Origin of the sequence: Pantoea sp. B_9 (assembly GCF_008632015.1) — a bacterium.
In the GTDB taxonomy this organism is placed as follows: Bacteria; Pseudomonadota; Gammaproteobacteria; order Enterobacterales; family Enterobacteriaceae; genus Pantoea; species Pantoea dispersa.
In genome coordinates, this window is sequence record NZ_VWVL01000003.1 from 167,525 (window position 1) to 222,406 (window position 54,882).

At 59.6% G+C, this 54,882-nt stretch carries 58 protein-coding genes and 1 riboswitch (2 of these 59 only partly in view); of the genes, 38 read left to right on the forward strand and 20 right to left on the reverse strand.

Translation table 11 applies throughout. The features are described from left to right. On the forward strand, positions 1-120 hold the 3' portion of the coding sequence (locus F3I21_RS10995) for a glycine zipper 2TM domain-containing protein (RefSeq protein WP_031279978.1). 90 nt of this gene lie to the left of the window's left edge; 120 of the gene's 210 nt are visible here — the last part of the coding sequence; its start codon lies beyond the left edge, outside the window; its stop codon occupies positions 118-120. Positions 121-275: 155 nt separating this feature from the next. On the opposite strand, the gene F3I21_RS11000 is transcribed toward F3I21_RS10995, so the two are convergent. Next, complete coding sequence (locus F3I21_RS11000) at positions 276-713, reverse strand: 6,7-dimethyl-8-ribityllumazine synthase (protein ID WP_088517394.1); 438 nt, start codon at positions 711-713, stop codon at positions 276-278. Positions 714-878: 165 nt separating this feature from the next. Beyond that, a riboswitch (TPP riboswitch) is annotated at positions 879-998 on the forward strand. A 126-nt stretch (positions 999-1,124) separates the two neighbouring features. On the opposite strand from F3I21_RS11000, the gene F3I21_RS11005 reads away from it, so the two are divergent. The 8 genes from F3I21_RS11005 to F3I21_RS11040 all read left to right on the forward strand — a co-directional run bounded on the left by F3I21_RS11005 (position 1,125) and on the right by F3I21_RS11040 (position 7,014). Next, a complete protein-coding gene (locus F3I21_RS11005; protein WP_150058895.1) occupies positions 1,125-2,069 on the forward strand; it encodes an FAD-dependent oxidoreductase in 945 nt (314 codons plus the stop codon). Continuing rightward, on the forward strand, positions 2,053-2,250 hold the full coding sequence (gene thiS, locus F3I21_RS11010) for a sulfur carrier protein ThiS (RefSeq protein WP_058759017.1): 198 nt from the start codon (positions 2,053-2,055) through the stop codon (positions 2,248-2,250). The genes F3I21_RS11005 and thiS overlap by 17 nt, the downstream gene beginning before the upstream one ends. A gap of 3 nt (positions 2,251-2,253) precedes the next feature. Next, complete coding sequence (locus tag F3I21_RS11015) at positions 2,254-3,012, forward strand: thiazole synthase (protein ID WP_132463263.1); 759 nt, start codon at positions 2,254-2,256, stop codon at positions 3,010-3,012. 10 nt (positions 3,013-3,022) lie between these two features. Beyond that, on the forward strand, positions 3,023-3,991 hold the full coding sequence (locus tag F3I21_RS11020) for a HesA/MoeB/ThiF family protein (protein WP_150058896.1): 969 nt from the start codon (positions 3,023-3,025) through the stop codon (positions 3,989-3,991). Next, positions 3,988-4,704 (forward strand): ABC transporter ATP-binding protein, encoded by a 717-nt coding sequence (locus F3I21_RS11025; protein WP_150058897.1) that lies wholly within the window; start codon positions 3,988-3,990, stop codon positions 4,702-4,704. The genes F3I21_RS11020 and F3I21_RS11025 overlap by 4 nt, the downstream gene beginning before the upstream one ends. Then, a complete protein-coding gene (locus F3I21_RS11030) occupies positions 4,688-5,422 on the forward strand; it encodes an ABC transporter permease (RefSeq protein WP_150058898.1) in 735 nt (244 codons plus the stop codon). Before F3I21_RS11025 ends, F3I21_RS11030 begins: the two co-directional genes overlap by 17 nt. A gap of 9 nt (positions 5,423-5,431) precedes the next feature. Then, positions 5,432-6,361 (forward strand): ABC transporter substrate-binding protein, encoded by a 930-nt coding sequence (locus F3I21_RS11035; RefSeq protein WP_150058899.1) that lies wholly within the window; start codon positions 5,432-5,434, stop codon positions 6,359-6,361. Positions 6,362-6,546: 185 nt separating this feature from the next. After that, entirely contained in the window at positions 6,547-7,014 is a 468-nt protein-coding gene (locus tag F3I21_RS11040; protein ID WP_058759022.1) for a hypothetical protein, read from the forward strand. Positions 7,015-7,658: 644 nt separating this feature from the next. On the opposite strand, the gene F3I21_RS11045 is transcribed toward F3I21_RS11040, so the two are convergent. Further along, on the reverse strand, positions 7,659-8,576 hold the full coding sequence (locus F3I21_RS11045) for a LysR family transcriptional regulator (RefSeq protein WP_150058900.1): 918 nt from the start codon (positions 8,574-8,576) through the stop codon (positions 7,659-7,661). A gap of 136 nt (positions 8,577-8,712) precedes the next feature. Between F3I21_RS11045 and F3I21_RS11050 the strand changes: the two genes are divergently transcribed. Beyond that, positions 8,713-9,714 carry a zinc-binding alcohol dehydrogenase family protein gene (locus F3I21_RS11050; protein WP_058759024.1) on the forward strand — a complete coding sequence of 334 codons (1,002 nt, stop codon included), beginning with the start codon at positions 8,713-8,715 and terminating at the stop codon, positions 9,712-9,714. Between the two features lie 104 nt (positions 9,715-9,818). Beyond that, entirely contained in the window at positions 9,819-10,472 is a 654-nt protein-coding gene (gene nfsB, locus F3I21_RS11055; RefSeq protein WP_058770319.1) for an oxygen-insensitive NAD(P)H nitroreductase, read from the forward strand. Between the two features lie 29 nt (positions 10,473-10,501). Here the strand turns inward: nfsB and F3I21_RS11060 are convergent, their stop codons facing one another. Both F3I21_RS11060 and F3I21_RS11065 read right to left on the reverse strand, forming a co-directional pair. Continuing rightward, positions 10,502-11,881, reverse strand: a complete 1,380-nt coding sequence (locus F3I21_RS11060; RefSeq protein ID WP_150058901.1) for a heavy metal sensor histidine kinase — start codon at positions 11,879-11,881, stop codon at positions 10,502-10,504. Further along, positions 11,878-12,552, reverse strand: a complete 675-nt coding sequence (locus F3I21_RS11065) for a heavy metal response regulator transcription factor (protein ID WP_021508934.1) — start codon at positions 12,550-12,552, stop codon at positions 11,878-11,880. The genes F3I21_RS11060 and F3I21_RS11065 overlap by 4 nt, the downstream gene beginning before the upstream one ends. A 266-nt stretch (positions 12,553-12,818) precedes the next feature. Here F3I21_RS11065 and F3I21_RS11070 point away from each other — a divergent pair, with 266 nt between their 5' ends. Both F3I21_RS11070 and F3I21_RS11075 read left to right on the forward strand, forming a co-directional pair. Beyond that, the gene (locus tag F3I21_RS11070) at positions 12,819-13,589 is read left to right on the forward strand and encodes a transporter substrate-binding domain-containing protein (RefSeq protein WP_150058902.1); all 771 of its coding nucleotides are present in this window, start codon (positions 12,819-12,821) and stop codon (positions 13,587-13,589) included. Between the two features lie 38 nt (positions 13,590-13,627). Beyond that, entirely contained in the window at positions 13,628-14,710 is a 1,083-nt protein-coding gene (locus tag F3I21_RS11075; RefSeq protein ID WP_150058903.1) for a DUF2817 domain-containing protein, read from the forward strand. Here the strand turns inward: F3I21_RS11075 and F3I21_RS11080 are convergent. Further along, entirely contained in the window at positions 14,695-15,465 is a 771-nt protein-coding gene (locus F3I21_RS11080; RefSeq protein WP_088517383.1) for a 2OG-Fe(II) oxygenase, read from the reverse strand. The two genes, F3I21_RS11075 and F3I21_RS11080, sit on opposite strands and share 16 nt — an antisense overlap. Positions 15,466-15,562: 97 nt before the next feature. On the opposite strand from F3I21_RS11080, the gene F3I21_RS11085 reads away from it, so the two are divergent. From F3I21_RS11085 to F3I21_RS11100, 4 genes are all read left to right on the forward strand, one after another. Then, a complete protein-coding gene (locus tag F3I21_RS11085; protein WP_150058904.1) occupies positions 15,563-16,462 on the forward strand; it encodes a LysR substrate-binding domain-containing protein in 900 nt (299 codons plus the stop codon). Positions 16,463-16,554: 92 nt separating this feature from the next. Then, on the forward strand, positions 16,555-17,850 hold the full coding sequence (locus F3I21_RS11090; protein WP_150058905.1) for an SLC13 family permease: 1,296 nt from the start codon (positions 16,555-16,557) through the stop codon (positions 17,848-17,850). A 27-nt stretch (positions 17,851-17,877) separates the two neighbouring features. Continuing rightward, positions 17,878-18,735, forward strand: coding sequence for an AraC family transcriptional regulator (locus F3I21_RS11095; protein ID WP_059009250.1), 858 nt, complete (start codon positions 17,878-17,880; stop codon positions 18,733-18,735). Positions 18,736-18,770: 35 nt separating this feature from the next. Next, entirely contained in the window at positions 18,771-19,178 is a 408-nt protein-coding gene (locus tag F3I21_RS11100; RefSeq protein ID WP_150058906.1) for a DUF2000 family protein, read from the forward strand. Here the strand turns inward: F3I21_RS11100 and F3I21_RS11105 are convergent. Together F3I21_RS11105 and F3I21_RS11110 are read right to left on the reverse strand one after the other, a co-directional pair. Further along, a complete protein-coding gene (locus tag F3I21_RS11105) occupies positions 19,153-20,514 on the reverse strand; it encodes an amidase (RefSeq protein ID WP_150058907.1) in 1,362 nt (453 codons plus the stop codon). The genes F3I21_RS11100 and F3I21_RS11105 overlap by 26 nt on opposite strands. Positions 20,515-20,517: 3 nt before the next feature. Then, a complete protein-coding gene (locus tag F3I21_RS11110) occupies positions 20,518-21,339 on the reverse strand; it encodes an MBL fold metallo-hydrolase (RefSeq protein ID WP_021508943.1) in 822 nt (273 codons plus the stop codon). 79 nt (positions 21,340-21,418) lie between these two features. On the opposite strand from F3I21_RS11110, the gene F3I21_RS11115 reads away from it, so the two are divergent. Further along, the gene (locus tag F3I21_RS11115) at positions 21,419-22,348 is read left to right on the forward strand and encodes a LysR family transcriptional regulator (protein WP_150058908.1); all 930 of its coding nucleotides are present in this window, start codon (positions 21,419-21,421) and stop codon (positions 22,346-22,348) included. 5 nt (positions 22,349-22,353) lie between these two features. Here the strand turns inward: F3I21_RS11115 and F3I21_RS11120 are convergent, their stop codons facing one another. Continuing rightward, the gene (locus F3I21_RS11120) at positions 22,354-23,046 is read right to left on the reverse strand and encodes an SDR family NAD(P)-dependent oxidoreductase (protein ID WP_150058909.1); all 693 of its coding nucleotides are present in this window, start codon (positions 23,044-23,046) and stop codon (positions 22,354-22,356) included. 131 nt (positions 23,047-23,177) lie between these two features. Here F3I21_RS11120 and F3I21_RS11125 point away from each other — a divergent pair, with 131 nt between their 5' ends. Beyond that, a complete protein-coding gene (locus tag F3I21_RS11125) occupies positions 23,178-24,080 on the forward strand; it encodes a LysR family transcriptional regulator (protein WP_150058910.1) in 903 nt (300 codons plus the stop codon). A gap of 1 nt (position 24,081) precedes the next feature. On the opposite strand, the gene F3I21_RS11130 is transcribed toward F3I21_RS11125, so the two are convergent. Next, entirely contained in the window at positions 24,082-25,116 is a 1,035-nt protein-coding gene (locus tag F3I21_RS11130; RefSeq protein WP_150058911.1) for a LacI family DNA-binding transcriptional regulator, read from the reverse strand. Between the two features lie 217 nt (positions 25,117-25,333). On the opposite strand from F3I21_RS11130, the gene F3I21_RS11135 reads away from it, so the two are divergent. The 4 genes from F3I21_RS11135 to F3I21_RS11150 all read left to right on the forward strand — a co-directional run bounded on the left by F3I21_RS11135 (position 25,334) and on the right by F3I21_RS11150 (position 30,547). Beyond that, the gene (locus F3I21_RS11135; RefSeq protein ID WP_150058912.1) at positions 25,334-26,362 is read left to right on the forward strand and encodes an ABC transporter substrate-binding protein; all 1,029 of its coding nucleotides are present in this window, start codon (positions 25,334-25,336) and stop codon (positions 26,360-26,362) included. Between the two features lie 89 nt (positions 26,363-26,451). Further along, positions 26,452-28,674 (forward strand): iron ABC transporter permease, encoded by a 2,223-nt coding sequence (locus F3I21_RS11140; protein ID WP_150058913.1) that lies wholly within the window; start codon positions 26,452-26,454, stop codon positions 28,672-28,674. Further along, positions 28,671-29,732 (forward strand): ABC transporter ATP-binding protein, encoded by a 1,062-nt coding sequence (locus tag F3I21_RS11145; protein WP_021508950.1) that lies wholly within the window; start codon positions 28,671-28,673, stop codon positions 29,730-29,732. The genes F3I21_RS11140 and F3I21_RS11145 overlap by 4 nt, the downstream gene beginning before the upstream one ends. A 14-nt stretch (positions 29,733-29,746) precedes the next feature. Continuing rightward, positions 29,747-30,547 (forward strand): inositol monophosphatase, encoded by an 801-nt coding sequence (locus F3I21_RS11150; RefSeq protein ID WP_150058914.1) that lies wholly within the window; start codon positions 29,747-29,749, stop codon positions 30,545-30,547. 115 nt (positions 30,548-30,662) lie between these two features. Here the strand turns inward: F3I21_RS11150 and F3I21_RS11155 are convergent, their stop codons facing one another. Further along, positions 30,663-31,301 (reverse strand): LysE family translocator, encoded by a 639-nt coding sequence (locus tag F3I21_RS11155; RefSeq protein ID WP_150058915.1) that lies wholly within the window; start codon positions 31,299-31,301, stop codon positions 30,663-30,665. A gap of 372 nt (positions 31,302-31,673) precedes the next feature. On the opposite strand from F3I21_RS11155, the gene F3I21_RS11160 reads away from it, so the two are divergent. Then, complete coding sequence (locus F3I21_RS11160; protein ID WP_150058916.1) at positions 31,674-32,783, forward strand: lactonase family protein; 1,110 nt, start codon at positions 31,674-31,676, stop codon at positions 32,781-32,783. 8 nt (positions 32,784-32,791) lie between these two features. Here the strand turns inward: F3I21_RS11160 and F3I21_RS11165 are convergent, their stop codons facing one another. Next, complete coding sequence (locus tag F3I21_RS11165) at positions 32,792-33,679, reverse strand: alpha/beta hydrolase (RefSeq protein WP_190286087.1); 888 nt, start codon at positions 33,677-33,679, stop codon at positions 32,792-32,794. Between the two features lie 184 nt (positions 33,680-33,863). Here F3I21_RS11165 and F3I21_RS11170 point away from each other — a divergent pair, with 184 nt between their 5' ends. The 7 genes from F3I21_RS11170 to F3I21_RS11200 all read left to right on the forward strand — a co-directional run bounded on the left by F3I21_RS11170 (position 33,864) and on the right by F3I21_RS11200 (position 41,959). Then, positions 33,864-35,288 (forward strand): hypothetical protein, encoded by a 1,425-nt coding sequence (locus F3I21_RS11170; protein WP_150058917.1) that lies wholly within the window; start codon positions 33,864-33,866, stop codon positions 35,286-35,288. 340 nt (positions 35,289-35,628) lie between these two features. Then, positions 35,629-36,834: an SfnB family sulfur acquisition oxidoreductase gene (locus tag F3I21_RS11175; RefSeq protein ID WP_150058918.1), complete on the forward strand. Its 1,206-nt coding sequence runs from the start codon at positions 35,629-35,631 to the stop codon at positions 36,832-36,834. Between the two features lie 9 nt (positions 36,835-36,843). Next, complete coding sequence (locus F3I21_RS11180) at positions 36,844-38,046, forward strand: SfnB family sulfur acquisition oxidoreductase (protein ID WP_150059105.1); 1,203 nt, start codon at positions 36,844-36,846, stop codon at positions 38,044-38,046. Beyond that, positions 38,043-39,404, forward strand: coding sequence for an LLM class flavin-dependent oxidoreductase (locus F3I21_RS11185; protein ID WP_150058919.1), 1,362 nt, complete (start codon positions 38,043-38,045; stop codon positions 39,402-39,404). Before F3I21_RS11180 ends, F3I21_RS11185 begins: the two co-directional genes overlap by 4 nt. A gap of 20 nt (positions 39,405-39,424) precedes the next feature. Then, positions 39,425-40,225: a MetQ/NlpA family ABC transporter substrate-binding protein gene (locus F3I21_RS11190; protein WP_021508960.1), complete on the forward strand. Its 801-nt coding sequence runs from the start codon at positions 39,425-39,427 to the stop codon at positions 40,223-40,225. A 2-nt stretch (positions 40,226-40,227) separates the two neighbouring features. Further along, positions 40,228-41,325, forward strand: coding sequence for a methionine ABC transporter ATP-binding protein (locus F3I21_RS11195; protein ID WP_150058920.1), 1,098 nt, complete (start codon positions 40,228-40,230; stop codon positions 41,323-41,325). Then, positions 41,309-41,959 (forward strand): methionine ABC transporter permease, encoded by a 651-nt coding sequence (locus F3I21_RS11200; protein WP_021508962.1) that lies wholly within the window; start codon positions 41,309-41,311, stop codon positions 41,957-41,959. Before F3I21_RS11195 ends, F3I21_RS11200 begins: the two co-directional genes overlap by 17 nt. A 7-nt stretch (positions 41,960-41,966) precedes the next feature. On the opposite strand, the gene F3I21_RS11205 is transcribed toward F3I21_RS11200, so the two are convergent. Next, a complete protein-coding gene (locus tag F3I21_RS11205) occupies positions 41,967-42,869 on the reverse strand; it encodes a LysR family transcriptional regulator (protein ID WP_021508963.1) in 903 nt (300 codons plus the stop codon). Positions 42,870-42,969: 100 nt separating this feature from the next. Between F3I21_RS11205 and F3I21_RS11210 the strand changes: the two genes are divergently transcribed. Continuing rightward, the gene (locus tag F3I21_RS11210; protein WP_150058921.1) at positions 42,970-44,034 is read left to right on the forward strand and encodes an SDR family oxidoreductase; all 1,065 of its coding nucleotides are present in this window, start codon (positions 42,970-42,972) and stop codon (positions 44,032-44,034) included. 21 nt (positions 44,035-44,055) lie between these two features. Here the strand turns inward: F3I21_RS11210 and F3I21_RS11215 are convergent, their stop codons facing one another. The 4 genes from F3I21_RS11215 to F3I21_RS11230 are packed head-to-tail and all read right to left on the reverse strand — an operon-like array spanning position 44,056 to position 47,057. Continuing rightward, on the reverse strand, positions 44,056-44,685 hold the full coding sequence (locus F3I21_RS11215) for an NrsF family protein (protein ID WP_150058922.1): 630 nt from the start codon (positions 44,683-44,685) through the stop codon (positions 44,056-44,058). Beyond that, positions 44,678-45,229, reverse strand: coding sequence for a sigma-70 family RNA polymerase sigma factor (locus tag F3I21_RS11220; protein ID WP_088517367.1), 552 nt, complete (start codon positions 45,227-45,229; stop codon positions 44,678-44,680). The genes F3I21_RS11215 and F3I21_RS11220 overlap by 8 nt, the downstream gene beginning before the upstream one ends. A gap of 17 nt (positions 45,230-45,246) precedes the next feature. Continuing rightward, positions 45,247-46,476, reverse strand: a complete 1,230-nt coding sequence (locus F3I21_RS11225; protein ID WP_150058923.1) for a protein-disulfide reductase DsbD — start codon at positions 46,474-46,476, stop codon at positions 45,247-45,249. A 14-nt stretch (positions 46,477-46,490) separates the two neighbouring features. Further along, complete coding sequence (locus tag F3I21_RS11230) at positions 46,491-47,057, reverse strand: peroxiredoxin (protein ID WP_125310836.1); 567 nt, start codon at positions 47,055-47,057, stop codon at positions 46,491-46,493. Between the two features lie 183 nt (positions 47,058-47,240). On the opposite strand from F3I21_RS11230, the gene F3I21_RS23220 reads away from it, so the two are divergent. After that, the gene (locus tag F3I21_RS23220) at positions 47,241-47,396 is read left to right on the forward strand and encodes a hypothetical protein (RefSeq protein ID WP_190286088.1); all 156 of its coding nucleotides are present in this window, start codon (positions 47,241-47,243) and stop codon (positions 47,394-47,396) included. A gap of 1 nt (position 47,397) precedes the next feature. Here the strand turns inward: F3I21_RS23220 and F3I21_RS11235 are convergent, their stop codons facing one another. Continuing rightward, positions 47,398-48,060, reverse strand: coding sequence for a TetR/AcrR family transcriptional regulator (locus F3I21_RS11235; protein ID WP_150058924.1), 663 nt, complete (start codon positions 48,058-48,060; stop codon positions 47,398-47,400). A 78-nt stretch (positions 48,061-48,138) separates the two neighbouring features. Between F3I21_RS11235 and F3I21_RS11240 the strand changes: the two genes are divergently transcribed. The 5 genes from F3I21_RS11240 to F3I21_RS11255 all read left to right on the forward strand — a co-directional run bounded on the left by F3I21_RS11240 (position 48,139) and on the right by F3I21_RS11255 (position 51,633). After that, on the forward strand, positions 48,139-49,656 hold the full coding sequence (locus tag F3I21_RS11240; RefSeq protein WP_104093380.1) for an MDR family MFS transporter: 1,518 nt from the start codon (positions 48,139-48,141) through the stop codon (positions 49,654-49,656). 259 nt (positions 49,657-49,915) lie between these two features. Continuing rightward, entirely contained in the window at positions 49,916-50,467 is a 552-nt protein-coding gene (locus tag F3I21_RS11245; protein ID WP_021508972.1) for a C40 family peptidase, read from the forward strand. Positions 50,468-50,787: 320 nt separating this feature from the next. Then, positions 50,788-51,003 (forward strand): YdgH/BhsA/McbA-like domain containing protein, encoded by a 216-nt coding sequence (locus tag F3I21_RS11250; protein ID WP_150058925.1) that lies wholly within the window; start codon positions 50,788-50,790, stop codon positions 51,001-51,003. A 141-nt stretch (positions 51,004-51,144) separates the two neighbouring features. Continuing rightward, the gene (locus tag F3I21_RS23225; RefSeq protein ID WP_164861079.1) at positions 51,145-51,303 is read left to right on the forward strand and encodes a hypothetical protein; all 159 of its coding nucleotides are present in this window, start codon (positions 51,145-51,147) and stop codon (positions 51,301-51,303) included. Between the two features lie 114 nt (positions 51,304-51,417). Next, positions 51,418-51,633 carry a YdgH/BhsA/McbA-like domain containing protein gene (locus tag F3I21_RS11255; protein WP_058770290.1) on the forward strand — a complete coding sequence of 72 codons (216 nt, stop codon included), beginning with the start codon at positions 51,418-51,420 and terminating at the stop codon, positions 51,631-51,633. 351 nt (positions 51,634-51,984) lie between these two features. Here the strand turns inward: F3I21_RS11255 and F3I21_RS11260 are convergent, their stop codons facing one another. The 3 genes from F3I21_RS11260 to F3I21_RS11270 all read right to left on the reverse strand — a co-directional run. Continuing rightward, positions 51,985-52,263: a hypothetical protein gene (locus F3I21_RS11260; protein ID WP_058770289.1), complete on the reverse strand. Its 279-nt coding sequence runs from the start codon at positions 52,261-52,263 to the stop codon at positions 51,985-51,987. Positions 52,264-52,438: 175 nt separating this feature from the next. Then, complete coding sequence (locus F3I21_RS11265) at positions 52,439-54,376, reverse strand: MacB family efflux pump subunit (protein ID WP_150058926.1); 1,938 nt, start codon at positions 54,374-54,376, stop codon at positions 52,439-52,441. Then, a protein-coding gene (locus tag F3I21_RS11270) for an efflux RND transporter periplasmic adaptor subunit (RefSeq protein ID WP_058776044.1) crosses the window boundary here: on the reverse strand, positions 54,373-54,882 show its 3' portion. 666 nt of this gene lie beyond the right edge of the window; only the last 510 of its 1,176 coding nucleotides appear in the window; its start codon lies beyond the right edge, outside the window — the gene reads right to left on this strand; it ends in the stop codon at positions 54,373-54,375. The genes F3I21_RS11265 and F3I21_RS11270 overlap by 4 nt, the downstream gene beginning before the upstream one ends.

Consider the following 54,882-nt stretch of genomic DNA (forward strand, 5'->3'; position numbering starts at 1 on the left):
ACCGCCATTGGCGCTGGTGTAGGTGCGGTAGGCGGCGCCGTTCTGACCGGCGGCAGCACTTTCGGTACCCTCGGCGGCGCGGCTATCGGCGGCCTGATTGGTCACGAAGTCAGCCGTTAATTTCACCGTTACTCAGGATTTCGCCAGCGGGAATGCTGGCGAAATCATTTCACTTCATAACCCGCCGTCAATAGCCCCGCGTTGAAATATTCATCGGCCAGAAATTTCTTTATTTAATCCGGCCATCAATTATTACCGCTACCGCTTAAAAAATATTAATCGATCTGTAGCTGATGAATCATCAGAGCGGCGCGGGCGGCTTCTTTGCCTTTTTTAATAAAATGTTCGGTATAAAACGCTTCAATCGCGTCGACCGGCTGAAAATTGTGCGGAGTGAGTGATACCGAAAACACCGGAACATTGGTGGCGAGCTGCACATTCATCAGGCCATCGACGACGGCCTGAGCGACAAAGTCATGGCGATAGATGCCACCGTCGACCACCAGCGCGGCGCAGACAATCGCATCAAATTTGCCGGTTTCGGCCAAGCGTTTGGCCAGCAGCGGCATTTCAAACGCGCCGGGTACGTCATAGCTTTTTAATGTATTTTCGACGCCTTGTTCTGCCAGTTCCTGCTCAAAGCCCACCAGCGCGTTGTTCACGATCGCCTGATGCCATCCTGCTTTAATAAAAGCCACACGAAACTTATTCATAATGCTTCCATGATTAGCTGAAAAATTTATAAGTGAATAATAAAAAAGTCTTTTTTATCATCTGCCCGCTATCCGTCTGGTATACCATATGTTGCAATTTTGATCCACAACGCGGGCAGTGCGGTTAACGTGCTGCTTGACGCCAGCCAGCGCCTGCAATACAAATAGACGCGTCGGGGGAGTCTCGCCTGAGAGACTGAGAGGCTAATAGCGCACTGCGCGGCTTAGCGACCCTTTGAACCTGACCCAGTTGATACTGGCGTAGGAAGACTGACGGCTCATGTGCAAAGCCGTCTGGCGCAAAGGCGAGCCCGATCGCTGGCGTCGATTCCCTTCACCTGTATCTGCGGGTCTCAGTTATCACTGAGAGGCCGATGTGAATTTCCCAGATTATTTACCGGAACGTGATTCATGAGCCGCTGGAGCGTGCTCGGTAGCGGCGTGTCCGGGCTTTGTGTTGCCACGCTGCTGGCTGAGCGCGGCGAAACCGTTGAGGTCATTGACGATGAAGCGCGTCAGCCTGCCTCGTGGTTTGCTGGTGGCATGCTGGCGCCGTGGTGTGAAGCTGAAAGCGCGCCAGCCGACGTAATTACCCTCGGCCAGCATGCTGCGGCCTGGTGGCAAACGCGCGTCAGCAGCGTGGTGCATCAGGGCACGTTAGTGCTGGCACCACCGCGTGATAACCCGGAGTTAAACCGCTTCGCGCGCATGACGACGGCGCATCAATGGGTTGATCCGGCGTCGCTCGAACCGGCGCTGGAAAACCGTTTTGCGCGCGGACTGTTTTTCCCGCGCGAAGCACATCTCGATCCGCGCCGCGCTCTGGCTGAACTGCGTGACAAACTGCTGCAGCGCGGCGTCCGCTTTGATGCGCGCCAGCCATCGGGCCGGATCATTGACTGTCGCGGTATCCATGCCAGAGCGCAGCTCTCCGGCCTGCGCGCGGTGCGCGGGGAAATGCTGATCCTGCAGAGTCATGAGGTGTCATTTTCCCGGCCGATTCGTCTGCTCCATCCGCGTTTTCCCTGTTATCTGGTGCCGCGTCGCGACGGCCACTTCATGCTCGGTGCCACCATGATCGAAAGCGACGATGCCAGCGCTATCAGCGCGCGCGCCATGATGGAACTGCTCAGCGCGGCCTATACCCTGCACCCGGCGCTGGCGGAAGCGCGCGTCATCGAAAGCGGCAGCGGTCTGCGTCCGGCATGGCCGGCTAATCTGCCGCAAATCCACTATCACAACGGTATTTTTTATCTTAACGGCATGTATCGTCACGGTTTTCTGCTGGCACCAATGATGGCAGAACAGCTGATGCAGCGCCTGTCCGGGGAGGTTAGCCATGAATATTCAGCTTAACGGCCGCATCATCAGCACTGAGGCCACCAGCCTCAGCGAATTGCTGATCGAACAGCAAATCGACGCGGCCTGTGTTGCCACCGCCTGCAATGGCGATTTTGTGCCGAAAAGTCAGTATGCCAGCCTGCAGTTACAGGAAGGCTGGCAGCTGGAAGTCCTGTCACCGATGCAGGGAGGCTGAGCGATGTTTTACGATTTTACGCCGCAGTCACGCTTGCTGCTCGGCACCGCAGGCTACCCTTCACCGGCGATTTTGCAGCAGGCGATCGCCGCATCCGGCAGTGAAATTATCACTGTCAGCCTGCGCCGCGAAGGCACGGCGGGCGCGGCTTTTCGCGAGCTGCTGACGGGCCTGAATGTGCGCGTGCTGCCCAATACCGCTGGCTGCCACACGGTCAAAGAGGCCGTCACCACCGCGCACATGGCGCGCGAATTGTTTAACACGCCGTGGATCAAGCTGGAAGTGATTGGTCATGCCGACACGCTGCAGCCCGATCCGTTCGCGCTGGTCGAAGCGGCACGCATTTTGTGCGCCGACGGCTTCCAGGTGTTTCCCTACACCACGGAAGATCTGATTGTCGGTGAAAAACTGCTGGCCGCCGGCTGTGAACTGCTGATGCCGTGGGGCGCGCCCATCGGCTCCGGCCAGGGACTGCGAAATATTGACGGGCTGCGGGCGATGCGTGCCTGGTTCAGCGATATTCCACTGATCATTGATGCTGGCATCGGCGCGCCGTCACAGGCAGCGCAGGCGATGGAGATGGGCTTCGATGCCATCCTGCTCAATACCGCCGTGGCGAAAGCGGGCGATCCGGTGGCGATGGCGCGCGCGTTCAGCCAGGCGATCGCCGCCGGGCAGGGCGCGCGCGAGGCCGGGCTGATGGAGAAGCGTGATATGGCCGTGGCCTCAACGCCGATCTTCGGCCTCGCTAACCTGAACTAAGGAGCGCGCAATGGAACGCTACCAACGCCAGATGAGGCTGCCGGAAATTGGCGTCGTCGGGCAGCAGAAACTGGCTCGCGCCCGCGTGCTGGTAGCCGGTGGCGGTGGGCTGGCCGCCACGTTGCTGCCTCAGCTGACGGGTGCGGGCGTCGGTCAGCTGTGTCTGTACGATGACGATCAGGTCGCGCTGCATAACCTGCATCGCCAGACGCTGTTCACCCTGCAGGATGTGGGGCGCAGCAAAGCTGTGGCGGCGCAGCAGGCTTTGCAGCAGCGTAATCCTGAGGTGCAAATCGACGCGGTGCCCGAGGCGCTGAGCGCCAGCAATATCGCGCAGGCGCTGGCGGAGTGCGATCTGGTGATTGATGCCGCCGATAACTTCGCGGTGACTTACCAACTGTCTGATGCCTGTTTCCAGGCGGGCATACCGCTGATCAGCGCCTCGGTGCTGGGTCGTCAGGGCTATGCTGGCGGTTTTTGCGGCGGCGCACCGAGTTATCGTGCGCTGTTTCCGCAGCTGCCTGCTTCCGCGGCTAACTGTAACACCGCTGGCGTGATGGGCCCGGCCGTGGCGGCGCTGGGGGCGATGCAGGCGCAGATGGCGCTCAGCGTACTGCTCGGCCTGCAACCCTCACCGCTCGGTTGCATGGTCAACTGTGACTTCGTCAGCTGGCACTTTCGTTCGTTCCGCTTTGATGCGGCACAGGAACCGGCCCAGCCCGGCGTGCCGTTTATTGATGCTCACCTGTTACAAACCGGAGACTGCATTGTGGAGCTGCGCAGCTGCGAAGAGGCGCCTGCCAGCGTGGCCGATCGGGTTGAGCGCGTATTGCCGCACGAACTGGACGCCTGGCAGCCACCGGCCGATCGCCGCATCGTACTGGTCTGCGCCAGCGGCATCCGGGCGGCGCAGGCGGCCAGCGCGCTGGCGCAGCGCGGCTTTAATCAGCTGGCGATTCTGGCGGCGCGCCGGCCATGACGCAGGACATCCGCTTTGACCAGGTGAGCTTTGCCTGGGGCGAAAAGCAGCTGTGCGATCGGCTCAATCTGCAACTGCGCGGCGGCAAAACCACGGTGCTGCTGGGCTGCAGCGGCATTGGTAAAAGCACGCTGCTGCGTCTGATGGCCGGCTTAGTGCAGCCGCAGCAGGGCAGCCTGAGCGGTATTGCGCAGCACGTGGCATGGATGGGGCAACAGGATCTGCTCTATCCGTGGCTGACGGTGCTGGAGAACGTGATGTTGACGGCGCGTCTGAGCGGTGCGAAGCCGGACCGCGTGCGGGCGCACCACTTGCTGGCACAGGTGGGACTGGAAGACGAGGCGCAAGCCGCGCCCTCCCAGCTCTCGGGTGGCATGCGGCAGCGGGTCGCGCTGGCGCGCACGCTGTATGCGCAGCGCGAGCTGGTGCTGATGGATGAGCCATTCGCCACGCTGGATGTCATGACCAAACACCAGCTGCAAACGCTGACCGCGACGCTGCTGCGCGGCAAAACGGTGCTGCTGGTGACCCACGATCCGCTGGAAGCCTGCCGTATGGCCGATGACATTCTGCTGTTGCACGGCCAGCCGCTGCAGGTGACGCACTGGGCTGTGCCGGCAGATACGGTGCCGCGCGCGCTCAATGATGCCGGACTGCTGCAGGCGCAGGCCGAACTCTTTTCCCGATTGAATTCCTATGAAAAAGCTGAGTAGTGGTATCTACCTGATCGCGGTGGTGCTGGGCGTGTGGCTGCTGGCGCGCCACAACGGCGTACCGGCATTTCTGCTGCCGGCACCGCAGGCGGTGCTGGAGGCTCTGTGGCAAAAGCGGCAGCTGCTCGCGCATCACGCAATGTATACGCTGGCGGAAATTGTGCTGGCGCTGCTACTGGGCGTCGGCGGCGGCGTGGTGCTGGCGGTACTGATGGCCTCCAGCCCGCTACTGCGTCGGGTGCTGTTTCCGCTGGTGACAGCCAGCCAGACCATCCCGGTATTTGCGCTGGCCCCGCTGCTGGTGCTGTGGCTGGGTTTTGGCATCGCGTCAAAAGTCGTGGTGGCGGCGCTGATTTTGTTTTTCCCGCTGTGCCTGTCGCTGTTCGACGGTTTATGCCGTACGCCTGCCGGCTGGCTGGAGCTGGCGCAAACGCTGTATCCCTCGCGCTGGCGAATTGTCTGGCGCGTACGCTGGCCGGCTGCGCTGCCGCAGTTTTTCGCCGGCCTGCAGATGGCGGTGGTGCTGGCACCCATTGGGGTGGTGATCGGCGAGTGGGTCGGTGCCAGCGAAGGGTTGGGCTACCTGATGATGCAATCCAACGCGCGGCTGGAAACGGCCACCAGTTTTGCCGCACTGCTGCTGTTAATGAGCCTGGCGCTGCTGCTCTCAGCGGCCGTGGCGCTGGTGCGTAAAAAATTTCTCTGGCAATCATACTAAGGAACTTGAGTGAATAGACTTCTTCGTGCCATCGCTTCGTTACTGCTGCTGGCCACCATCAACGCGCAGGCAGCCGAAAAGGTGCGGCTGCTGCTCGACTGGTTCATTAACCCTAACCACGCGGCGATCTTTGCCGCTCAGTACAGCGGGGCGTTTAAACAGCAGGGGCTGGATGTCGAGATGATCGCACCGGCGGATTCCACGTCGGTACCGCTGTTGCTGGCGGCAGGCAAGGCGGATCTGGCGATTAGCTATCAGCCGCAGCTCTATACGCTGGTGGACAAGCAGGTGCCGGTGATTCGGGTTGGCACCCTGATTAACCAGCCGCTGAACACCCTGACAGCGGTATCGGGCGATATTCACAGTATTAAAGACTTCGCCGGTAAATCGATTGGCTATGCGATTCCCGGCGCGGAAGATGTGGCTATCCGCAACATGCTGAAATCGCAGGGCGTCGACGTTAACAGCGTGAAACTGGTAAATCTGAATATGGACGCCGTCTCCGCGCTGCTGACGCATAAAATTGACGGCGCGCTGACCATTTTCCGTAACTACGAGCTGCTGGATTTGCAGGACAAAGGCGCAAAGCCGGTGTCGTTTAAACCGGAAGATTACGGCGTGCCGGCCTACGATGAGTTGATCATTCTGGCCAACAGCAACACAGCGGCAAACGATCCTCGCATCCCGGCATTTCTGCGTGGGCTGGATGCGGGCATCGCCTGGCTGCGCGCTCACCCGCAACAGGCGTGGCAGGCGTTCATTAAGCGTTACCCTGAACTGGATACGCCGCTCAATCATCAGGCCTGGCAGGCGACGCTGCCTTATTTTGCATCGCACAGTGCGGAATTCAATCAGGCGCGTTATCAGGCATTTGGTGAATATATGAAAGCCAACGGGCTGATCACCACCGTGGCGCCGCTGGCGCGCTATTCACTGTAATTCGTCCGCTTGCGCCGTTTTCCCGGGTCGGGAGAGCGGCGCGCGTTGACATTGCGTGCGGCCGGGGGACAAACGAAAACCCGCGTCCCCGGTTTTCGGAAAATACTGGATTTCTGTGACTGTTATCACTGCGCGGGTAACGCTAAAATAAATACTTCTCATTTAGCAGAAGGTTTTTCGTCACGATGTTTTCGCGTTTCACACTGGCCACGTTAACGGCCACACTCCTGCTCACCGGCTGCGCGCGTCATGCTGCCAGCGACAGCAGCGCTGATGCTGCCGCCGCAGAAGCCCCGGCTACTGCTTCCGCTCCGGTCGAAAACAACGACAGCGCTTCGCCGTTTGCCAGCGGACCGACCGTCATCAATGTCTCCCATCTGGTGACGCGCACCGACGATGGCTCATCCGTGTACGTGACGGTGGATGGGCAGGAAGCCGGACTGCTGCAAAAGGGCGAGAGTAAAGAGCTCCGCGTCCCGGCCGGTAAACACCAGATCGGCGGCTACGTGCAAACACTGTTTGGTTTTGGCAAAGTGACCATTCCTGCGGTCGATGTCACCACAGACACCAATGGCCCGAAAAACGTGGTCTATTCCGTTACGCGGCAAAAACCGCAGTTCAGCGAAAGCGCTGCCACGCCAAACAACTCCTGATTGACTGCGATGCGGGCCAGATGCTGCCCGACACTACTGCCCTCATTTGGTCGCCATCAATGGCGACCCTACATTGAAACTGCGTCGTTTTATGTAGGGTGCGCATTTATGCGCACCTGGTTACCCGGCAGCCATTAATGCTAATCCTGCACTGAAACCGTGTGATTTTAAATGTGGTGCGCATTAATGCGCATCTGCATAAATAATTGTTATTCAGCGCAAAGGCAAAGGCAAAGGCAAAGGCAAAGGCAAAGGCAAAGGCAAAGGCAAAGCGCAGCGCAATAAGCCATCAGTGCATCAGCGCATACACGACATCAATGGCGTTGATGACCAGGAAGAACAGGATAATGTGGGTGAGGGCATTAACGGACATCGCTTTGGGTTGAGACATCATCAGTCCTGAATAATTAACGTGAATACAGTGAAGTAACGTTAAATATTACCTGTTAAGAATAAGATTACTATGCTGTGCCACGGTTATCAGAGGTGCCGGACGGCTGCGTTCTCATGCGCGGATTCAGAAGGCACAGCATTTCATTTGCTTGCGGCCGCGCGTCCTTAATTTTAAAGATAAATCGCAGAGGCATTCGCCTGATGGTTGGCCCGGATTGCGTGGCTGATGGCGTCGAGGCGCAGCGGTGAGATTAAATCGCCGGTAAGATTTGCGCCGTCAGAGTGCGTAAATGTTCACGCAATAATTGATGTAAAGCGCGAATCGCCGGCGAGAATTGTTTGCGATGCGGGCAGATTAAATGCAGCGGCGTGCTTTCGCCTGGCAGCTGTGGCAGCACCCGTTCCAGCCGGCCGTGTCTGATATCGTTGCAGACATCAAGCCAGGATTTATAAGCAATCCCCATTCCGGCAATCGCCCAGCGGCGCGCCACTTCAGCGTCGTCGCACAGCAGCCGGCTTTTCACCGTAATCTGTCGCCGCATCCCTTCCTGCGGAAAAGTCCATTTATCATACACGTGACCGCCCATGACAAACGGCAGACAGTGATGCTGTGCCAGATCCTCGAGTTTTTCCGGACGGCCATGTCGATCGAGATAATCGGGTGCGGCGACCATCACACGGCGGTTTTCTTCCGCCAGCGGTAGCGCGACATAGCTGCTGTCCTCCAGCTTACCGTAGCGAATAGCGATATCCACCGGATCGCGGAACACGTCACTCACCTGATCGGAAAACGAGAGACGCAGCCCGAGCGCCGGATGCGCCCGGCAAAATTCTGTCAGCAGCGGCAGAATAATATGGCGGCCGATGTCAGACGGCAGAGCGATTTTCAGCTCGCCGCTCAGGGCATCGTCGTGGCTTTGCAGGCTTTCCGCTCCGGCGTGCATCAGCGCCAGCATCTCCTGCGCGAAAGGCAGATACTTTTCGCCTTCCGCCGTCAAACGCAGGCTGCGCGTCGATCGCGCAAACAGGCGGCGATCGAGATCGCGCTCCAGCCGCTGAATGGCGGCGCTGACCTGACCGGGCAGCAGGTTGGCTTCGCGCGCTGCGCGGGAAAAGCTGCCCAGCGCGGCAGAGCGCACAAACAGGGTGATATCTTCTAAACGAATCATCGACGTTCTCGCCATTATCGGGATTTTCACTCTACGAGTGAAAGTGTTGTCCTGCAACAGGCATTTTTCCCGGTGCGATGTCTGGCTATGCTGCTGTCAATACCCTGAAAATATTCACTCACCTGGAGCCTGTTGCATGAAAGCGATTGTTTATAGCCAAAACGGTTTACCGATTTCAGATGAAAATGCGTTGTATGAACTGGACGTGGCGAAACCGCAGCCAGGCGCACGCGATCTGCTGGTGAAAATCAGCGCGATTGCGGTTAACCCGGTTGATACCAAAGTGCGCGCTGGCGCCCCGACAGACACGCCGCGCATTCTCGGCTGGGATGCGGTGGGCGTGGTCGAGGCGGTGGGCAGCGATGTCACGCTGTTTCAGCCCGGCGATGAAGTTTACTACGCCGGCGACATCACACGCGCTGGCAGCTATGCCGAGTATGGACTGGTGGATGAACGCATCGCCGGACTCAAGCCGCGCACGCTGAGCGACGCCGATGCCGCCGCGCTGCCGCTGACGTCACTTACCGCGTGGGAACTGCTGTTCGATCGCCTGGAAATTGATGCTGCCGATGAAGGCACATTGCTGATCATCGGCGCGGGCGGCGGCGTGGGTTCGATGCTGACGCAGCTGGCGCGCAAACTGACCCGACTGACGGTAATTGGTACCGCCTCTCGCCCGGAAACCGCCGACTGGGTGCGCTCGCTGGGTGCCCATCATGTTATCGATCATCAGCGTCCGCTGGGTGAGCAGCTGGCAGCAATTGGCCATAACGAGGTGCGCTACGTGGCCTCACTGACCCATACCGACAGCTACTACCCGCAGTTGATCGATGTGCTGGCTCCGCAGGGCAAACTGGCGCTGATTGACGATCCGGAAACCCTGGATGCGGTGCCGCTGAAGCGCAAAGCCATCTCGCTGCACTGGGAACTGATGTTTACCCGCTCGCTGTTCCATACCGCCGATATGCAGCGCCAGCATCAGATTCTGCAGCAGGTAAGTCAGCTGATTGACGATCAAACCCTGCAGACCACCGCTGGCGAGCATCACGGCAGCATCAGCGCGGCCAACCTGCGTAAAGCGCATGCGTTGATTGAGAGCGGTCGCGCACGCGGCAAGATTGTCCTCAGCGGCTTTTAAGTCATTAAAACACGTAAGGTTAACCGTCCGTCAGCCCGGGCGGTTATGGTAGCGACTTTGCTATTTATCTGCGCTCCGGCGCAATCTTCAATCAGGAGACTCTCATGACCCTTAATGATGCGGTTGCCCGCCGTCACACCGTAAAAGCTTTCTCTGCGGGCAAAACGCTGCCGCAGCAGGAGATCGACACGCTGCTTAACCTGCTGCGCAACAGCCCGTCATCGGTTAACTCGCAGCCGTGGCACTTTGTTGTCGCGTCGACTGCGGAAGGGCGGGAAAAGATGGCGCAATCCACCAGCGGCGCGTTCATTTACAACAACCCTAAGGTGCTGAACGCCTCACACGTGATTGCGCTGTGCATGCGCACCGATCTGGATGAAGCGCACCTGCAAAATGTGCTGGCGCAGGAAGAGAAAGACGGGCGTTTTGCTAAACCCGAAGCCAAAGCCGGGCAGGATAAAAGCCGCCGCAGCTACGTGGATATGCACCGTTATGAGCTGCGCGACGTGCCGCAGTGGATGGAGAAACAGGTCTATCTGGCACTGGGCGGGCTGTTACTGGGCGCCGCGATGCTCGGCATTGATGCCACCCCGATGGAAGGCTTTGATGCGCGCGCACTTGACCAGGCGCTGGGCCTGCGTGAACAGGGCTTTACCAGCGTGGTGCTGGTTTCGCTTGGCTATCGCAGTGAGGAAGATTTCAACGCCACGCTGCCGAAATCGCGACTGCCGCAGGACGAAATTTTCACCTTTATCTAAGGGACTTAACCAGGTGCGCACCTGCGCGCTTAACGTGGGAACCGCAGGCAGAAACGGGTAATGCCGTGTTCGCTGCTCACCGTGCAACTGCCCTGATGCAGTTGCATGATGCCGCGCACGATCGACAGACCCAGTCCGCTGCCGCCCTGCTGGCGTGACGCATCGGCGCGCCAGAAGCGGTCAAAAAGGCGTGCCTGCTGCGCCTGACTTAGCGTCGGCCCCTGATTCTCCACCACCAAAAGCACGGCGTCTGGCTGCGGAATGCTGGAGACGTGAATGGTGCCGCCGCGCGTGCCGTAATGCAGCGCGTTAGCGATCAGATTCGCCAGCGCGCGCTGTAACAACTGTGGATCGGCGTGCAACTCGCTGTGAAGCGAGATGACAAGCTGCATGCCATGCTCTTCTGCCATACCCTCAAAATAGTCACTCAACCGCTCACCCAGCGGTGTCAGATCGATGCGTTGTCTGTCCAGCGCCTGGCTGGCGTCTGCGGCTTTGGCGAGAAACAGCATGTTATCAATCATCTTCGCCAGCCGCTCCAGCTCCGCATAATTGGAACCCAGCAGCGTTTGATACTCGCTGACGCTGCGCGGCTGGTTTAGCGCCACTTCCGTCTGGCCAAGCAGCGTGCCAATCGGCGTGCGCAGATCGTGTGCCATGTCCGCTGAGACCTGGCTAAGTTGCTGATAACCTTGCTCCAGCCGGCTCAGCATCTGGTTGAGCGCCGCCAGCAGCGGTTGCAGCTCGCCTGGCGCGCTGGTCAGTTCAATGCGATGCGACAGCCGCCGCACGTCGATCACCCCAGCTTCCGCCGCCAGCCGGCGCAGCGGCGTCAGGCCGCGGCGCACCAGCAGCACACTGATCGCGGCGACCAGCAGCGCCGCCAGCGCGGTGCACAGGATAATCTGGTGGCGATAGCCGGTGAGGGTCTGCGTGCGGTCGCTCATCAGGCGACCGGTGATGATTTCGATATGGCCACTGCCATCGCGCGTTGGCGTTAACGCGGCGGCGGCAATAAACGGCGTGCCGTCCGCCGCCTGCTGATGGTGGACCGATTGCAGGGTTAACGGCTGATCGGCGGCGACCGGCGTAATGGCTGGCACCGGACGCGCGCCAGGATTGATCACGATCAGCGGCGGCTGGCCGGGAAAGCGCAGCACCAGCAACGATTCGGTATTGCCCAGCATGTTGGCGAACAGCCGCGGCTTTTGCTGAATCAGCGTCAGCGCATCTTCATCGCGCAGCAGCGTGCGCATTTGATCGATGCGCGTCAGCAGGGCTGCGTCATCGCGCACGCCGATCTGCTTTGCCAGTGCGTGATACAGCGCCATGCCGCTGAGTGTAAAAATGACCACCACCGTAGCACTGAGCAGTAGCGAAAGGCGGACGGCGAGCGAGCGGGGTTTCATGTTTCAGCTTCGCAGCGATAACCGACACCGTGCACGGTATGAATTAATGGTCGGGTAAAAGGGCCGTCAATTTTCTGCCGCAGCCGTTTTACCGCCACATCCACTACGTTGGTGTCGCTGTCAAAATTCATATCCCAGACGCGCGACGCAATCACCGTGCGTGTCAGTACCTCGCCGGGATGCAGCAGAAACAGATGCAGCAGATTGAACTCTTTGTTGGTCAGGTCGATGCGCTGTCCGGCGCGCTCGACCCGGCGACGGGCAATATCCAGCTGCAGATCGGCCAGCGTCAGGATGTCGGGCAGCTTTTGCTGGCTGCCGCGTCGCAATTGGGTGCGCACGCGCGCCAGCAGCTCGGCAAAGGAGAAGGGCTTGACCAGATAGTCATCGGCACCCAGTTCCAGCCCTTTGATGCGATCTTCCACCGTGCCTTTGGCGGTGAGGAAAATCACCGGCGTTTGCAATTGCTTATCCAGCTGCGCCATCACCTCCCAGCCATTGATGCCGGGCATCATCACATCCAGCAGAATCAGATCGTAATGGTGCTCCTGCGCATAAAACAGCCCATCCTGACCGTTTTCCGCCACGTCGACGATAAAACCGGCCTCGGTCAATCCTTTGCGCATGTAATCACGCGCCCCGGCTTCATCTTCTATCACCAAAATTTTCATGCGATCTCCCGGCAGTGGCGGCCGCTTGCTGATGGCGGGCAGTATAACGCGGGTTAGCATAGAAAACCGAGGCTGACAGCGGCATGAGCCCCTGATGACAAATTCATGACAGAGCGTTAAGTAAAACTTAATGGCGCGACAAATTTCGCTAACTCATTAACATATATAAGAATTTGCTCTGCATTTTTGTGCGCTTTTGATGGTGGCGTCAGCGGCATCGTGTTAATACAAGGTTAAACCTGTGAGATAGCCTGCCGGAGAGCATCATGAAAAAGCGTTGGTCTTTAGCCTTACTGTTGTCACTCAGCGCCCTCAGCCAACTGGCTGCGGCGCAGCAGACGCTGCGTTTTGGCGTCGATCCCACTTTTCCACCGTTCGAATCCAAAGCCAGCGATGGCTCGCTGCAGGGTTTTGATATTGATCTGGGCAATGCCATCTGTGCGCAGGCCAAAGTGAAATGTCAGTGGGTGCCGATTGGCTTTGACGGCAGCATTCCGGCGCTGCAGGCGAAGAAATTTGACGCCATTCTGTCGGCGATGTCGATGACGGAGAAGCGCCGCGAGCAGGTGGCGTTCAGCGATATGCTGTATATCACGCCCAGCGCGCTGCTGACACCTGCCAATAGCACGCTGACGGCGGACATCAGCACGCTGCGCGGGAAGAATATCGGCGTCGCGCAGGGCACCATTCAGGAAACCTACGCCAAAACGAAATGGGCTCCGCAGGGCGTCAACGTGGTCTCGTATCCGAATCAGATGGAGATCTATCCGGATCTGGTAGCGGGTCGACTCGATGCCAGCCTGGCGAATGCGGTTTCGGCCGAGCAGGGCTTTCTCAACACGCCGGAAGGCAAGGGTTATGTCAATAAAGCCACGCTGGTGGATAAAGCATTATTGGGGAACGGCGTGGGTATCGGGCTGCGTAAAGGCGATACGGCCAATCTTACTTTAATTAACAATGCGCTGGCCGCGCTGCACAGCAACGGCACCTACGACCGGCTGGCGCAGAAGTACTTTAAGGTTAAGGTTTATCCCTAATCGCAGGGCGATCTGCCTTCATCACGCACAGGAAAATCATGTCTTTACTCCCTGATTATACCCAGCAGCGGGCGCGATTCCTGGCCGCTGTCACGCGCCAGCACGGCGCGCTGACTGCCTATCGCCATCCGCTGACCGCGCCCGACGGGGCTGCGCTGTACACCGACGTCGCGGTGATCGGCGATCCGGCGGCTCCCAAACGCATGCTGATTCTCTCCGGTACACACGGAGTGGAGGGCTATTACGGTTCAGACAGCCAGATCGCCTGGCTTGATAGCCTTGATGTCGCCGCGTTACCGCCCGACTGCGCCCTTGTGCTGGTCCATCTGCTAAATCCATGGGGCGCTGCGCATCTGCGGCGCGTCAATGAAGACAATATCGATCTCAACCGGAATTTCATCGATTTCAGCCAGCCCGCACCTGCTAATCCGCACTATGCGCTATGGCACGATCTGTACCACGGCGACCGCGCACATGCCGATCGGCTGCTGGCGGAGACACTGCAGCAGTCAGGCTGGCCGGCGCTGAAACGGGTAGTGGAAGCGGGCCAATATCAGGCAGCAGATGGCCTGTTTTATGGCGGGCAGCAGCCGGCCTGGTCGCACCGCATGCTGCACGCCATTGTCGAACAGCATCTGCGTCAGGCGCAGGTCATCCTGAGTTTCGACCTGCACACCGGTGCTGGCGCGTGGGGCCATCCGATGCTGCTGGCGATTGCTGAACAGCGCTATCCGGCGCATGACTGGGGCAAAACGTTATACGATGAGTGGCTGACGCTGCTGTTTACCGGCGCCGGGCGCGACAGCGACACCGGCGTGACCGCCACGGCAACGGGCTATGTCTCGCAGTTTCTGCTGACGTCGCTGCCTGACACGCAGCTGCTGCCATTGGTGGTGGAGTGCGGCACTTATCCGGGTGAGGAGATGCACCGCCGGGTGCGCGACGATCACTGGCTGCATCTGCAGGGCGATCCGGCAAGCCACGCCGGACGCGCGCTGAAGCAGCAGCTGGTGGAGGGGTTCTGGCCCGCCGATGAAGACTGGCGCGCCTTAACTGCGTTTCGTACCCGGCAGATTTTCCTGCGCGGCTGGCGCGCGCTGGTGGCTTACAACCGGCCGTAAAAGGTCATGCGCGCGGTTTCGGACAGCGCGATACCGGGCTGAGTGTTATAGGCCAGCACCGCCAGCATACGCGTGACATCGCCTTCGGTGGGCGTCACGCGGTGCAGCGAATTACGCCCGCGAAACAGCACCAGGTCACCGGCATCAATCTCCAGCGCCTCGACCGGCTGGCGCTGATCGAGCACGGCGGCGACGCCGTCGTAGTTCATCTCGCCGGCATCGGCATCGCGCAAATCTTTTACATACTCAAATACACCGCCGCCGCGCGGTTTTTGCACCAGCAGCGTGATGGCGAATGAGGAGTTGTCAAAATGCCAGCCGAGTTCCTGGCCGTCAGGAGCGTAATGCAGATTGATGGACGACAGCGGGTCGGCATACGGATACAGCGCGTCTTCGTCCAGCACATCACACAGAAAGCGTTTAAACAGTTCGTCATTGTACAGCTGACGCAGCGGCGATTCCGCTGCAATCACATCGTCGGTGATGCAGCCTTTGGTGCTGATTACGTCACGATTGCGCGGATGATCGGCACGGTACGCCTCGTCCGGCTTCAGCAGATAGACGTTGTGCTTGCTGACGGTGTGGTAAGCCAGATGGCGCTGGGCCAGCCCGTCAGCCACGATCGCCTGCAGCGCAGCCGGTTGCAAAAACTGACGCAGCACCAGCGCGCCGTGTTGCTCAAGCTGCTGGCGACAGTGCCGACGCCAGTCGGCGTCGGCCAGGGGGTGCAAATCAAATCGAATCAAAGCAGACATCGCGGTGGTTCTCTGAGTTGGCAGGTGTAGAGACTGTAACGGCCTGATATGTTGATGCCTAACGATAAATATTTAACGCCTTGCTAAGGAAACCTTAATGCCTGCACCCGCGTCGCGTTTGCCGAAAATCAGCGTGATTCAGTCGTTCAAAGTGGCGGCGGAACTTGGTAGCCTGGCGAAAGCCGCCGCACAGCTGGCGCTGACGCCGGCTGCCGTCAGCCAGCAAATTCGTCAGCTGGAAGCGCAGCTGGGCAGCGCACTGTTTGTGCGTACCCAGAGCGGCGTGATGCTGACGGAAACCGGCAAAGAGTATCTGCGCTACGTCAGTGAAGCGTTCGACATTCTGCATCTGGGGCAGCAAAATTTGCGCCATGCGGCCAGCATGCCAAAGCTGACGCTCTATTCATTGCCGGCGCTGGCATCGAAATGGCTGCTGCCGAATATTACCGCCTGGCGGGCTCACTGCCCGGGCTGCGATCTCAGCCTGCACGGCACTCATGCGCCGGTGGATTTCAGCGCCACACCGGCAGATTTTGTCATCTGCTTTGGTGAGGATCGCTACCCGCAACTCGACAAGCAACGGCTGTTCTGTGACGAGGTGCTGCCGGTCGCCAGTCCGGCGCTGATCCAGCGTTACCCGGGCGAATCGTTGCTCAGCCAGGCGCCGTTGATCCATCTGGACTGGGGCAATGAGGGACGCTTTCTGCCCGACTGGCGCAGCTGGTTTCAGGCCAAAGGCAGTATGGAGCCGGCGGCCCAGCCAGCATTCAGTTTTAATCTCACTTCACTTGCGATCGACGCGGCGGTAGCCGGGGCCGGTGTGCTGCTGGGGCAGCGTCGCCTGATTGTCGGCGAACTGGCGCGCGGCGCGCTACAGGTGGTGGATCCGCTCAGCCTGCCGCTGAGCAAACCCTATTTCCTCGCCTGGCCACAGCGCTCCCGCAGTCAGCCCGGCAGCGAGGCGCTGATTCAGTGGCTGACGCAGCTGGCGAGTTAACAAATTGTTAACTGCCGCAGCGTTCTGCGACAGGGATTGCCCTATGCTGATGCGCTTTGTGCGCAGTTGCGAAGAAAGGGAGTTCAGGCACGATGATTGATACCTCATTCTGGCTGACCACGCTGGTGGTCAGCATCACAATTCTGCTGTGGGCGCTGGCGCGGTTGCCGGAATACCTTACCGCGCTGCTGTTTTTTGCGGCGGCGATGCTGCTGTCGATAGCGCCAGCCAGCAGCGTATTCAGCGGTTTTGCCTCCTCAGCGTTCTGGCTGGTGCTGAGCGGTTTTGTGCTGGGCGCGGCGATCCGCAAAGTGGGCCTTGCCCAACGCTGGGCCAACTGGCTGGTGGTGCCGTTCAGCCAGAGCTGGCCGCGGATGGTGGCGGGCACGGTGCTGCTGAGTTATCTGCTGGCGCTGGTGATGCCGTCGAACATGGGACGCATCGCGCTGCTGATGCCGGTGGTGCTGGCGCTGGGCGAGCGGGCCGGTATCCGGCCGGGCAGTCGCGGCAGCATTGGGCTGGCGCTGGCGGTGGGCTTCGGCACCTTTCAACTCTCTGCCAGTATTCTGCCCGCCAACGTACCAAACCTGGTGCTGAGCGGCGCGGCGGAAAGCGCGTACCAGCTGCATTTGCAATGGCTGCCGTGGTGGCTGCTGCACATGCCGGTGGTGGGGCTGGGCAAAGGTATTCTGCTGGTTGCCTGCATTACGCTGCTGTTCCGCGCTCAGCCGCAGCCGGTGGCAACGCGGGAAGCATTGCCGGCGCTAAGCGGGCGCGAATGGCGGCTGATTGGCCTACTTGCCGTCACGTTACTGTTGTGGATGACCGACAGCCTGCACGGCTTATCTGCTGCGTGGGTCGGGCTGGCCGCGGCGTGTCTGTGTTTGTTACCGCGCGTGGGCTTTCTTTCGGGCGACGATTTTGCCAGCGGCGTCAATTTCCGCAACTGCATCTATATCGCCGGCATTCTCGGCGTCGCCACGGTGGTGGTGGACTCTGGCCTGGGGCGGCTCATCGCCAATGCACTGCTTCAGCTGCTGCCGCTGCATGACTCGCCGTCATTCAGTAATTTTGCCGTGCTCAATGCGCTGGTGACGCTGTTGAATTTTGTGCTCACCGCCAACGGCGTGCCGGCGATGGTTACGCCGATGGCGCAGGAGCTGGCTGCCGCTTCGGGCTTTCCGCTACTGAGCGTGGTGATGTTGCAGGTTTTTGCCTACGCCACCCCGCTGCTGCCATATCAGGCGTCGCCCATCGTGGTGGCAATGGGGCTGGGGAATGTGCCTGCCAGAGCCGGTTTGCAGCTGTGCCTGCTGGTGTTTGTGCTGAGCGCGCTGCTGCTGTTACCGCTGGATTATCTGTGGTTCCGGCTGCTAGGCTATGCCTGATACGCCGTCAGAGGTCACGAATTCGCTATGTCAGCTACTAACGATTGGGTTGATTTCCGTCGCGATGAGGAGACGGGCATCGAAAGTGTTAACGCGCACTTCTGCGGCCACGCTTACGATCCGCATGACCACGACGAATTGCTGGTCGGTGTGACGCAGCAGGGGCTGCAGCGCTTTAACTGTCACCGCGCGCTACACACCAGCACGCCGGGCCGCGCTATTCTGATTGAGCCGGGCGCGGTACACGATGGTCACGCGCCCGATGCCGCCGGTTTTACCTATGTGATGCTTTATCTGCCGCAACCCTGGGTGGCGGAGATGATGCAGCGCCGCGGGCTGGGCGATGTGGCGAATATTCAGGGGGCATTTCGCTCCACGCTCACCGATGATGCGCAGCTGGCCTCTGCGATTCAGCAGGCATGGTTTGCGGTGCATCAGCGGGAAGGGCGGCTGGCGCGCGATCAGAGCCTGGATCATCTGCTCACGCTGCTGTCCCGGCATCTGGAAAATAAACCCGGCATGCAACTCAGTGACGCTCAGCGGCAGATGCATCTGCTGCGTGACTATCTGCACGATTTTATGGCGCAGGATATCGGGCTGGACGATCTGTCGCGCCTGTCCGGCATTGATCGTTTCCGCCTGACGCGCCAGTTTAAGCAGGCGTTTGGCCAGTCGCCGCATGCCTATCTGGTGCGGCTGCGGCTGCGTAGCGCGCGTGCGCTGCTGGCACAGGGCGTTGAGCCAGTGCAGGTCGCAGCGCAGGTGGGCTTTGCCGACCAAAGCCATCTTGGCCGCTGGTTCCAGCGCGCTTATCGTCTGACACCCGCCGCCTATCAGCGCCAGTGCACAAACGTTCTATACCGCTCTCTGCCGGCTATCCGATGATGGGATTTTTAATCCTCAGCGGAGAGTTCTGACAGATGTTTGATACCAAAATTGCCCTGATCGTACGTGATGATTTAGCCATCTGGCAGCGCCTGAATGTGGTGGCTTTTCTGGCAACCGGCATTGCGGCGGCCGCGCCGGAGATGATGGGTGAACCCTACGTCGACGCGCTCGGTCGTCAGTACGGCAACATGGCCGGCCAGCCGATGCTGGTGTTTGCCGCCGATTTAGCCGGCCTGCAACGGGCGCATCGCCAGGGCGTAGAGCGTGAGTTAACGCTAATTCCTTACGTCGAAGCGATGTTTTCCACCGGCCACGATGCCGCCAACCGCGCGGTGTTTCTGGCCGAAGACGCCGATAATCTCAACCTGGTGGGGATCGCGCTGCACGGCCCGAAAAAGGCGGTGGATAAAGCCATCAAAGGGCTGGCGCTGCACAGTTGAACGGCGGGTGCGCCTGTTCAATCTGTTCTGCTGCCATTAGCAGCACATCTTCCCGATTGCGCAGTGCCAGAAGCTCCAGGCCAATGGGTAACCCTTCCGTACTCAGGCCGACCGGAATGCTGATTGCCGGTGCGCCGGTGACGGCTGAGATCAGCGCGTTGCTGCCAGGCTGCAACTCGCCATGCTTCACTGGCGGATGGCGGACGACCGGATAAGCGAGCAGGTCGATCTGCTGCTGCTGAAAAAACTGCGCCAGCTGCTGATACAGCCTCTGCTGGCGCAGCTGCACCTCGCGATAGCCGTCACTCTGCATGCCGGGATGCTGCGCGCGGGTTTTGAAGGTGGCCTCCAGCTGGGGATGATAGCGTCCTGACGCGGCAATCGCCGCCAGCGTGCGCAGCGGTGCCTGCGGTTTATCCGCCAGACAGGCGGCCAGCGCGTCAGCAAATTCATAGGCAATAATATTGGCTTCCGTCGCCAGCGTCTCCAGCTCAGGCCAGCTCAGCATGCGCGGCTGAAACGGTGCCACAGCATCCTGCACCGCCTGGTTAATCTCCGTTTCCTCTGCGGCAAATCCTTCCTGCCAGATGCCGATGCGCAACGGCCGGTCGGGACGGGAAAAACGCTGGCCCGTGAGTATTTCACTGATCAGCCGCAAATCAGCCGCGTAGCGCACCAGCGGTCCGGGGATATCCTGGGTAGGCGACAGCGGCACGATGCCAGCGCTGCTCAGTGCACCGCGCGTCATACGTAAGCCGAACAGGCCATTAAACGCGGCCGGAATGCGCACCGAACCGGCGGTATCACTGCCTATCGCCAGCGGCACGAAGCCTGCGGCCACCGCCACGGCTGAACCGCTGCTTGAACCTCCCGGAGAACGGCCTTGCTGCCAGGCATTATGGGTGAAGCCACTCAGCGACGACGCGCCGGTGATGCCTGCTGCCAGTTCATGCATGGTGGTTTTGCCGATGAGGATTGCGCCAGCCTGACGCAGAGCCGTAACCAGCGGTGCATCTTCGCTGGCAATCACATCGCGCAGCAGCGCCGAACCGGCACTGGTCGGCCAGCCTTTGACTTCAATGTTGTCTTTAATCAGCAGCGGAATACCGGCCAGTGGGCCAACTGGCGCATTCTGCTGCCGTGCGGCATCGCTGGCAGCGGCCGCAGCCAGCGCGTCATCGGCAAACAGCCAGCTGATGGCGTTGTAGCGCGGCTGATCCACGTCAGCAATGCGCTGCAGCGCAAATGTGGTGAGCTGGCGTGCGCTCACCCGGCGCTGGGCCAGCGCCTGTTGCATATCCCCCAGCGACGCGGTGAGGTAATCAGCGTATTGCATGGTTCAGGCCTCCACAGGAATCCATTGCCGCTCTGGCGAAACCCGGCCGCACGAACTGCCGGCAAAGTGTGAGCTGCACCAGAGTGCCTGATGGCTGATGCACCAGTCTATCAGTAACTGACGTGACGTTACGGCGCGTGGTAAATCCTCACAAAAAACTGAGTTCCATTGCGGATGTGCAAACTGAACTGGATGATGCATCACATCACCGCTAAATACCGCGTGGGCACCGGCGCTTTGCAGCACAATTGAAGCGTGATCGACGCTGTGGCCCGGCGTCGGCATATAGCGCAGCACACCGGCAAACAGCGGGGAGTGCTGCACATCAATGGTTTCCAGCTGGCCGCTCGCCAGCAGCGGCGCAAGGCTATCGTGATACAGCGCCTGCATCGACGGCGTGCTGCGGCACTGTGCCAGTTCACGCGCTGAACAGATGTAACGCGCATGACGAAACATCGGCTGCCAGCGGCCAGCGCGCCAGCAGGTATTCCAGCCGACGTGATCGGTGTGGATATGCGTCATCAGCACCAGCGTCACTTCATCAGGGTCGACGCCCGCTTCGGCCAGACGTTGCGGCCACGCGGTTTGCAGCTGGTGAAACAGCGGCTTGTTATCGCGGTTACGGCCATTGCCCGTTGCGGTATCAATCACGATGGTGTCGCGAGCGGTGCGCACCACCCAGCTATGGATGGATAGCTCTGCTGGCTGCTGTGCCAGCGTGTCGCCCATCGTCTCGCGGTGTGCCGGAAACAGCGCAGCGAAGGGGAGTGAGCTGGTCTGCTCGATCACTTTATCAATGCTGCATTCACCTATGTGCAGGGTCATATTGCCTCCTAAAGCGTGATGCCTGTTACTGCAGGTCACTATACTGAGCGCTGTTTCATTATTTAAATCGATTAAAATCATGAAAAGCATCAATGAAAATGATTTCAGCAAAATAGACCTTAACTTATTGATTGTGCTGCTGGTCATTTATGACGTGCGCAGCGTAACTCAGGCGGCAAACCGGCTTTATCTGGGGCAGCCGGCGGTCAGCGCGGCATTAAAAAGACTGCGGGCAATGTTTGACGATGCGCTGTTCGTGCGTTCCTCGCAAGGCATGACGCCCACACCGCGCGCAGAGCAGCTGGTGCGCCAGATCGCACCGCTGCTGCAGAGCGTCCATCGCGTTATTTTCACTGCCGATCGCTTTGATGCCGCGCACGATAGCCGCAGTTTTACGCTCGGCATGAGCGACTGGCTTGAGCACTGGCTGATGCCCGATTTACTGCTGCAGCTGGCCGCCTCGGCCCAAAATATTGATATCCGGGTGGTGGCTGCCGATCCGTGGCAGGCCATTCCGCTGATGGAGCAGCAGCAGGCTGACGTGGTGGTGACCGTCGGAGAGGAAACCAGTCACGATCTCACGCGGGAGCACATTGCGCGCGCCGGCTTCCGCACGGTATGGCATCGTGGACAAATTGACCTTGCGCCACCGCTGACGCTGGCGCAGTTCGTGCAGTATCAGCATGCGCTGGTCTCCTATCGCGGCGTGAGTGAAAGTGCGCTGGACGCCGCGTTAGCCCGCGAGGGGCTGACGCGCCGCGTGCGTTATGTCACGCCGCACTTCTCGGTGTTACCGCTAATGTTGCAGCGTCTGCCGCTGTTCGCGACCGTTCCGCAGGGACTGGTGCAGGCATGGCAACAGCGCTATGCGCTGAGTACGGCGGCGGTGCCGATCGGCATGCCGGATTATGCACTTTCGCTGCTGTGGCATAACGCCCGGGCCGAAGACCCGGCGCACCGCTGGCTGCGCGCCACGCTGCGTCAGCTGATCGAACGCAAGCTGGCGTGAAACGCTTACCACGGCACTACGCGGCCGAGGTAATCGAGATAGTGCAGGCCGCCACGTCCGGTCTGGCTTTCCACCGTGTTGAGCAGATTCGGGATGCTCTCCTCAATGCTCAGTCGCGCCCCGGCACCACCCATGTCGGTGCGCACCCAGCCTGGGGCCAGCAGCAGTAGCGTGCGTGCATCGTCGTGACGCGCGGCAAAGCTGCGCATAAACATATTCAGCGCCGCTTTACTGCCGCGATACACCTCGTAGTTGCCATGGGTGTTGTTGGTGAGACTGCCCTGGCCGGAGGACATCACCGCCAGCGTGCCGCGCGCGCTGACGTTATTTCTGAAGGTTTCCAGCACGCGCAGCGGGCTCAGCGCGTTGGTGACCATTACGCGAATAAACTCTTCCGTCGACACATCGGCAAGGGTTTCGCGATCGTCATTTTTCACGCCCGCGTTGACCAGCAGCAGATCAAACTGCTGGCCGCTTAGCCGCAGATGCAGAGCGTTGACCTCTGCTGGCACGGTGATGTCCACGCTCTCCACCGTCAGCTGCTGCGGGTAACGCTGCGCCAGCTGTTGCAGCGCGTGAAGGGAGTGCTGGCGGCCGGTCGCCACCACCTGATAGCCACGCTGCAGCATATTCTCCGCCAGCGCGAAGCCGATGCCGCGCGAAGCACCAATCAATAAAGCACGGGAAGCCTTGTTCATGACCCTCTCCTGGTTTTGGGGTGAGTGAAAAGTCTACCCTTGCATGACAACAGGCGGAACGCGCAGCATCTGCATAGATAACCTGCAGCAAACGCCTTGCCAGATGGCGCTCAATCAATAAGGATAATGCGATGAATAGCGTCGATTTGAATTTACTCCCTGCGCTGGACGCGCTGCTCAGTGAAGGCAGCGTAGTGGGCGCTGCGCGTCGCCTGGGGCTGAGCGAGTCAGCAATGAGCCGCACGCTGGGGCGACTGCGTGCCGCCACCGGCGATGCGCTACTGGTGCGCGCCGGGCGCGTGATGGTGCTGACGCCACACGCCGAAGCGCTGCGCAACCAGGTGCATGCCACTTTGCGGGACACGCAGGCGCTGCTGAGTCCACCCGCGCAACGCTTTGCTGCCGCTGAGCTGCAGCGCCACTTCACGCTGCGTACCAACGAAGGTTTTGTCGAAGCGTTTGGCAGCGCGCTGATCGCCGCAGTCCGCGCACAGGCGCCCGGCGTGCAGCTGCGCTTCATGCCGAAAGCAGAGAAAAATGATCGACCGCTGCGCAGTGGCGACGTCGATCTGGAGATTGGTGTTCTGGGCAATATGGGACCGGAGATTCGGCTGCAGGCGCTGTTTCGCGATCGCTTCGTCGGCGTGGTGCGCGCCGGGCATCCGTTACTCGCGGACGTGACGTTGGCGCAGCTGGCCGCATATGGTCACATCGTGGCGTCAAGGCGTGGTGAGCTGGGCGGGCCGGTGCATGAGGCGCTGCTCGCCGCCGGTTTTACCCGCCAAGTGGCGGCCGTGGTACCCGCTTTTTCCACTGCCGTCGCGCTCACGCTGCACAGCGACTGGCTGGCGCTGGTGCCGCATACGCTGTGCCTGCACCATCCGCTAATCAAACATAATCCGGCGTTTGCGATGTTTGAATTACCGTTTGCCACGCCAGAGGTGACGGTGTCACAGCTATGGCATCCGCGGCTGGAGCAGGATGCCGCACACCGCTGGTTGCGTGACACGGTACGGCAGGTATGCCGCGCTTAGATCAGCCGCCGCGCACCGAGCCGCGCCATACCACATCAGCCTGATACAGTAGCGTGTCGTGCTGCTGCTCACTCTGCGGCGTAAAACCACTCTCCGCCTGTTCCGTCTGCGTCAGCCACGCGATGGCGTCGCGGGCAAAGCGCTCCACCGGCTGGGCGAAGGTGGTGAGATTGTAAGAGGACCAGCCAGCCTGCGCGATGTTGTCGTAGCCGATCAGGCACAAATCCTCCGGCACACGCAGCTGGAAACGGTGGCGCGCTTCATCCATGAAACCGCAGGCCATCAGATCGGTGACGCAGAACACCGCGTCCGGGCGCTGATGGCGCGTCAGCAGGCGATGCGCCAGAATCTGACCGCTCTCATACGAGGTGGTACCGAACCGCTCCACGCTGACCGTCAGTCCGGCGCGCTCCGCCACGGCGATAAACGCCGCTTCGCGTTTGATCAGGCTCGGTGTACCGGCCAGTGAATTGGCGAACGCCAGCTGACGACAGCTGGCGCGCTGAAATGCCATCACCGCCGTTTCGGCCGCCGCCTGCGCGTCGAGGTTGATGCTGAGCGAGCCCGGCAGCGCTTCGTCGCGGTTGATCAGGATGATGCGCTGACCATGCTGATAGCACTGGCGGGTGATGGTGCGATCCGGCATGCCGGAGAGGATGATGGAGGCATCGGCGCGAAAATTGATCGCCTGCAGCAGCGCGGCGGAGACGCTGTTGTCGGAACGATCGGTATTAATCAGCATCGCCACTTTGCCCGCTTCCTGTAAAAACTGGGTCAGCCAGCGCACCAGCGTGGCGCGGTAAGGCGTGGCGATTTCAGAGACGATCAGGCAGACGATGCCGCTGCGGTTGCGCACCAGCCCGCGCGCCAGGTGGTTAACGTGATAGCCCAGCTCCTGCGCCGCTTTCATCACCCGGGCACGCGTGGCTGCAGAAACGCTGGCACCGGGCGTAAAGGCGCGCGACACCGCCGAACGCGACACGCCCGCGCGATCCGCCACATCCTGCGCGCTCACCCCGGCTTTGTCATTCTGCATCTTCAACTCCTCACAATTACGGCTGAAAAGCAGTCTGCCGTAAATTGCAAAGCTGTGCAATTTGTCTGCGATCACATTTGTTGCATTTTTGTGACACAGCCTGTCAATTGCAGATTGCGCTATTTGACAGGCTATTTACTGTTCATTACTAATTTGCACACACGTGCAAATAAAAACCTCTGTTAAGCACGGAACCCTGCCAACCAAGGAGAACATCATGCGCTACACCTCACTGGCCATCGCGCTGTCCCTCAGTTGCACCACGCTGCCGTTTGCTGCGACGGCCGCTGGCAATCTCAATATGGTCTGCTCGGCGGACGTGGTGGTGTGCGAACACATGACGCGCATTTTCAGCCAGGCACATCCGGATATTAAAGTCAGCATGGTGCGGCTGTCGGCGGGTGAAGCCTATGCCCGCCTGCGCAGCGAAGCGCGTAACCCGCGCACCGACATCTGGTGGGCCGGTACCGGCGATCCGCATATGCAGGCGGCGGAAGAGGGGCTGACGCAGCCGTATAAATCGCCGCTGCTCGACCAGCAGCAGGACTGGGCGCAGAAGCAGGCGGAAAACTCAGGTTACCGTACGGTCGGGATTTATGCCGGTGCGCTCGGCTGGGGCTACAACACCAAACTGCTGGCGGATAAAAAGCTCAAAGCGCCAGCCTGCTGGGCTGATTTGCTCGATCCGGCCTTCAAAGGCGAAATTCAGATTGCCAATCCGAACTCGTCCGGCACCGCCTATAACACCCTGGCGACGCTGGTGCAGATCATGGGCGAGGACAAAGCGTTTGATTACCTGAAAAAGCTCAACGCCAACATTTCCCAGTACACCAAATCCGGCTCGGCACCGGTGAAGGCAGCGGCGCGCGGCGAAACCACCGTGGGCATCGTGTTTATGCACGACGCGGTGGCGATGGAAGTCGACGGCTTCCCGATCAAAACCGTCGCGCCCTGTGAAGGCACTGGCTACGAGATTGGCTCAATGTCGATCGTCAAAGGGGCACGCAATCTGGCCAATGCCAAAGTGTGGTACGACTGGGCGCTTAGCGCCGAAGCGCAGTCGCACATGAAAGAGGCCAAATCCTTCCAGCTGCCGTCAAACCGCAGTGCAGAGATCTCCGAATACGCGCCGCGCTTCGAGAACATCAAACTGATCGATTATGACTTCAAAACCTACGGCGATTCCGCCAAACGCAAAGTGCTGCTGAGCCGCTGGGATAAAGAGATCGGCGCCAGCGCGCAGTAATGCCGCATCGCCGGACGCTGCCGCTGACGGCGGCTTGCCGGTTCCGACAGCGCTAAGGATGGCGCGATGATCCCGCATTGAGGTAACACATGAACGCAAATAATCGCCGTCTGACAGGCGCGCTGCTGCTGGGCGCCGTCGCGCTGTTGCTGCTGCCGTGGTACAGCCTGGAAGCAGGCTTTTTCGATAGCGGCTGGCTGCTTAACCTGTGGCGTGATGAAGCCAGCGCGCCGGCACTGTGGCAGATCGGCAGCCATCCGTGGCTGGCGCTCGCCGTGGCGCTGCTGGCGCTGTGCGCCGCCTGCGGTTTACTGCCCGGCAGCGCACGCAGCCGGTTGCTGCTGCTGTTCAGCGCGCTGGGCGTGTTCTTCCTGATTGTGGAAGGGCACGCGATTGGTTACAGCGGCTGGAGCTGGCTGTGGCTGGAAAACCGCTTCGGCGCGCTGCCGCAGGGGCAGCCAGCGATGGGCGCTGGCGCGCTCCTGCTGCTGACCGTATTTTTGCTGCTGTTCTCGTTTGCGCTGGCCGAACGCGGCGTGCTGAAAGGCGATGCCTTTGTGGTGGCGTCGCTGGTGCTGCTGACTGCGCTGGTCAGCATCTTCGTACTCTATCCGGTGCTCAGCATGTTTGTGGTATCGGTGCAGGACGTTGACGGCAGTTTCAAACCGGACGGTTTGATCAGCAATCTGCAGGACCCGTCGATCTGGAGCCTTGCCTGTCTGAAAGGCGGCACCTGCGGCACCGCGTGGCGCACGCTGTGGCTGGCGCTAATGACCGCCAGTGGTTCGACGCTGCTGGGTCTGGCCTTTGCCCTGGCGGCCACGCGCACGCCGCTGCCCTGCAAAAAAGCGCTGCGCATGCTGACCATTCTGCCAATCATCACGCCACCGTTCGTGATTGGTCTGGCGCTGATTTTGCTGTTCGGTCGCTCGGGCGTGGTGACGGAGCATCTGGCGGCGCTATTTGGCATCGAGCCCGGCCGCTGGCTGTATGGCCTGACCGGTATCTGGATTGCCCAGGTGCTGTCGTTCACGCCGATTGCCTTTCTGGTGCTGATTGGCGTGGTGGAGGGCGTCAGTCCGTCGCTGGAAGAGGCATCGCAAACGCTGCGCGCCAACCGCTGGCGCACCTTTAGCCGCGTTTCACTGCCGCTGATGGCGCCGGGGCTGGCCAATGCCTTTTTGATCAGCTTCATCGAAAGCATGGCCGATTTCGGTAATCCGATGGTGCTGGGCGGCAGTCATGGCGTGCTCTCAACCGAAATTTTCTTCTCGGTGGTAGGCGCGCAAAACGATCCGAGTCGCGCCGCGGTGCTGGCGATGATTCTGCTGTGCTTCACGCTGGCCGCCTTTGTGCTGCAGCGGCTGTGGCTGGGTGGCAAAAACTTCGCCACGGTGACCGGCAAGGGCGACGGCGGCAAACATGGTCAGCTGCCGCGTCTGCTGCGCTACGGCGTATACGGCATGGTGATTCCATGGGGTCTGTTTACCCTGGTGATCTACGGCATGATTGTGGTGGGCGGCTTTGTGCAGTCGTGGGGCCTGAACGATGCGCTGACCATCGAACACTACGTGCGCGCTTTCCGCGTCAGCGTCAGTGACGGTCATCTGCTGTGGAGCGGCGTGGCGTGGAACTCGTTCTGGACCACGCTGGAAATTGCCCTGATTGCCGCACCGCTCACCGCCGTGGTGGGCCTGCTGACCGCCTGGCTCATCGTGCGGCAGAAATTTGCCGGTCGTCAGACGTTTGAGTTCCTGCTGATGCTGAGCTTTGCCATTCCCGGCACGGTGATCGGCGTCAGTTACGTGATGGCCTATAACCTGCCGCCGCTGGAGATTACCGGCACCGCAATGATCCTGATTGCCTGCTTTGTGTTCCGCAATATGCCAGTCGGCGTGCGCGGCGGTATCGCAGCGATGAGCCAGCTGGATAAAAGCCTTGATGAAGCGTCACTGACGCTGGGTGCCAGCAGTTTCCGCACGCTGCGCAAAGTGGTGCTGCCACTGCTGAAACCGGCGATCAGCGCGGCGCTGGTGTACGCCTTTGTCCGCGCCATTACCTCGATCAGCGCGGTGATCTTCCTTGTCAGCGCCCAGTACAACATGGCGACGTCCTACATCGTCGGGCTGGTAGAGAATGGCGAATACGGCGTCGCCATCGCTTACTCCACGGTGCTGATTGTGGTGATGCTGCTGATCATTGGCGTGTTCCAGTGGCTGGTGGGCGAACGTCGCCTGCGCCGCGTGGCGCGCCCGGTGGACGTCGCCGCGCCACCTGCTTCCCCTTCGTTAACTCAGGAGAGTGCCGTATGACCGCGATTACTGCTGGTTCCGTGGTGTTTGAACACGTCGAAAAACGCTTTGCCGGTTTTACCGCGCTGCCGGATTTATCGCTGACGGTGGAGCCGGGTACGCTGGTGACGCTACTGGGGCCTTCCGGCTGCGGCAAAACCACCACGCTGCGCCTGCTGGCCGGCCTGGAGCATCCGACTTCGGGGCGCATTTTGATTGGTGGTAAAGACGTGACGCATCTGCCAGCCAACGAGCGCGACGTGGCGATGGTGTTTCAATCCTACGCGCTGTTTCCGCACATGAGTGCGCTCGACAACATCATGTACGGCCTGCAATCGTCCGGCATGAGCAAAAAGGAAGCGCAGGATCGTGCGCGCGAAGGGCTGAAACTGGTCGGGCTGGAGAGTCAGGGGCAGCGGCTGCCGTCCGAACTTTCCGGTGGGCAGCAGCAGCGCATTGCGGTGGCGCGCGCGCTGGTGCTGGAGCCGCAGGTACTGCTGCTGGATGAGCCGCTCTCCAATCTCGACGAGCGCCTGCGCCGCCGGGTGCGCACGGATATTCGTGATTTGCAGCAGCGGCTGGGCTTCACGGCGGTGTATGTCACGCACGACCAGGAAGAGGCGCTGGCGGTGTCGGATAAAATTATTGTCATGAAAGAGGGCGATATTGCTCAGCAGGGCGCGCCGGAAAGCCTGTATCACGCGCCCAATTCGGTGTTCATCGCTGACTTTATGGGCGAAGCCAATATTCTGCCGTGCGAAGTCGAACAGGTAGAAGGCAGCGAAGCGCTGGTGCGACTCGGCAGGCAGCGCTATCGCGTGCGCGGTAACGGCGTTGCGACCGGATCCGCGCAGCTGTCGGTCAGACCGCAGTTCATTACCCTGCACAGCGGTGCTGAAGGCGCACTGCGCGGCGAGGTGACGCATGCCACCTGGCTGGGCGATCACATCGAATACGAGGTCAACACGGAACTGGGCTCGCTGTTTATCGTCGATGCGCAGATGGAGCAGCAGCTGCCGCTGGCCGCACGGGTGGCGATTGATTTTAAACCTCAGGGTCTGGCCCTTATTGCCGGTTAATTTAAGGATAACGCATGAGTGATACGAAAAATGACGCGCTGCAGTCGCGTCTGCTGCTTGCCGAGCGCGTCGCGCGGGCGGGCGGTGAAAAGGCGCTGGCCTATTTCAATCAGCGTGACACGCTGGTGGTGGAGACCAAACACGACCTGCAGGATGTGGTCTCACGCGCTGACCGCGAGGTGGAACAGATGATCGACCAGCAGATTCGCGCCAGCTTCCCTGACGACGGTTTTCTTGGCGAGGAGTACGGCCTGCAGCCGGGCACGTCAGGCTATACCTGGGTGGTCGACCCGATTGACGGCACCAGCCCGTTCCTCAACGGTATGCCAAACTGGTGTGTTTCCGTTGCGGTGCTGCATGACGGCGTACCGGTGATTGGCGTGATCTTTGCGCCGACCTATCAGGAGTGCTACGTCGCCGCGCTCGGCCAGGGCGCAACGCTGAATGGCCGCCGTTTGCAGGTGGATCCGTCACGTACGCTGCAAAATCACGTGACCGGCTTTGGTGCCAATAGCTATGTCAGCCCGGAAGAGGTGGGCCGCCTGCTGGCGTCACTGCTGGCAGCGGGTGGCAACTTTATCCGTATCGGATCTGGTGCGCTGATGCTGGCGTGGGTGGCAGCCGGACGCGTGGTGGGCTATTTCGAACCCTACATGCACGCGTGGGATTGCCTGGCCGGTTACTGTCTGGTGAAAGAGGCCGGCGGCTGGTATCACCCGTTTAACACCGAGGGCGATCGGCTGTTAAAAGGCGCGCAGGTGCTGGCGGTGGCGCCGGGTGCGCAGGAAGAGCTGAGGCGGATTGCCGGCGTTTAAGTGGTGCATTTCACGGCCGCGCGACGTTTTCCGGGTCGCCATCGATGGCGACCTTACAACGCTTTGCGCTGTCGTAACTGGATAATGGCATGATTTCAAACGATTACGTGGTGACTTAAACCGCCACGAACTCGCGGTATCCCGACCAAATCACATACACCGCGAAATAACAGAAAATCAGCGCTGAGGCGAGATACGAATACTTCAGCAGGCGCTCGCCCAGCAGCTTTCCGCCCATGCTGCCGATCAGGCAGATCACACAGGTCCACACCACCCCGGCGAGGAAAAAACCGCTAAGAAACCACGAAGTTGCACCGGCATCACTGTGGCCGATGCGAGCTATCAGCGCGCCGCCCACGCTGGCGAACCACAGAATCGCCGTCGGTGACGACATCGCCAGCACGATGCCGCGCCGAAATTCGCGCAGCAGTGAACGATAAGGCTGGGTTTCAGCTGCGGGGATGTCGATTTTTTTGGCCAGCGCGGCGTAAAGCATTTTAGCGGCAAACCACAGCAGCAAGATGCCGCCGCCAATCCATAGCAACCAGCGCACCGGCGTAAACTGCAGTATCACCGCCATGCCAGCCATCGCCAGCAAGGCGTAAATTAAATCGCCCACGCAGGTGCCCATGCCCAGCCAGAAACCGTGCAGATAACCGCGCTGCATCGCCAGCGTCAGCATGGCGATGTTGGCGAGTCCGATATCCAGACACAGCGATAAACTCAATAAAAAACCATTAGAAAACGGCAGCATAACGTCGTGACCATCCCTGAGTTCGGTAAAGGAAAGATTAAAGCACGCGTGCCGGGGCTTTTTACACTGCTTCCTGCCAGCCATAACCAAACGCTATGACCCGTTAGCAAAGGCACAATTAAATAAACCGATTTGTGAAGCCGATCGGCCTGCGCAGCTTTGCGCGCAGGGAATGCCACTATAGTCGTTAACGAGACGTTAACAACGTCCGTTTCAATACAAAAAATTAACCTGGTTTGGGCGCAGGCCCGTGAAAATTCCGATTATGGTGGAAAGACAATGAGTGGATACCCAAAACCGGCAACTGGCGGTTTAGCAACAAACTTAACCGTGGCAATATCACTAGCTCTATTGACGCTGGCGGGGAGTGCTATGGCGCAGAACACGGAACATCATCAAACAGCATTAGTCGGCACCTGGACCAGTATTCCGGATGCCCCTGCGGTACAAAAGCCGGATCGACCCAGTGAAGGTTTGTATCGCATGCAGGTCAACAGCGACGGGACGCTCAAGCCGCTGGAGGTGATCAGGATGAAAAGCCCGTCGTGGATCGTTAAATCACGCGACGGGCGGTTTGCTTATACCACCAATGAGGAAAATGCCGGTGCCGTTACCGCGCTGGCGATCGATAAACAGGGCGCAGTGCGGGTGCTGAATCAGGTCGACAGCCACGGCGAGCAGCCGACGCACGCCACTCTCAGCCCGGACGGCAAATTCCTGTTTGTCGCCAACTATTCGGTGGCGAAAGGCGGAGCAGGGGTGACGGTGTTCCCGATTGCGTCGGACGGCAAGCTGGGCGAACAGGTCCAGCATTTCGCGTTCAGCGAAGGCAGCGGCGTGGTAAAAGATCGGCAGGATGGCGGCCATGCGCACTCCACTACCTTTACCCATGATGGCCGCTATCTGTATGCGGCCGATCTCGGTGACGACAAACTGCACGCCTATCGCTACCACGCGGATCGGCGAGAGCCGCTGCAGGCGGATACCAGCCGTGATGTAAGCTTTGCGCCAGGTGCGGGTCCGCGCCACATGGTGTTCTCCGCCGACGGTAAACACGCTTATGTGATTACTGAAATGGCGGGCGAAATCGTGGTGTTCCGCGTCACTGATGACCGGCTGGAACGGCAGGCACAGGTGGCGCTGAATACGCAAAACAGCAGCGCCGCCTATAAAAGCGGTGGCGGCATCATTCTCAGCCCGCAGGGTAAATTCCTGCTTGCCGCTAACCGCGGATCTGACAATCATCTGCTGGTGTTTAAGATTGCCGCCGATGGCAGCCTGACAGATCCACAGCGCTATGCCGCCGACGGTATTGAGCCGCGCGCGCTGGCGTTTGATAACAGCGGTAAACACCTCTATGTCACCAACGTGTTTACCAACACCATTACGCTGTTTGATTTTGATGCGCACAGCGGCAAGCTGAGCGCGCGCGGTGTGGCGGCGAAGCTGGCAACGCCAACCGACATCAAATTCTTTAACTAACTGCCCTTTCACTCATCCGGTGCGCGTGACGGCGCACCGTCTTCCGCCATGGCCGACAGCGCGCTTTCCAGCGAAGCCGGAAACATCTGGCCGTGACTGAGCCCGGGAAACAGCTGGAAGCGAGCCGCCAGGCCGTTCTCCTGCATGCCGTCGAGGGTGGTGCGAATCCGGCTCAGCACATCGCTGACGCCAGAACGGGATTCGCCGTTGCCTTCCATCAGCACCAGCTGCTTCTGCTTGAACGATGCGGGCGTCACCGCCGCCATCTGCTGCAACAGCGTTGCGTCGCCGCGCAGGGAAGGACTGGCGGCAAAATAGCGCTGGAAAAATCCGGAGGTTAAATAGCTGTCCAGCACAAACAGCCCGCCATAAGAGTGGCCCCACAGCGCACGCTGCTGCGCATTGATCGACAGATTCCGTTCGGCACGCGGCGCGATAGTCTGTTCCAGCAGCTGGCGGAATGCGGCGCTGCCGCCGGCTGGCCGGCCGCGACGATCCTGCACCTGCTGCGGCGGGGTGTAATCCAGCGTGCGCGCAGCGAGATCAAACGGCAGCGGGGTCTGATAGCCTACCGCCACCAGCACCGACGGGTTGCCTGCCGCCAGCTTCTGCAACAGTGCTTCGCTAAGATGGTTCATCACGGCGTTGCCATCCAGCATATACAGCACCGCGTAACCGTTGGCCGGTGCGGGTTTACGTGGCACCGCCGTCCACACCTTGTAGTGGCGCTGGCCGTCAGCGGAATCAAACGTGTTAACAGTGAAGCGATACCAGGCAGAGCCTTTGTCGGCAATATTGGGTCCGAGCGGCGTCATATCAGGCCGGGCGAAACCGACAGCGGGGCTGAGCAGCAGGCTCAGCAGGGTGAACAGCGGAATGATAAAGCGATAAATCATGGCGCTTCCTTACTAGCTGGCGAGTCAATTACTTCCGTGTCACAGCGAAAGCGCCAGACAGATTAGTGATAATGATTATTAATTTCAACAACCATTTTGCACCGTCATGCGCCGCGCGGAAGTGTAAAGATTTCGTCAGGATCGCCGATAACGTAGCGGTATAATACCAGCGAGGATAGTCAGGATGATTAACGGTATCGGACCGGGTAGTTTCTCACCGCTCCATCTCAGCAGCGCCAGCGCACGCGTGACCAGCAGCACGGCAAGCAATGCGACCCGGCAAAATAGTCTGACGGCAGACGCCTCAGCGAAAGTCACCTTTAGCGAAGCCACCGACGCCATCTCTGCGGTGTACCAGATGACGCCGGCGCGCGTCACCGCCAGCACGCCTCTTTCGCCTGATATGCAGACGCAGGCGATGGGTGCGCTGCGCAGCTCGGGCGTCAGCATGAACGGCATTGGCAGCGCGTTGCTGAGCGCACTGACGCAGCAGCGTGACGATGTCACCATCAGCGTACCGGCCAGCGGCGGCGCGCAAACTGACACGCAGAGCGCGGTGGCGCTGGAGATTACCACTCAGTCCGGCGTGAGCCTGACTCTGCAGATGACGCGGCAGCAGGATGGCGTAGCGGTGGCACTGAAAACCACTCACGGTAAGCTGAGCGATGACGAAGCTGCGGCAATCGCCAAACTTTCCGGCGCGCTGGAGAAAACCCTGAGCGGGCTGGATAACGGCAACGGTAAACTGGATGTCGGTGACCTGCTCAGTTTTGACAGTAACCAGCTGGCCAGCATTGATCTGAAAACCGACCTGCGTCGCAGCGGCGAAGTGATGCAGTCGCTGAATCTGCATGCCGACCCGGGCTCACGCTGGCTGGGTTTCCATAATGCTGACGCCAGTTTCAAACTGACGACGGACATGCGCAGCCTGGCGCAGGCCAGCAACGCCGGTCAGCAGCAGAGCGCCCTGGCGCAGTGGAGCGCGAAATTTGATCAGGCCGCTTCGCGCGGTCACGGCGATCGCGCGGCGCTGGCACTGTTTAAGCAGGGTTTCGAGAGCTTAAACAGCACCAGCGCGGCGGCCGGCGTGGCGATGCGCACCCCGCAGGCGATCACCGTAGGCGCGCATGCGGCGCAGGCCGGTGCCATCAGCGGCCTGGCAGATTTCTCGGCCAGCTATCACCAGACGGCGCGCTCCAGCAATCCGCTGAAGCCGGAAGAAGAAGATACTTTCGCTCTGGATGTGGCGCAGCGCAGCAGCCAGCAGAAGAACGGCGATACGCAGCGCATGACGCAGGAAACCCTGTTTAAGCTGAACGCCAGTTTTCATACCGCGCTAAGCGCCAGTTCGCCGCTGGCGCTCAATGAAACCAAAGAGTCACAAAACTATCACTACCACCAGATTCACGATGAAACGCGCAGCACCACTGAGGTGACGCAGGATGCGCAGGGCAATCTCACCGCCCGTTTCGCCCGGCAGCTGACGCAGCAGGAAACGGTGAAGACCTATCAGCTGGCGAAGTTGATTGACAGCACCAGCACACCGCACAGTGAGAAGAGTGAATCGACGCGCCACTATTCCCCGGCGATGTATCTGGCGCAGGCGTAATACCAGGATAACGTAATGCCCACTTTATTGCGCCAGCCCATGGCGCAATAAAACCATAATGTCATTTATCACTATCGATAGCGGAATTAATACTTAAGATAATTCGCCCGTGTCACTCAGCGTGATAACCTTGTATCTCCGCGCCCGCTAACGCCTTCTTATCCCTGATAAATTCTTTATTCTCTTTCTGCATGCCGTTTGCCGGATATAGCATAACCGCGCTCTTTACCGCTGTTATTCCCGCTGATTATCATCGCGCCCAATCTGTTATTAAATTACGGCTCTCTGCCCTGGCAGAATGAGCCTGTGAATCACAGCAAAATAAAAAGTGAATCCAGCGATGACGCAATTCAGGGCTCAACAACTTCAGCGCGCGGCGGTGATCACGTCTGACGCGGCGGCAATCGATGCCGCCCGCCATCTAGCGGAACAGGCGAAAGCCGGGGCAGCCGAACGCGACCAACAGCGTATCTATCCGCGTGAACTGCTCGATCAGTTCACCCAGCTGGGGCTGGGCAGTATCAGCGTGCCGCGCCAGTTTGGCGGCGGCGGTTTGTCTTTTGCTACCGTGGCGGAGGTGTTCCGCCTGATCTCCGCCAGCGATCCGTCGCTTGGCCAGATTCCGCAAAACCACTTCGGGCTGATTCAGTTCATCCTGGGGGAAGGCAGCGCGCAACAGCAGCAGCGCCTGCTCAGCGCGGTGGTACAGGGCCAGCGGCTTGGCAACGGCGGTCCGGAAAAGAACAGCAAGCACACGCGTGATGTGCAGGCGCAGCTGGTGTCAGGCCCGGAGGGGTTACGGCTCAGCGGTGAAAAGTTCTATTCAACCGGTGCACTGTTTGCCGACATTCTGGTGACCACCGCGCAGCAGGAGGGCCAGCCGGTGATGGCGTTCATTCCGCTGCCGGCGGCAGGGGTGGAGATTATCGATGACTGGTCGGGTATCGGTCAGCGCACCACCGCCAGCGGCACGGTGAAGCTCCAGCAGGTGGCGGTCGATGCCGGTTTGACCATCGCGCTACCGTCGCCCGATAAGCCAACGCTGCGCGGTGCCGTATCGCAGCTGATCCAGGCCGCGATTGACGCCGGGATCGCCCAGGGCGCGCTGGATGAGGCGCTGGCGTTTATTCACAGCAGCTCGCGTCCGTGGGTGGACGCGGGCGTGAGCCGCAACGCAGACGATCCTTACATTCTCGCCGATGTCGGGCGTATCAGCACCGAACTGAGCGCCGCCAACGCGCTGCTGATGCGGGCGGCGCGCGTACTGGACAGCATTGACCCGCACGCGCTTACCGCTGCGCACTGCGCGCGCGCCTCCATCGCGGTTGCAGAAGCCAAAGTGCTGACCACTGAAATTGCGCTGAAAGCCAGCGAAAAGCTGCTGGAGTGGAGCGGCAGCCGCGGCACATTGCTGAAACACGGGCTGGATCGCCACTGGCGCAACGCGCGCACCCATACGCTGCACGATCCGGTGCGCTGGAAAACGCACGCCATCGGCAACTATTACCTCAATGATGTTCTGCCCGCGCGTCATGCGTGGATTTAAGGAGCGATGATGACGCAGGTTTTCGCTAAACAGCCGGCAGCACGCATCCGCAGTGCGCAGCAGGCCCTGCAGGTGGCAGAGGAGCTGGCTGGACGCTTTCGCAGCGGCGCAGCGCAGCGCGATCGGCAGCGTGAGCTGCCACATGCTGAACTTCAGCACTATTTCCAGTCCGGCCTGGGCGCCATTACCGTGCCGCGTGCGTGGGGCGGTATTGAGATTTCCAGCGCAGAACTGGCGCAGATTTTTGTCATGCTCAGCGCTGCCGATGCATCGATCGGTCAGGTGCCACAAAACCACTTCTACGCGCTGGAAGTGCTGCGCGTTAACGGCAGCGACGCCCAGCAGCAGCGGCTGTACAACGAAGTGCTGGCGGGCGTTCACTATGGCAACGCGCTGGCGGAGTTCGGCTCTGCGGCGGCGCATCAGCGCACCACCGCCTTCAGCCAGACCGCCAGCGGGCTGCGCCTCAACGGCGACAAATTTTACTGCACCGGGGCGCTGTTTGCCGACCGCATCCCGACGCTGGCCATCGCCGATGACGGCAAAGAACAGCTGGTGTTTGTACCGCGCCATCAGCCGGGCGTGACGGTGATTGATGACTGGAGCGGTTTCGGCCAGCGCACCACCGGCAGCGGCAGCGTGCAGTTTCGTGATGTGGCGATCGCGCCGGACGATGTGGTGCCGTTTCACAGCGCGTTTGAGCGGCCGACCACCGTCGGACCGTTTGCCCAGATTATGCATGCGGCTATCGACCAGGGCATTGCCCGCGCGGCCTTCAACGACATGCTGGCTTTTGTGCAGCAGCGCGCGCGGCCGTGGCCGGACAGCGGCGTCGAGCGAGCCTGTGACGATCCGCTGACGCTGGATCGCACCGGGCGGCTCGCCGCACGACTCAGCGCCGGTGATGCGTTGCTGGATGTCGCCGGGGAGGCGGTCGATATCGCCCAACGCAACCCGAGTGCTGAGCACGTCGCGCTGGCATCGGTTGAAGTGGCGAAAGCGCGTGCCTGGACCACTGAGGTGGCGCTGGAAGCCGGCAATCTGTTGTTTGAGCTGGGCGGATCGCGCGCCAGCCTGCGCGAGCACAACCTCGATCGCCACTGGCGCAACGCGCGTACCCACACGCTGCATGACCCGGTACGCTGGAAATATCCGGTCATCGGCAACTATCTGCTTAACGGCGTGCTGCCGCCGCGACGGGGAACGCTATGAGCCGCAAACAGATTCTGCTCAATGCTTTTAACATGAACTGCGTGGGGCATATTCACCATGGCATGTGGACCCATCCGCAGGACCGCTCAGTGGAGTTCAATTCGCTGGCGTACTGGCTGGATTTAGCGCGTCTGCTGGAGCGCGGCCTATTCGACGGACTGTTCATTGCCGATATTCTCGGCGTTTACGATGTGTATCAGCAGGGTATCGGCCTGACGGCGCGCGAGTCCATTCAGCTGCCGGTGAACGATCCGCTGATGCTGATTTCCGGCATGGCCAGCGTGACGCAGCATCTGGGCTTTGGCGTGACCGCCAATCTCAGCTACGAAGCCCCTTATCCTTTTGCCCGCCGCCTGTCGACGCTCGACCATCTGACCAATGGCCGCATCGGCTGGAACATCGTGACCGGCTATCTCGACAGCGCGGCGCGCGCCATGGGGCAGCAGCAACTGCTGGCGCACGATCGGCGCTACGACCAGGCCGATGAATTTCTCGATGTCACTTATCAGCTGTGGGAAGGCAGCTGGCAGGACGATGCGTTGCTGGCCGACAAACAGCGCCGGCTGTATGCCGACGCGCAGAAGATTCACGCGATCAATCATCAGGGCGAATTTTATCAGGTGCAGGGCTATCACCTGAGCAGCCCTTCGCCGCAGCGCACGCCGCTGCTGTTCCAGGCAGGCTCATCCGCGCGCGGCGTGGCATTTGCTGCGCGGCACGCCGAGTGCAGTTTCGTGAATGCCAGCTCGCCGGCGGCGCTGCGCGAGCAGGCGCAGCGTCTGCGCCACGCGGCGGTGGCGGCGGGTCGTCAGGCGGACGACTTACGCATCTTTATGGGTGTCAGCGTGATCGTCGCCGCCAGCGAACGCGAAGCGCAGGAGAAGCACCGCAGCTATCTGGAATACGCCAGTGCCGAAGCCGGCATTGCGCACTTTTCCAGCTCAATTGGCGTCGATCTCGCCGCGTTTGGCCTCGATGAACCGATTCACAGCGGCGACACGCGCGCCATTGAATCGGTGAGCAAAGCCTATAACGGCTGGACGCGCCGCCAGCTGCTGGAGCAGCATGCGCTCGGCAGCCGCTACCCGGTGATTGTCGGCAACCCGTCTCAGGTCGCCGACCAGTTGATCCGCTGGATTGATGAAGGTGACATCGACGGCTTCAATCTGACGCGCATCCTGAATCCGCAAAGCTACCGCGATTTTATTGAGCTGGTGGTGCCGGAACTTCAGCAGCGCGGCCGCTTTAAAACCGCCTATCAGTCGGGATCGCTCCGGCAAAAAATTTTTCAGCAGCAGGATCGTCTGCCCGCGCGCCACCCAGCCGCGCGCTGGCGGTCTGTGGCTGACGTTCGTTAATTTAACCTCAGGGAGTCAGGATGAAATTTGCCTCATTAGTGGCGCTGAGCGCCGCAATATTAACCGCCAGCGCGTTTGCCGCCGGTGACTACAGCGGCGCCCTCAAAGTCGGTACCACGGCGGCTTTCGCGCCGCCGCTGGAAACCGCCGTGGCTGAAGCGAAAAAGCAGGGACTGCAGGTGGAGCTGGTGGAGTTCACCGACTGGACTGCGCCGAACGTGAGCGTGGAAAATGGCGACATTGACGTCAACCTGTTCCAGCACAAGCCGTTTCTTGACAATGCCAACCGCGAGGGCGGTTTCCATCTGGTGCCGTATGCGCCCGCCATCATCAATAACATCGGGCTCTATTCGAAGAAGCACACAGCAATCGATCAGATTCCGGACGGCGGCACGGTGGCGATTGCCAATGACCCGATTAACGGTGCGCGCGGATTGCTGCTGTTGCAAAAAGCGCAGCTGATTACGTTAAAACCGGGCAGCGGGCTGAAATCCACCGTGGATGATATCGCCAGCAATCCCAAACACCTGAAAATCATCGAAGTGGAGGCAGTGCAGTTGTCGCGCTCGCTGGATGAGGTCGACCTGGCGCAGGGATATCCGCACTATCTGCGTTTGTCGAAGACCATCGACCCCAACAAGGCCCTGTTATTTGATGGCCTTGAGCATCCGGAATATGTGATTCAGTTCGTGATTCGCGACGGACATCAGGACGATCCGCGTCTCAAAAAGTTTGTTGATATCTATCAGCACTCGCCGGTGGTGCGCGCGAAGCTGGATGAGTTCTACGGCAAGCTGTATCAGCCGGGCTGGAGCCAGTAATCATGGTCAGCCTGACTCTTCCTGGCGAGCAGGCGGCGCTGCACACCACGACGCCGGTCGCGGGCCGTGCGCACGTGCAGATCCGCGGGCTGAGCAAACGCTATGACGGCCAGTCGCAGGATGCGCTGAAGCACATCGACCTGCAGGTTAAACGCGGCGAGATTTTTGGCATCATTGGCCGCAGCGGCGCGGGCAAATCGACGCTGATCCGCTGTCTGAACCGGCTGGAAAATCCGACGCAGGGTGCGGTGGTGATTGACGGTATTGATCTCAGTTCACTGAGCGCCAGCCAGCTGGTGCAGTGGCGGCGCCGCACCGGCATGATTTTCCAGCACTTCAATTTACTGTCTGCTAAAACGGTGCGGCAAAACATTGAGCTGCCGATGAAGGTGGCTGGCATACCGGCGGCGCAACGGCGGCAAAAAGTGGATGAGCTGCTGGCGCTGGTTGGGCTGGAAGCGCGCCAGCATGCCTGGCCGGCGCAACTCTCCGGCGGGCAGAAGCAGCGCGTCGGCATTGCGCGCGCGCTGGTGCACGATCCGGAACTGCTGCTGTGCGACGAGGCAACCTCGGCGCTGGATCCGGAAACCACGCGCGCCATCCTCGCGCTGCTGAAAAAAATCAATCAGCAGCGTCATATCACTATTGTGCTGATCACCCATGAGATGGACGTGGTGCACGACCTGTGTCACCAGGTGGCGGTGATCGATCAGGGTGAAATCATTGAGCGCGGTCCGGTGTGGCAGGTGTACAGCGATCCGCAGCATGAGACGACGCGGCAGTTGCTCAATCCGCAATTCGGCGCGCTGCCGGAGGCCATCCAGCCGCTGCTTACGCCGCAACGTCAGAACGTGGACTCGCGTTTGCTGGTGCGGCTGCGCTACAGCGGGCAGGGCGCGCAACCGGATCTGGCGGCGATCAGCGCACAGGTCAGCGGCGAGCTGACACTACTGTATAGTGCGGTTGAATGGGTCGATCGCAAACCCACCGGCCAGCTGTTGCTGCTGCTGGATGCCCGGCACGACGCGCCAGCAGCCCTTACCGCGCTTCATCCGCTGGCGGACCAACTGGAGGTTGCAGGTTATGTCACTGGCTATTGATCGTTTATGGCAGGGGTTGCTGGATACGCTGCTGATGGTCGGCGTGTCGTCGCTGCTGGCGCTGCTGATCGGTTTACCGATGGCGGTGATTCTGGTGGTAACCGGGCGCGGTGATCTGTTCCCCAATCCGCTGCTCAACCGGCTGCTGGGCTGGCTGGTGAACCTGTTCCGCTCGATTCCGTTTTTGATTCTGATGGTGGCGCTGATCCCGTTTACCCGCTGGATTGTCGGCACTACCTACGGCGTCTGGGCGGCCGTGGTGCCGCTGACGCTGGCGGCGACGCCGTTTTTTGCCCGCATCGCGGAGGTGAGTCTGCGCGAAGTGGATAAAGGGCTGACGGAAGCGGCGCAGGCGATGGGCTTTCAGCGCTGGCATATTGTCTGGCACGTGCTGCTGCCGGAAGCGCGGCCTGGCATCGTCAGCGGTTTTACCATTACGCTGGTGACGATGATTAATGCCTCGGCGATGGCTGGTGCGATCGGCGCCGGCGGGCTGGGCGATCTGGCTTATCGTTACGGCTACCAGCGTTTCGATATGCAGGTCATGCTCACGGTGATCGTGGTGCTGGTGGCACTGGTCACGCTGCTGCAGCTGTGTGGCGACCGGCTGTCGCGCCGGCTTAACCATCGCTAAAGGCGTTTTATCTGATCTGCAGGCCGTCAAGCGCCGCCAGCAGCGCGTCGACCTTCGGCAGTAGCTGTTTGCGCCGTGGCCAAATCACCGACAGCGGCAGACCGTCCGGCTGCTGCTGCGGCACAATCACTTCCAGCGCGCCGCTCGCCAGCGCGTCACGCACCAGCCAAGACGGCATTTGCGCCACCCCGAGGCCAGCGCACAGCGCCTGCATTTGTGCATCCACGTCGCCCAGCGCCATGCGAGACGGCACCTGACGCCAGTGCGGATGTCCATCCTCCGTGGTGAACAGCCACGGCTTGGTGCTGCCGTCAACGCGCTCGTACAGAATCGCCCGATGCCGCAGCAACTCACTCTCGCTGGTTGGTCTGCCTGCGCGCGCCAGATAGTCCGGCGCGGCGCAAAACACCATACGCTCGCGGCCCATCGCCCGGCAGCCGAGCGAGGCGGGCAGATCCGGCGAACCGCCGATGCGCACCGCGACATCAATGCCCTCATCAAACAGATCAATAAAGCGATCCGAGAAGGTCAGGCTGAGTTCCACATCCGGATGCTGCTGACAGAACGGAATCAGCAGCGGCATGACGCCGAGGCGGCCATAGGTATTCGGCACTGCCAGCCGCAATCGCCCGGAAGGAATGGTGCGCTGCGCCGCCAGTACCGCTTCGGCTTCCGCCAGTTCCTCCATAATGCGCAGGCAGGTCTGATAATAGGCGCTGCCGGCGTCGGTGAGCGTCAGGCTGCGCGTGGTGCGCTCCAGCAGGCGTGAGCCGAGCCGCGCTTCCAGCCGCGTCACGCTTTTGCTGATGGCGGAACCGGTCAGGTGCAGACGCTCAGCGGCAGCGGCAAAACTGCCGCTTTCGACACTGGCGACAAAAGGGACGATGTCTTTCAGACGCTGATCGTGCATGTATTAGTGAATCCAGTTCAGGAATGATGTGAATTAATGCCACGGCTAAGAATTTAATTCTCTATTACGCTAAGGATAACTGCAACAGAGGAGATTCGACATGCAAAAACAGGCGTTAATCGTGGGGATCAGCGGGGTTATCGGTCGTGCGCTGGCGGAAAGGCTGCAAAGCGAGGGCTGGCGGGTAACCGGTTTGTCGCGCGGACGCGGTGCCATTCCGGAAGGCTGCCGCAGTCTGACGGCCGATCTGACCGATGCAGAAGCGGTGCGCAATGCGCTGGCGCAGGAAAAACCGGATGCGCTGTTCTTTAGCGTCTGGTCACGCCAGGCGAATGAAAAAGAGAACATTCGCGTTAACGGCGGCATGGTGCATAACGTCATTGCCGCGCTCGGCGAGCGGCTGAACGGCGCACATGTGGCACTGGTGACCGGGCTGAAGCACTACCTCGGTCCGTTCGAAGCGTATGGCAAAGGTGCGGTGCCGGTGACGCCGTTCCGCGAAGAGCAGGGACGTCAGCCGGTCGATAACTTTTACTATGCGCAGGAAGACGAAGTGTTTGCCGGCGCAGAGCAATATGGCTACAGCTGGAGCGTGCACCGTCCGCACACCATCATCGGTTATGCATTGGGTAACGCCATGAACATGGGGCAGACGCTGGCCGTTTACGCCACGCTGTGCCGTGAAAAAGGCTGGCCGTTCATCTTTCCCGGCTCGCCGCAGCAGTGGAACGGTCTGGCCGATGTTACCGAAGCCGGTTTACTGGCGGAACAGCTGCTGTGGGCGACCCGTGCTGAAGGGGCTGCCAATCAGGATTTCAACGCGGTGAACGGCGATGTGTTCCGCTGGAACTGGCTGTGGCCGCGTCTGGCAGACTATTTCGGTATTGAAGCTGCAGACTATCCGGCGCAGATGATGCCGCTGGAAGGACGCATGCAGGAAGCCGCAGCGGCCTGGCGTGAGATCGCTGCGCGCTATCAGCTGCGTGAAGCAGACATCGATAAACTGGCGTCGTGGTGGCACACCGATGCGGATTTGGGACGGCCGATGGAGGCGTTTACCGATATGAGCAAGAGCCGTAAAGCCGGCTTTACCGGCTATCGCGCGACGCTGGATTCCTTCACCCAGCTGTTCGACCGACTGCGTGCGGAGCGCATCATTCCCTGATAGCGTTACTGGCCGGCGTCGTCAGGCGATCTGCACCCAGCGCCGGCCAAGCAATACGGTCAGCACGATGATGCTCACGATGGCCGCCAGGTGCTGCAGCAAATCCAGCGCATGCAGGTGCACCGGATGACAGAACGCCAGCAGGCTTACCGCCATGCAGGCGACGCCCAGGCCCGCCATGGCCAGACTGCGGGCCGGATAGAGTGTTCGTGTCCGGCGCAGACTGAAGATGGTCAGCAGCAGCATCGGCAGACTCACCACCAGCAGGAAAACAAAGCACGGCAGCGTGTCGTGCTGCTGCAGCGGCGTGGCCGTCTGCAGCAGACTGCTGGCGCTCAATCCCAGCCACAGCAGGCCCGGCGGCAACAGCAGCTTTGCGCTGATGCCGCGCCGGCCGGCAATGCTGAGTTCAAAGGCGCTGCGCATCGCCAGCAGCCCGAGGATAAACGCAAGCATCAGTTGCAGCGCGGCCTGCATCGCGCCGGTCTGCGACCAGTCGGTCAGAGTGCGCGGCACCAGCAAACTGGCCGCGATGCCGGCCGGTAGCGCCAGCGCCAGCCAGCCCAGCACGCGTTTTCCGGTCGCCGGCGGGCGTTTCACCGGGCGCAGATCGCGCCCCAGTTTTTCAATCAGCAAATGATGGTCAGTCATGGTTTGCTCCAAAGCGGCGCAGATTGATGAGCGCGCGGTGCAACAGCGATTTCACGGCCGACACGCTCAGATTATGGTGTGCCGCCGCCTCGTTCAGGCTCATTTCATGCAAATGAACATGCTCAACGATTTCACGCTGACGCAGCGGCAGCTGGCTGAGATAGCCCGCCAGCTCCTGTCGGGTGTCCAGCTGCTGCTGTTCTGCCGTGCTGGCGGGATCGGCGGCCTGAGCGTCGTCAAGCGTACAGTGATGCTGGCGGCCGCGGCGGCGCAGGGCATCAATCGCGCGTGCCGAGACTATCGCCGTCAGCCAGGGCAGAAAAGGGTAAGCGGGATCGTAGGTGTGGCGCACGCGATGCAGCGTGAGCAGCACATCCTGAATCACATCTTCCGTTAAGGCTTCATCGCTCAGCCTGCGCCGCACCTGCGCGCGTATCACCGGCACCAGCGCCCGCAGCAGCCGGGTATAGGCACACTGATCCCCGGCCTGCGCGCGTTCCATCAGTCCGGGCCAGTTTTCACGTGCGCTATCGCCTGTGTGCATACGCTGCCTTGTTGCCGTTACGTCTTCTTCGCTGCCGCCTGGTTTAACGCATCCACTACGATGCCGGGTGTCAGCACCTGCGGCAGTACTTTCGGTGATCCGCCATCAGCCGGATACACGAGATACATCGGTAAACCGCCCTGACCAAACTCACTCATCACGTCATCAACGTCCGGGTTAAATTTAGTCGAGTCTGCCACCATGTACAGCGTACCGGTTTTCGCCAGTGCGGTTTTCACCGCCTGGGTCGACAGCGAGGTCTTCTCGTTCACCTGGCAGGTGATGCACCATGATGCGGTAAAATCGACAAAAATCGCTTTGCCATGCCCGCGCTGAGCAGCCACCGCCTGCGGCGTCCACGTCTGTTTGCTGACCTGCGCCTGCATATCGCCTTGCTGCGCCGCGCCTGGCTTGATCAGCCCCGGCAGCGGCGCGATCACCGCAATCAGCAATATCGCCGTGACGCTGAACAGCGCTTTGTGCCCTTTTCCGGCAAAGCGGCGCTGCTGCGCCATGCCATACAGCCAGCCGGCAAACGCCAGCACCACCGAGGCGGCCAGCACAACAGCCAGCGCGCTGCTGCCCGCCTGCTGGGCCAGAATCCACACCAGCCAGGCCCAGGCACCGAGCATGGGAAAGGCCAGCCCGCGCTTGAGGATATCCATCCATACGCCAGGACGCGGTAAAAATCGTGCCAGCGGCGGGAACAGCGACAGCAGGGTAAAGGGCGCGGCGAAGCCGAGCGCCAGCGCAAAGAAAATAACCAGCGCAACCGCAGGGGGCTGCACCAGCGCGTAGCCGATGGCACTGGCCATAAAGGGTGCGGCACAGGGCGTGGCTACGATGATCGCCAGCGCACCGGTCAGCGCGGAACGCAAAAAAGCGCCGCGCTGGATGTCGATGGCCCCGACGCGCTGCACCGTTAGTCCCACCTCAAAGACGCCAAGCAGGTTAAGCGCGGCAGCCAGGATCACCAGCGACAGCAGGGCGATCACCAGCGGTGACTGTAGCTGAAAGCCCCAGCCGACCGCGGCGCCACCCGCGCGTGCGGCCAGCAGAATGCCAGCCAGCGCCATCATGGTCACCAGCACGCCGAGCAGGAATCCGAGGCCTTCCCGGCGCGCGCTGGCAGCCTGGCATTGATGGCGCAGCAGGCCAAGCGCTTTCAGCGAAATCACCGGAAAGACGCACGGCATGAGGTTGAGGATGATGCCGCCCAAAAAGGCGGCCAGCATCGCGGTTAACATGGCTGGCCTCTCACTTACTGCGCTTGCGGATGCGCAGCGTCATACTCTTTCACCGCCGCCAGCGCTTTTTCGATGTGGGTATCCGGGTTTCTGTCGGTGTAGCTCAGCAGAATATTGCCGTTGGGGGCAATCACATAAGAGGTGCGGTCAGACAGCGTTTTGCCTTTTATCTGCATCAGCGTTTTATATTCGGCGGCCACTTTGGCACCCGGATCGGCAGCCACGGCGAATTTGTCACGACACTCCAGCTTAGAAAAATCGCTGATCTGCTCGGTGTTACCGGCAGTGACGCCGATCACCGTGGCGCCCATTTTTTTGAAATCATCCGTGGCTTCAGCGAAGTCGTGCGCCTCAATGGTACAACCCGCGCTGAAGGCCGCCGGGAAGAAGTAGAGCACCACCGGCCCTTTTTGCAGCGCCTGCTGCAGCGAGAAGGTGAGCGGCTTACCGGCCAGCGCGCCCTGAAGTTCAAAGTCAGGTGCTTTGGCCCCGACGGGCAGCGCCGCGCCAGCAGCAAAGGCGGCGAGGCTCAGCGTGGTGCCGAGGGTGAGGGTAGCGATGAGATGCCTGATAGTTGTCATGATCTGCTCCTGCGGTGAAAGAGGTCCGGTTAGGGGTGTTCAGCCAGACAGTTCGCCGCAGTCGGTAAAAAGTTGCGCGGAGGGCAAAAAAAAGCAGGGCAGATCCCTTTTTCCCGTCTCGTTTATTTATTCTTTGCGTGAAATCCTTACAATAATCGCCTGATGTTTTTTTAGGTTTTAGATATGTCTTCAACCTCTTGCGATAAACAGAACAGTGAAACCCAGCAGCTGCTGGCCTCCCTTGAACAGCACATTGCCGAGCCGGCACCCCGGGTGCAGCCGGTGCCGGAAGATTTCTGGCAGCAACTGGAGACGCTGACCCACGGCGACGACACCTGACTCAGTTACGCGGCTGTATACCCTGGCACACCATGCTGAGGGTGTGCTGCAGAATCATTTCGGTATCAAAGCCCGGCTCGTGGGCAAAGCGGGTAAAGGGCACCAGTACCATGCTGAGAATTGAGGTCATCAGCACATCGACATTCAGCTGGTTATTCAGTAATCCCTGCTGCTGCCACTGAATCAGCAACGCGCGAATCCGTTCGCGTCCGGCATGACCGTGACGCTGTTTCAGCGTGCCGCCCAGCCCCTGACCACTGGCGACTTCCTGCAGCCACAGCGGTGCGAACCAGTCATGACTCAGCACGATATCCGCAAACTCTTTAATAAATCCGCTGATCGCAGCGACAGGTTCACTACTCTCTTCGACAAAATGCGCTTCCAGCCGTTGCCGTAACGGCACAAAGCGTTCCGCGACCACGGTATCCAGCAGTGACTCGCGCGACTGAAAATAGTAATTCAGCATGGCCGGGCTGACGCCAGCTTTACGGGCTATGGCGTTGAGCGAGGTTTCCGCGATGCCATTTTGCGCATACAGCGCGAGCGTGATGTCCAGCAGGTGCTCGCGCTGCTGGGCATTGATTGCGCCGCCGCGTGGACGGCCCGGCCGGCGGGGTTTATCAGAAGGCGCTGTCTCGCTCTCCATCACTTTTTGTGCGGTCATCTTTACGTACTCACGGGTTTCGTGTCAGACTTCGGTTAATATTAATTGTGCATTTAATTAATTTCAAACGGTGTCGTTATGAAACCTCAATCTATCACATCGCAGCGCGACAGCGGGGCAACCCGCCCGCCTTCCATTCGCCTGCTGATGGGCGCGCTGATGCTGGTGATGCTGCTGTCCGCGCTTGATCAGACTATCGTCTCGACCGCGCTGCCGACTATCGTCGGCGAACTGGGCGGGCTGGATCGCCTGTCGTGGATCGTCACTGCTTACATGCTGGCCTCAACCCTGGTCGTGCCGCTGTATGGCAAATTTGGCGATCTGTTTGGCCGCCGAACGGTGCTGCAAATCTCGGTGGTGCTGTTTTTGCTGGGCTCGGCGCTGTGCGGGCTGGCGCAAAACATGCCGCAGCTGATTTTTACCCGCGCACTGCAGGGACTGGGCGGCGGTGGATTGATGGTGGTGAGCATGGCGGCGGTCGCGGATGTCATTCCGCCCGCCGATCGCGGCCGGTACCAGGGCCTGTTTGGCGGCGTGTTTGGTCTGGCAACGGTGATTGGGCCGCTGCTGGGCGGTTTTATCGTGCAGCACATGTCATGGCGCTGGATTTTCTACATTAATCTGCCGCTCGGCCTGCTGGCGCTGCTGATCATTAATGCGGTGTTTAAAGCGGATAGCCGACGCAAACCTCATGAAATCGATTATCCGGGTGCGGTGTTTCTCAGCCTGGCGCTGGTGGGCGTGACGCTGTTTACCAGTGAAGGCGGCACGCTGCGCGAATGGTCAGATCCCCAGCTATGGTGCATTCTGGCCATGGGGCTGGTTGGCGTGTTGGGGTTTATCTATGAGGAGCGTCGCGCGTGGGAACCCATCATTCCGCTGGATCTGTTTCGCAATCGCAGTTTTTCCCTCGCCAGTCTGATGGCGTTTATTATCGGCATGGCGCTGTTTGGCAGCGTGACGTTTTTGCCGCTTTATTTGCAGGTAGTAAAAAACGCCACGCCCACCGAGGCCGGACTACAGCTGTTACCGCTGATGGGCGGGCTGCTGGTCACCTCAATCATTAGTGGTCGCATGATTAGCCGCAGCGGGAAATACCGTTTGTTCCCCATCGCCGGGACGCTACTGGCCACAACCGGGATGGCGCTGATGACTACGCTGACGCTGGATGCGCCGCTCTGGCACATTTATCTGTTCTCCAGCGTGCTCGGCATGGGAATGGGCATGACTATGCAGGTGCTGGTGCTGGCGGTGCAAAATGCGGTGACGCCCGATCGCATCGGCGTAGCGACCTCATCGGTTACGCTGTTTCGCTCGGTGGGCGGTTCGATCGGCGTTGCGCTGTTTGGCGCTGTGTTCAGTCACGTGCTGAAATCCGGAGCGACCCGACTGATAGAGCAGGGTAACGTGCTGCCGCCCTCGCTTGATCCGGTCGCCGTGAACCATTTGCCTGCAGCGCTGCGTCAGGCTTATTTGCTGGTGTTCAGTGATGCGGTGCATGCCGCATTTCAGATGGCCGCCGGCGTTATGCTGCTGGCGTTTATACTTTCGCTGTTGCTGCCGGAGTCGCCGCTGCGCGATAACGTGCGCAAATAAGCTTTCCGGTTATTTCGCAGCAGGTCAGTCGGACAGGCTGCGGAATAAAATTTAAACGCAATTTGCCGGATAAATATGCGTTGTCGGCGCAAAGCAGCAAAAGATATAGATTTTTATCCTAAATACATAGCGTTACCTTTCTGTAAACTTAGGTAAAAATAGTGAAGCCAGCGAGAATTCGGGCGGAGACGCTTTATTTCTGCAACTTCTTTACGGTATAAATCTGCTATCCCTGTTATCCACTGTGAAACGTCACCCTATGATTGCTACTGCGGCCCGCAACCTGATTGCCTGCCTGATGTTATTAACTCTGGCTGGCTGCTCGTCTCACTCCTCGCCAGCACCGGAGCAGGAAAGTGTTGATACCTCGCAGGACGGTGGTAAACAGCCCGATTTAATTCCGGTAATAGCCGCTTTGCACGATCAAATGCATTCGTGGGAAGGCACCAAATATCAGTGGGGCGGAACGCAATTATCCGGCGTTGACTGTTCCGGATTTGTCTGGCGCACCTTAAAAGATCGTTTCAATATTCCCATGGATCGCGTCACAACGCGTGAACTGATTGCCATGGGTAAGCCGGTCGATCAGGCGCATTTACAGCCTGGCGACTTAGTGTTCTTCCGCATTAAGCATGAGCTGCACGTCGGCTTTTACGACACCGATCGCCAGTTCCTGCATGCCTCAGTCAGCCAGGGCGTGATGCGCTCGTCACTGAATAATCCGTACTGGAAATCGGTATATTTAGAAGCCAGAAGACTCCCGCGCGAGCAAAATTCGCAGATCAGTTTCAATTATAAAAATAAAGTCTGAGGTCAGACATCCCTTCACAAAGCCGCGGCGCGACATTTTCGCGCCCACGCTCAGACCCATCCTGCCGTCAACCATTCGTCTCCTGTTTCAGTGGCAATTCGCATCCAACATGATGGCTGCTTTAACGCTCTGTGCCGCTTTATGGGTATTGAAATCCAATCAACCTATTGATTATAAATAGTAAATTTAAATATCATGCATTAACAATTAGTGCGATCATAGTGTTCGCACTAATTATCAATTTTGTAATAGTAATCATGGTTATTATTACCCCCATCGAAGGCGCAGCGCCTTCTCATCAAACGCTAAGGAATATGACCATGAAAGCTATCAAAACACTGACCATTGCCGCCGCCGCCGCGCTTTCCCTGATTTCTGCTGCCAGCTTCGCGCAAACCGTTTCAGCCACCTCCACCACACTGGATGGTGCCGAAGCGAAAATTGCCGCTCAGGCTCAGCAGCAGGGTGCGCAATATAAAATTCTGGAAGCCAGCACCAACAACCTGGTGCATATGACCGCTGAACTTTACAAATAACGGATGGTTGCACAGGGATGTGCCAGAACGGGTCGCCTGACGGGCGGCCTTTTTTGTCGTGCAGTCAGGCTCGCAGCGTATCAATCATTCTGGCGAAATTGCTGAATTTGCAGCGCAGACTGTCTGGCAGGAGAACGCAATATGCTGAACAACGTGGATATCAACCGGCAGGCGCTGGCTTTTGCCGATGCATTGCGCACGCAACGCCATGCTCACGTTCCGGTGATTCGTTTTGCCCACTGGCCGCAATTTATCGCGACGGTGCGCGCTGAGCTGGCGCAACCGGGCAACCAGAAATAATTAGCATGATCACGATAACCGCACTAATTATCAATTGTATTATAGTAACCTGAGTTATTATTAGTTCCATCGAAGGCACACAGCCTTCAGCCACAACCATTAAGGAATAAGACCATGAAAACCATTAAAGCTATGTCAATCGCCGCTGTTGCCGCTCTTTCTCTGATGTCAGCTGCCAGCTTTGCCCAGAGCGTAACCGTGACTTCCTCTACGCTGGACGGTGCAGAAGCTAAAATCGCCGCGCAGGCGCAAGAGCAGGGCGCTCAGTATAAAATTACTGAAGCCAACACCAACAACCGCGTGCACATGACGGCTGAACTGTATAACTAAGTTCAGACTGGTTCACTGCGTTAAGGCCGCCTTCGGGCGGCTTTGCTGTTTCCGGAAGGCTTGAAACGAACAAAAGCAGCAGGCTGGCGTTCGAAATTTGACCAATCCTGCTCAGCGGGCACAACAGGCGGAGCCCAGGCGTTTATCCACAGGATAAGCCAGCCTCTTTGCACGTCAGTTGTGGATAACTGTTTTAATATCAAACCGTCAGGCGACAAACGCTGAGTGGATTTCCCGACTTACCCGTCGGTTATTTTGTCAGAAATGAATCCGGTTGCGGCTAAATAAACGCGAAGCGGGTGAGTTTATTTCACCATTTCAAAACACATTAGGTTTGCGTAATCTGCACCGTTATTTTTTCGCGTCGTCGTCAAAATGGCGAGAGGGAATCAGATTTTTCTCTTTATTAACCGGCGTTCTTTTCGACCGGCCTTTGTCCAGCAGGCAGTCGCGGCAACAGGCTATTTGCGGATGGTGGATACGCGCTACCGTCAGCGCCTGATGCACGGTATACAAAGAGCCGATAAAGCGCTTCTCTTCCTCAAATTCCAGGACGTAACAGCCTTTTTTATGCAATACCCAGCCGGCGTCCGGATCGTGACATAAATAAAAATAGTGCGGTTCTAACATAACTTACTCTCGGGCGAGTGATAGCCATCGAATAGATAATCGGTGATGTGTCTAAATTAGAGACGCATTCAGTCTACGCCGATGATGACCTGCGGGGCTAATTGATTTAATGACTTTCGGATTAGACCTGAAATGACCGGACCAGCATGAATAATGTGCCGGTCCGGTTGCTGATTTATTCGCTGGCGAGCGCGGCGACCGGATCCATTCGTGCGGCTTTGCGCGCGGGCAGATAACCAAATATCATGCCGATAATGGTTGAGCAGGCAAACGCTGCGCCAGCCGATTGCCACGAGTAGATGGCGGTCAGCACGCCGCCAGCCAGCAGTGAAATGACCGGACCTATCACCAGAGACAGCGCCACGCCGAGCGATCCGCCCACCAGGCACACCAGCACGGCTTCAATCATAAACTGCTGCATAATGTCGCCACGTCGCGCACCTACCGCCATGCGCACACCAATCTCGTGGGTGCGTTCGGTCACCGACACCAGCATGATGTTCATTACGCCAATACTGCCGATCATGAGCGCAATCGAAGCCACCAGTAAAATCAGCAGCGTCAGCGTGGCCGCCGCACCTTCTATCGCTTTACGATACTTGTCCCGGTTGAACATCAGGAAATCTTTGGTGCCGTGGCGCGCCGTCAGCAACTGGGTGAGCGATTCCACCGCCGCACCGCTCACCACATCATCTTTGAGTTTAATACTGATACTGGTGAGCGCGGTCTGACCGCTGATGCGGTACATCACTGTGCTCCACGGCAGCCAGACGCTGAGGCGGTTGGGCGACAGACCATCTTCATTATTGGCCACGCCAATAACCCGCACCGGCACCGATCCCAGCACAATCATTTTGCCAATCGGGCTCGGGCCCTGTTCGCCAAACAATTTATTGCGCGTGTTGATATCAATAATGACTTCCTGGCGCGCGTGCCGCTCATCGCTGAAGTTGCTGCCTTCCACCAGCTTAATGCCCTGAATGCGAAAATAGTCGACGCCTACGCCGGAAACTGAAGTTTTGGAGGCGTTAGCCAGGTAACGAATGGGCTGCGTGGCGATGATCTCCGGACTGACGGCGGCGACAAACTGCTGGCGCGCAATCACATCGGCATCGGCCATCACCAGGGTTTGTACCGGGTGCGCATCATCCTCGACATAATCGCCCCCGGCATAGATAGAAACCACATTGGTACCCAGTCCGGAAATGCTCTCCAGCGTTTTTTCCCGCGCGCCCTGGCCCAGCGCCACCACGGTGACGACGGCGGCAATGCCAAAGATAATGCCGGTCATAGTCAGTGCGGTGCGCAGGCGGTGGGCGTTCATGGCATTCAGCGCCATGCGCAATGATTCGCGCAGCCGGTCAAGCAGACCGCGGAATCTGCTCTGCCGCTTGCGTGGCGCTGGCGTAAAGCGCGTTTTTGCGGCCGTGGCAGTACTTCCGCTGTCGGCAAAAATCTCGCCGTCCTGAATTTCGATGATGCGTTCCGCGTGCTGCGCCACTTTCATATCGTGGGTAACGATAATCACCGTGTGACCTTCGCGGTTCAGTTCGCTGAGGATGCGCAGCACTTCTTCACCGGAGTGCGAATCGAGCGCGCCGGTGGGCTCATCGGCGAGGATAATTTCGGCACCGTTGATCAGTGCACGCGCAATACTGACACGCTGCTGCTGGCCGCCTGACAGCTCGCCCGGCTTATGCTGTTCGCGCCCCTGTAATCCGAGCCGTGCCAGCAGCTGTGCGGCGCGCTGACGGCGTGCGGTGCCGGATAAATTGGCGTAAATCGCCGGTATTTCAACGTTGCTCAGCGCGCTGAGATCCGGCATCAGGTGATAGCGCTGAAAGATAAAGCCGATGTGCTCGCGCCGCACTTGCGCCAGCGCATCGGGCGAGAGCGTGGCGGTATTTTTGCCGCCAATCAGGTAATCACCGCTGTCCGGCGCATCAAGGCAGCCTAGAATGTTCAGTAGCGTGGATTTGCCTGAGCCCGAGGGGCCGATGATCGCCACCATTTCGCCGCTGGCAATCTGCAGATTAATGTTTTTCAGCACCTGCAGGGATTGCGAACCATTGACGTAGCTGCGCTGAATGTTGTGCAGTTCGATGATATTCACATCACCACCTTGTCCGCGCCCGGCTGCTGCGTGGCAAGGATCACTTTTTCCCCCAAGCGCAGCCCGCTCAGCACCTGAATGTCAACGCTGTCGCTGATGCCGGTGGTGATGTAGCGCTTCTCTGGCTGATTATTTTGATCCGCGATTTCGACGTAAGTACGACCATCGCTGGCCTTTTTCGTGGCCTGCACCGGCACCAGCAGCGCGTTTTTCGCCTGGTCGCGCAGCAGATTAACCTGCGCCGTCATGGAGATGCGCAGCGCATTATCCGGGTTCGGCACATCAAGCAGGGCGTTGTAATACACCGCCGCGTTTGTGCTGCTTACGGTATTGCTTTCGCTGTTACCCATCAGTGCATCATCTTTCATCACCGACTCAGGGGCCAGTTCGATGCTGCGCAGCGTGGCGTTGTAGCGTTTATCCGGATTGGCGAAGGTGGTAAACCACGCCTGCTGGCCGGGCTGAATATTGGTAATGTCCGCCTCGGAGATTTGCACTTTGATGGT

Excerpts from the sequence above, each read along its gene's own strand:
- F3I21_RS11000 (WP_088517394.1), bottom strand. The coding sequence starts at position 713 with ATGAATAAGTTTCGTGTGGCTTTTATTAAAGCAGGATGGCATCAGGCG.
- F3I21_RS11005 (WP_150058895.1), top strand. The coding sequence starts at position 1,125 with ATGAGCCGCTGGAGCGTGCTCGGTAGCGGCGTGTCCGGGCTTTGTGTT.
- thiS (WP_058759017.1), top strand. The coding sequence starts at position 2,053 with ATGAATATTCAGCTTAACGGCCGCATCATCAGCACTGAGGCCACCAGC.
- F3I21_RS11015 (WP_132463263.1), top strand. The coding sequence starts at position 2,254 with ATGTTTTACGATTTTACGCCGCAGTCACGCTTGCTGCTCGGCACCGCA.
- F3I21_RS11020 (WP_150058896.1), top strand. The coding sequence starts at position 3,023 with ATGGAACGCTACCAACGCCAGATGAGGCTGCCGGAAATTGGCGTCGTC.
- F3I21_RS11025 (WP_150058897.1), top strand. The coding sequence starts at position 3,988 with ATGACGCAGGACATCCGCTTTGACCAGGTGAGCTTTGCCTGGGGCGAA.
- F3I21_RS11030 (WP_150058898.1), top strand. The coding sequence starts at position 4,688 with ATGAAAAAGCTGAGTAGTGGTATCTACCTGATCGCGGTGGTGCTGGGC.
- F3I21_RS11040 (WP_058759022.1), top strand. The coding sequence starts at position 6,547 with ATGTTTTCGCGTTTCACACTGGCCACGTTAACGGCCACACTCCTGCTC.
- F3I21_RS11045 (WP_150058900.1), bottom strand. The coding sequence starts at position 8,576 with ATGATTCGTTTAGAAGATATCACCCTGTTTGTGCGCTCTGCCGCGCTG.
- F3I21_RS11050 (WP_058759024.1), top strand. The coding sequence starts at position 8,713 with ATGAAAGCGATTGTTTATAGCCAAAACGGTTTACCGATTTCAGATGAA.
- nfsB (WP_058770319.1), top strand. The coding sequence starts at position 9,819 with ATGACCCTTAATGATGCGGTTGCCCGCCGTCACACCGTAAAAGCTTTC.
- F3I21_RS11060 (WP_150058901.1), bottom strand. The coding sequence starts at position 11,881 with ATGAAACCCCGCTCGCTCGCCGTCCGCCTTTCGCTACTGCTCAGTGCT.
- F3I21_RS11065 (WP_021508934.1), bottom strand. The coding sequence starts at position 12,552 with ATGAAAATTTTGGTGATAGAAGATGAAGCCGGGGCGCGTGATTACATG.
- F3I21_RS11070 (WP_150058902.1), top strand. The coding sequence starts at position 12,819 with ATGAAAAAGCGTTGGTCTTTAGCCTTACTGTTGTCACTCAGCGCCCTC.
- F3I21_RS11075 (WP_150058903.1), top strand. The coding sequence starts at position 13,628 with ATGTCTTTACTCCCTGATTATACCCAGCAGCGGGCGCGATTCCTGGCC.
- F3I21_RS11080 (WP_088517383.1), bottom strand. The coding sequence starts at position 15,465 with ATGTCTGCTTTGATTCGATTTGATTTGCACCCCCTGGCCGACGCCGAC.
- F3I21_RS11085 (WP_150058904.1), top strand. The coding sequence starts at position 15,563 with ATGCCTGCACCCGCGTCGCGTTTGCCGAAAATCAGCGTGATTCAGTCG.
- F3I21_RS11090 (WP_150058905.1), top strand. The coding sequence starts at position 16,555 with ATGATTGATACCTCATTCTGGCTGACCACGCTGGTGGTCAGCATCACA.
- F3I21_RS11095 (WP_059009250.1), top strand. The coding sequence starts at position 17,878 with ATGTCAGCTACTAACGATTGGGTTGATTTCCGTCGCGATGAGGAGACG.
- F3I21_RS11100 (WP_150058906.1), top strand. The coding sequence starts at position 18,771 with ATGTTTGATACCAAAATTGCCCTGATCGTACGTGATGATTTAGCCATC.
- F3I21_RS11105 (WP_150058907.1), bottom strand. The coding sequence starts at position 20,514 with ATGCAATACGCTGATTACCTCACCGCGTCGCTGGGGGATATGCAACAG.
- F3I21_RS11110 (WP_021508943.1), bottom strand. The coding sequence starts at position 21,339 with ATGACCCTGCACATAGGTGAATGCAGCATTGATAAAGTGATCGAGCAG.
- F3I21_RS11115 (WP_150058908.1), top strand. The coding sequence starts at position 21,419 with ATGAAAAGCATCAATGAAAATGATTTCAGCAAAATAGACCTTAACTTA.
- F3I21_RS11120 (WP_150058909.1), bottom strand. The coding sequence starts at position 23,046 with ATGAACAAGGCTTCCCGTGCTTTATTGATTGGTGCTTCGCGCGGCATC.
- F3I21_RS11125 (WP_150058910.1), top strand. The coding sequence starts at position 23,178 with ATGAATAGCGTCGATTTGAATTTACTCCCTGCGCTGGACGCGCTGCTC.
- F3I21_RS11130 (WP_150058911.1), bottom strand. The coding sequence starts at position 25,116 with ATGCAGAATGACAAAGCCGGGGTGAGCGCGCAGGATGTGGCGGATCGC.
- F3I21_RS11135 (WP_150058912.1), top strand. The coding sequence starts at position 25,334 with ATGCGCTACACCTCACTGGCCATCGCGCTGTCCCTCAGTTGCACCACG.
- F3I21_RS11140 (WP_150058913.1), top strand. The coding sequence starts at position 26,452 with ATGAACGCAAATAATCGCCGTCTGACAGGCGCGCTGCTGCTGGGCGCC.
- F3I21_RS11145 (WP_021508950.1), top strand. The coding sequence starts at position 28,671 with ATGACCGCGATTACTGCTGGTTCCGTGGTGTTTGAACACGTCGAAAAA.
- F3I21_RS11150 (WP_150058914.1), top strand. The coding sequence starts at position 29,747 with ATGAGTGATACGAAAAATGACGCGCTGCAGTCGCGTCTGCTGCTTGCC.
- F3I21_RS11155 (WP_150058915.1), bottom strand. The coding sequence starts at position 31,301 with ATGCTGCCGTTTTCTAATGGTTTTTTATTGAGTTTATCGCTGTGTCTG.
- F3I21_RS11160 (WP_150058916.1), top strand. The coding sequence starts at position 31,674 with ATGGCGCAGAACACGGAACATCATCAAACAGCATTAGTCGGCACCTGG.
- F3I21_RS11165 (WP_190286087.1), bottom strand. The coding sequence starts at position 33,679 with ATGATTTATCGCTTTATCATTCCGCTGTTCACCCTGCTGAGCCTGCTG.
- F3I21_RS11170 (WP_150058917.1), top strand. The coding sequence starts at position 33,864 with ATGATTAACGGTATCGGACCGGGTAGTTTCTCACCGCTCCATCTCAGC.
- F3I21_RS11175 (WP_150058918.1), top strand. The coding sequence starts at position 35,629 with ATGACGCAATTCAGGGCTCAACAACTTCAGCGCGCGGCGGTGATCACG.
- F3I21_RS11180 (WP_150059105.1), top strand. The coding sequence starts at position 36,844 with ATGACGCAGGTTTTCGCTAAACAGCCGGCAGCACGCATCCGCAGTGCG.
- F3I21_RS11185 (WP_150058919.1), top strand. The coding sequence starts at position 38,043 with ATGAGCCGCAAACAGATTCTGCTCAATGCTTTTAACATGAACTGCGTG.
- F3I21_RS11190 (WP_021508960.1), top strand. The coding sequence starts at position 39,425 with ATGAAATTTGCCTCATTAGTGGCGCTGAGCGCCGCAATATTAACCGCC.
- F3I21_RS11195 (WP_150058920.1), top strand. The coding sequence starts at position 40,228 with ATGGTCAGCCTGACTCTTCCTGGCGAGCAGGCGGCGCTGCACACCACG.
- F3I21_RS11200 (WP_021508962.1), top strand. The coding sequence starts at position 41,309 with ATGTCACTGGCTATTGATCGTTTATGGCAGGGGTTGCTGGATACGCTG.
- F3I21_RS11205 (WP_021508963.1), bottom strand. The coding sequence starts at position 42,869 with ATGCACGATCAGCGTCTGAAAGACATCGTCCCTTTTGTCGCCAGTGTC.
- F3I21_RS11210 (WP_150058921.1), top strand. The coding sequence starts at position 42,970 with ATGCAAAAACAGGCGTTAATCGTGGGGATCAGCGGGGTTATCGGTCGT.
- F3I21_RS11215 (WP_150058922.1), bottom strand. The coding sequence starts at position 44,685 with ATGACTGACCATCATTTGCTGATTGAAAAACTGGGGCGCGATCTGCGC.
- F3I21_RS11220 (WP_088517367.1), bottom strand. The coding sequence starts at position 45,229 with ATGCACACAGGCGATAGCGCACGTGAAAACTGGCCCGGACTGATGGAA.
- F3I21_RS11225 (WP_150058923.1), bottom strand. The coding sequence starts at position 46,476 with ATGTTAACCGCGATGCTGGCCGCCTTTTTGGGCGGCATCATCCTCAAC.
- F3I21_RS11230 (WP_125310836.1), bottom strand. The coding sequence starts at position 47,057 with ATGACAACTATCAGGCATCTCATCGCTACCCTCACCCTCGGCACCACG.
- F3I21_RS23220 (WP_190286088.1), top strand. The coding sequence starts at position 47,241 with ATGTCTTCAACCTCTTGCGATAAACAGAACAGTGAAACCCAGCAGCTG.
- F3I21_RS11235 (WP_150058924.1), bottom strand. The coding sequence starts at position 48,060 with ATGACCGCACAAAAAGTGATGGAGAGCGAGACAGCGCCTTCTGATAAA.
- F3I21_RS11240 (WP_104093380.1), top strand. The coding sequence starts at position 48,139 with ATGAAACCTCAATCTATCACATCGCAGCGCGACAGCGGGGCAACCCGC.
- F3I21_RS11245 (WP_021508972.1), top strand. The coding sequence starts at position 49,916 with ATGATTGCTACTGCGGCCCGCAACCTGATTGCCTGCCTGATGTTATTA.
- F3I21_RS11250 (WP_150058925.1), top strand. The coding sequence starts at position 50,788 with ATGAAAGCTATCAAAACACTGACCATTGCCGCCGCCGCCGCGCTTTCC.
- F3I21_RS23225 (WP_164861079.1), top strand. The coding sequence starts at position 51,145 with ATGCTGAACAACGTGGATATCAACCGGCAGGCGCTGGCTTTTGCCGAT.
- F3I21_RS11255 (WP_058770290.1), top strand. The coding sequence starts at position 51,418 with ATGAAAACCATTAAAGCTATGTCAATCGCCGCTGTTGCCGCTCTTTCT.
- F3I21_RS11260 (WP_058770289.1), bottom strand. The coding sequence starts at position 52,263 with ATGTTAGAACCGCACTATTTTTATTTATGTCACGATCCGGACGCCGGC.